Raw genomic sequence first — 57671 nt, forward strand, 5'->3', positions numbered from 1 at the left:
GTTAGCCTAATCAATTAGAGTTCGATAGAACTCTTTACTTAGGAATCCCTCACTTCTAAACGAAGTGAAAGTGGGGGTAGTTCAAAGTTGTATTGTGTATACGGTAATTCATCGTCCTAAGGAGGAATTATTCAAATCACGTAAGTTAATCCTGGGTATTATATAACCATCTAGGCATTCTACATAGTTATTAAATCAAAAGCTATCTAAAAATTAGATAGCTTTTTTATTGTTTCAAAATTGTTATTGGTTTAACTGTTAACCCTGGATAAATAATTGAATATGTCCAGAGATAATAAAGTTATTTAAAAAATGCTGGTCATGTTATTCAACAATTGAGCCATTTAATTGAATAAGACTACACAAAAAGTCGCTTTCCCTTACGTAAGGAAAGTGACTTTTTAGCTTGATTTCCCCCTTATTCTATTTAGTAGAATATTCCCCTATATAGCATCATTATTGGGTGTCCATGCGTTTGAAGTTAAGATATATTGAAAAGATCTTATTGAGATTTATTGTCAATTTCTCATGAGTTTTCAGTTTATTCGGAAATTTAGTGGTTTTAATTTTACAGTTTAGTGAAATAGTGGGTTTGAAGATAATATAAAGTGTCTGCAGGACAATAGTAATGGATATAAGATGAAAATATTGTATGTGCATATCAAAACATAACGGAAAATCAACAACATGAACGGAAAGATAAACAGTACTGTAGAATATGAAATTATTTGATCTGTCTTAGGAGTCGTACAAAGCAAAATTGTAAGTCAGCGATCCTAGAAATAAGTTTGCCTTCGGTAGTAAGCGCTTCACTAGCAATGTTCATCCTCAATATTTTCTTAAAACGTTTGAATGAATTCACTTATAGATCCTCATCTAAACTAAAAAATTTCGCATATAACTTTATTTACGTTTAAAGTCTAAAAGCTCACCATAGATGATTTATAGAGAATGCAATTATAAATGCAAGAAAATCTAATTTAAAATTGAAAATTCGTTCTATTTTGGTTAGATATGGAATAAATGAATTTTATTTCTCAATATTCACTGTATGTCACTTTTTTGTTTTTTTCTATATGATATTGGAAAAAGTATGCTTAATTTTATGACATAAATCCCCTACAAAATTATTACTCTACAAATTAATTTCTTAAAGAAAACTTCTTGTGAATATGTTACTAACTACATAAATTGTAATATTAACAGAATTATTACCAAAGTATTAGGTTTTTAGAATGAAAAATGAGTGCTCAAAATATCATTGAAATCCAGGAATAGAAATTGTAATTAAATTTTTTGTTTTCTGTCAGGTATGTAAATCACTTTAGCTACTTTATGGGTAATTTCATGTGTTTTTTCTTTTGCTTAATTTTATGAAATAGCAGTATTAGCTCTAAGTATTGTAGCTAAGAGTATGTAAAGCATAGAAAATCCGAATTAAACAAAATAGGAGGAAAGTGAAAATGAAGCATCAAGATGATAGTAAAACTGGTTTGGAAATAGCGATTATTGGAATGGCAGGTAAATTTCCAGGTGCAAATGAAATAAACCAATTCTGGGATAACCTAAAAAATGGTGTTGATTCAATTTCTACATTTACTGAAGATGAGTTAATTAAAGAAGGTGTTAATTTAGATGTTTTACAACATCCTAATTTTGTGAAAGCAAAAGGGTATTTGGAGGAAGTAGAATATTTTGATGAATCCTTTTTTGCTTATACACCTAGAGAAGCGAAAATAATGGATCCCCAAATCCGTATGTTACAGGAAACAACATGGGAAGCATTAGAGATGGCAGGTTATAATCCATTTGACTATGAAGGATTAATAGGGTTATACGTAGGAGCATCTACTAATTTTAATTGGATGAAGCACACGCCATTATTAAACAGTGATAGTGTAGTTGAGTTCTCAGAAGCGGGTACTCTTTCCTATAAAGATGCAATTTCAACACTTACCTCCTATAAGCTGGGACTTAAGGGACCGAGTTTTACATTATATACAGCTTGCTCTACATCTCTATTGAGCATTCATCTTGCATGTAGATCATTGTTAACTGGAGAATGCTCTATTGCAGCTGCAGGTGGAGTATCTATAACGTATCCTAAAAAGAATGGTTATAAATATCATGAAGGAATGACAAGTTCACCTGATGGCAAAGTACGTACTTTTGATGCAGAAGCCCAGGGTGCAGTTTTTAGTGATGGTGTAGGTATGGTAATACTGAAGAGATTAGAAGATGCAATTGCTGATGGGGATACAATCTATGGTGTAATTAAGGGATCAGCAGCAAATAATGATGGAGGTCGAAAAGTAGGCTATACTGCTCCGAGTGTTGAGGGACAGGCTGAAGTAATACAAGCAGCACATAGTTTTGCTGAAGTTGATCCTTCTACTATTAGTTATGTAGAAACGCATGGGACAGCAACGCCATTAGGGGATTCTATCGAAGTAGAGGCTCTAAAGAGAGCGTTTCAAGATGTGGACAAGAAATCTTTTTGTGCAATTGGTTCTGTTAAGAGTAATGTAGGTCATTTAGATACAGCTGCAGGGGTGACCGGACTTATAAAGACAGTTTTATCTATGAAACATAAACAACTCCCGCCAACTTTAAATGTGAAGCGCCCTAACTCGAAAATTGATTTTATAGATAGCCCATTTTATATCAATACTGATTTGGTAAATTGGCAAAGTGATGATAATGATCTTCTTCGAGCTGGTGTAAGTGCTTTCGGATATGGTGGAACTAACGTTCATATTGTATTAGAAGAAGCCCCTAAAGTTAAAAGTTCTGCTTCTACTAGAGAGAAAAAACTAATGGTTCTTTCTGCTAGATCAAAAGAAGCTTTAAATAATGCTACAGTAAATATGGTCCAATATCTGGAATCTAATAAAGATGTTGAATTAGCAGATGTAGCATACACATTGCAAACTGGCCGTCGACCATTTCCGTATAGAAGAGCGGTCTTATGTAAGGATATAGATAGCGCTATAGACAATTTAAAAACAGTTAAAGATTTTCACGTAAAAACGCAAGAAAATCCAGATTTGGTATTTGTGTTACCTAGCGAATACTCATCAATTATTGAGAATGTAAAAGAACTATACCAAAAGGAACCATTATTCTTACAAGTATTTGAGCGTAATATGACTGATGCCCAAATGTATACTGGAAAGGCATTGAAAGAAGCATTCTTTAAAGGAACAGATGATAGCTTGGTTGAAGATTTAACCTTTTTCGTCTGCTTGCAATCGATTATTGATGTATTAATTGAATGTGATGTACGTCCTTCTAACATTATTGGTACAGGCTTAGCTGGAATGGTTTCAGATATTTATAATAAATCTCTTAAGCCAGAAGATGTCCTGAATCCATTAGTTGAGAACTATATAGAGTTACAGACAGAATGGACGCATGGAGAAAAAGTAGAACTTCTAACACAAGTTAAGGATGTAGATCCTAATTTTGTGATTGTACATATTGGAGAGTTATTAAATTCTGAAATTAATAATAATCAGATTATTTTACAGAACGACTTGTTAGAGGTATTGGGACAAGCGTGGGAGTTAGGGGTAGAAATTAATTGGAGTAAACTGTATGAAGAGGAATATAGATTACGTATTGCCTTACCAACTTATCCTTTTGAGAAAAAACGATATTGGATAGATCCAGCAGAACAGCAAAATATAACTAATAGTGAAGAAACATCGATAAAGAAACGTTCTAATATAGCTGAGTGGTTCTATACTCCAGGTTGGACGGAAAAAGAAATTGTAGATGTAACTAAAGGATCTACTAAAAGTTGGTTGTTATTTTTAGACAACGAGCATATAGGCTTAGCTCTTAAAGAAAAACTTGAAAGAGATGGACATCGTGTTATAACAGTCGGTGTGGGTCCTTCATATAAAAAGATTAGTTTAAATGAATTTACAATATGCCCTACTGAACAAGAAGATTATTATCAGTTATTTAATGAGCTACAAAAACAAGAGTGTTTACCAGAGGAGATTGTTCATCTATGGAATGTGGATAATAAGGATTTAGGTATCGAGACCTTAGATACTGGATTCTATTCATTAATATCACTTGCAAAGACAATTAGTAAATTTAATTTACTTTATCCTATCAATATAAATGTTATGACGAATAATATGCAAAAGGTAGTAGGAGACGAGTCTATTATTGCAGAAAAATCTACTCTTTTGGCTCCTATAAAAGTATTTCCGCAAGAGTATCCAAATATTAGATGCCGTAGTGTAGATTTTATGTTGTCTGATAATGAAGAAGCATTAATATCAAACTTATATTCTGAGATTCAAACGGACATTATTGACACTGTAATAGCAATTCGAAATAACACTCGTTACATTCGAATCTATGAGCCTATACCTGATGAAAAAGTAAGTGAAATGCTAGTAATAAATGAAAATGAATCAGCTTCAAAAATTCCGAATATTCGATCGGAAGGAGTTTATTTAATTACTGGTGGAATGGGAGGAGTAGGCCTTAAATTAGCAGAATATTTGGCGCGTACAGTAAAGGCTAAACTAATATTAGTTAGTAGAACAGCTCTTCCTGATCGTGAAGAATGGGATCAAATTCTTCAATCACAGATTGAAAATGAACAATTATGTCAACGTATTAACCATATTCAGAAGTTGGAGTCATTGGGAGCAAAAGTAATGACAGCTGTTGCAGATGTAGCTAATGAAGAGCAGATGAGAAACGTGATTCATCAGGCTGAGGCTAATTTTGGTCACATAAATGGGGTAATTCATGCAGCAGGTGTCTTACGTGTTAAATCAGCTCAGTGTCCAATGGAAAAGATAAGTAGGATTGAATGTGAAGAGCAATTTCTTCCTAAAGTACATGGTGTGCTAGTTCTTGATAAGCTATTAAGTAATTATGATCTTGATTTTTGTTATCTTGTTTCATCACTTTCACCTATTTTGGGTGGATTAGGTTTTGTAGCCTATTCAGCAGCAAACCTTTACTTAGATAGTTTTTCAGACAAAGTGAGTAATACATCTAATAATCGATGGACTAGTATTAACTGGGGAGATTGGCAGTACACGGGAACTGAACAGGTTAATAAAATATTCAATGCTCAAAGTATAGAAGCACTTGAAATGACATCTGAGGAAGGACAAAAAACATTCCAATGTGTGCTTGGTTTAAGTGGTTTAAATCAGGTAATTATTTCTTCAGGAGATTTAAATAAACGTTTTGATCAATGGATCAATTTGAATTCTCGCAAACGAATTTCTGAATTGGAAACTCAAACGAAAACGGGAGATAAGTTCAGAAATCAAGATGAAGTAGAGGAAATAATTATAGGGATTTGGAAAGATTTTTACAGTGTTGATACTGTAAATGTAAATGAAAATTTCTTTGATCTTGGTGCAACTTCACTTCATATAATTCAAATTCATGAGAGATTAATTAATAGATTAGAAAAACATATTTCAATTGGAGTTATGTTTGAGTATCCAAGTATTCGTTCTTTAGCGAAATACTTAAGTGGAGATAAACAAAAGAATCAAGTTAAACATACAAAACGATTTAATCGAAAAACGAAAGAAGATAACGATATTGCAATTATAGGAATAGATGGACGTTTTCCTGGAGCACAGAATGTAAATGAATTCTGGAATAATATAAAGTCTGGTACAGAGTCTATTCAATTTTTTACAGATGAAGAGTTAATTGAATCTGGTGTAAATCCTATGGAAGTAAAAAGCCCTAATTATGTTAAAGCGAAAGGGTATTTAGAGGGAACTGATAATTTTGATGCTCCATTCTTTGATTATACACCTCAAGATGCATCGTTAATGGATCCGCAACTACGAGTATTTCATGAATGTGCGTGGTCTGCCCTTGAACATGCTGGATATAATATCGAGACATACCCGGGCCTAATTGGTGTATATAGTGGGGCATCTCCAAACTTATATTGGCAAGTGTTATCTACTCTTTCAGAGGCAAATGAACCAGCTGGGCAATTTTTAATTTCATTACTTAACGACAAAGACTCGCTTAGTACTCAAATTTCTTACAAATTTAACCTTAAAGGACCAAGTATGAATCTCTTTACGGGATGTTCAACATCATTGGTGGCTATTCATAATGCATGCCAAGCATTATTACAGGGGCATTGTGATATTGCTATAGCTGGGGGAATTACATTAACTCAACCTGAAAAAGCAGGTTATACCTACCAAGAAGGAATGCTGTTTTCTTCAGATGGTCATTGTCGTCCTTTTGATGAAAATGCAAATGGAATGCTTTTTGGAGACGGAGTTGGGATTGTTGTCCTGAAGCCTTTACAGGAAGCTATAAATGATGGAGATACTATACATGCAGTAATAAAAGGAACGGCGATTAATAATGATGGGAATCGGAAAATTGGTTACACTGCGCCTAGTGTAGAGGGCCAAGTAGAAGTTATTAAAATGGCGCAACATGAAGCAAATGTAGAACCTGAGTCCATTTCCTATATTGAAACACACGGAACTGCTACTAAACTAGGAGATACCATTGAGATCAAGGCGCTTAGTGAAGTGTTTAACTCTAATGAAAAACAATCTGTACCAATTGGATCTGTTAAAGCAAATGTAGGCCATCTAAATGCAGCATCCGGTGTTGCTGGTCTAATTAAAACGGTCTTTGCGATGAAAGATCAGGTTCTTCCGCCAAGTGTGAATTTTACAAAACCAAACACGCAAATTGGATTTGAAAAGACACCTTTTTATGTAAATCAACAATTAAATGAGTGGAAAAAGGATAATAAACCATTACGTGCAGGTGTTAGTTCATTTGGTATTGGTGGTACAAATGCACATATTATTTTGGAGGAGGCACCAAAGCTTGAAGCAACATCAAATAGTAGACCATACCAGATGTTAATGATTTCGGCAAAATCGAAAGATGCTTTGGATCGTATGACTTTGAATTTAGGGAATCACCTTGAACAGAATCCTCATGTGAATTTGGCAGACGCTAGTTATACATTGCAAATTGGACGTAAGGAATTCAAGCATAGGAGAGCTTTAGTTTGTTCCAGTACTCAAGAAGGAATTGAACTGTTAAACCAGCCAGAAGGAAGAAGAGTACAATATGTAAATGTAAAAGAGGAACATCCTAAAGTTAACTTCCTGTTTTCTGGGAATGGGTCGCAATATGTAAACATGGGGTTAGAATTATACGAACAAGAGGCAATTTTCCGTGAAGCTATGGATGAATGCTTTGCAATCCTTCAATCTGTTACGAATGTAAACATGAAAGAAGTGTTATACCCAACTACTTTGAGTATTGATGAGGCGACGGAAAAATTAAAAAGAATGGAATTTAGTCAACCAATTCTTTTCGCGTTTGAATACTCAGTTGCGAAACTATTAATGGGTTGGGGAATTAAACCTGAAGCAATGATTGGATATTCATTTGGTGAATATGTGGCTGCTTGTTTAGCAGAAGTATTTACTTTGGAAGATGCACTTAAATTGGTTGTAAAAAGAGGTCAGCTAATGAGTAGTCTTCCTGCAGGAGTAATGCTTAGCGTTCCACTTCCAGAAGAGGAATTAATTCATTTGATTAATTCTTTTGAAAAAGAATATCAACATACCATTTCTTTAGCAGTAGTTAATGGTCCAGCTTGTATAGTTTCTGGGACAGAAGAAGCAATTGTAGATTTTGAAAATGAATTAAAGAAAAAGCGTTTAATGTGTATGCGAGTAACAATAGAAGGAGCAGCACATTCACACGAACTGGATTCAATTCTGGACGAGTATGCTTCCTATGTTAGTACATTAACACTCAGAGAACCTAAAATACCTTATTTGTCAAACTTGACTGGTACTTGGATACGACCTGAAGAAGCAACAAACCCAGTTTATTGGGTAAAACACATGCGTGGAACTGTTCGATTCTCTGATGGAATTCAAGAGTTGAATAGGGACAATACAAGTCTATTCATCGAGATTGGTCCTGGAAATGATCTTAGTAGGCTTACTAGTCGCCTTTTAGATTATGAAAATGGTAATGAAAGAATATTTAATACGGTTCGATCCGTTCAACAAGATGTATCAGATATGTATTTCTTATTTAGTCACATCACTCGAATGTGGGTAACAGGTATTTCTATAGATTGGGAACAATTTTATAAAGATGAGAAGAGAAGACGTATCCCATTACCAATGTATTCTTTCAATAAAATATCTTATAAATTACAAGGTAATCCGTATGATTTAGGTCAAAAGCTTAATAGTAAGCAATCTAAAATTAGTAAGAATAACAACATTTCTGAATGGTTCTATACGCCACAATGGAAAAGTTCTACATTGTTTGAACCAAATCATGATGTGAATGAGACATGGATTGTTTTTGTAGATCAAGAAGGATTAGGTAATGAACTAGTTAAGGACTTATTAAATAAAGGGCAGAGAGTAGTTACAGTAGAACCTGGCTTTGGTTTTAATAAGGAGAATAACGATCGCTTCATTATAAATCCTGAAGAACGTACAGACTACGTTAAGTTATTGGATGAAGTACAAGAAATATGTGGTTTACCTACAAGAATAGTTCATATGTGGGGAATTACGGATGAGGAAAGACAAGCCTCAATTGAATATGTAAATTGTAAACAAAACTTAGGATTCTATTCAATTTTTTACTTAACTCAGGCACTAGGAGACAAGAATATCTCTGATTCAATCTCAATTCGAATCATTACAAATGGTGTTCAACAAGTGTTTGGTGATGAAGAATTAATTCCAGAAAAATCAACTGTACTTGGAACGTCATTAGTTGTTCCGCAAGAGTATTCTTATCTTTCTTGTTCAAGTGTTGATGTTGTTTTACCTCTAAACAAAGAATTGAAGAGTAGGCTAATAAATCAATTAGTAGAAGAATGTCTTTCAAATACGAATGATAAAATGATTGCTTATCGAGGAAATAAAAGATTTGTTCAAACTTATGAGCCTATACAACTAGAACAGCCAGCTAAAGAGAAATTGCCTTTACGAAAAAATGGAGTTTACCTTATTACAGGAGGGCTCGGAGGTATTGGTACAATTCTTGCGAAACATTTAGCTCAAACTGTACAAGCCAACTTAGTTCTTCTTACACGTACTGGTTTGCCAAATCGTGATGAGTGGGATATGCATTTGAAGGAAAATACGATGTATTCGGACAGAATTCGTAAAGTTTTAGAGATAGAAGAAACGGGATCTAAAGTTTCTGTACTTGCTGCTGATGTTACAGATCAATCACAACTATACGAAGCAATTCATAAGGCAGAACAAAAATTTGGAAAGATTAATGGTGTAATTCATGGTGCAGGTATTCTTGGTGGAAAGACTTTTAATTTAATTCAGGAACTTGAAAAAGGGGACTGTGAGGAACAATTTTCTGCAAAAGTTTATGGTCTTCTAAATTTAGAAGAATGCTTACGAAATAAAGACTTAGATTTTTGTGTTCTAATGTCTTCTATTTCAGCGGTCTTAGGTGGATTAGGGTATGTTTCATACGCTGCTTCAAATATATACATGGATGTTTTTGCACAATATATAAATCGTTATTCCAATCTGCCTTGGATAAGCGTCAATTGGAGTGATTGGAAATACTGGGAAGATGAAGAAAAAGATATGCAGATAGGTGCAAGTGTACATGAATTATCTATGACACCTGAAGAAGGAGTTCAGGCCTTTAATATAGCACTGTCATGGAAACAAGGGGAAGTACTGATTCATTCTCCAGGAGAACTGCAAGCGCGTATTGATCAATGGGTGTTATTAAATTCTTTCAATGATGAGAAGGAAGAAGAATTAGATTCTACGTTATACCATTCTAGACCACAACTCTTGACTGAATATGTAGCACCTCGCAATGAGGTAGAAGAAAAGCTTTCAAAAATTTGGAGAAATATATTTAAAGTTTCAGAAGTTGGTGTTCATGATGATCTTCTGGAACTAGGTGGAGATTCACTTAAGGCTATTACTATTGTTTCAAAAATTCATAAAGAGTTTAATGTTGAAGTTCCTATTAAAGAACTCTTTACTCTATCAAATATTGAGAAACTAGCAAATTATATTTCAAGGGCAGATAAGAGTGAATTTGATGTTATTGTTCCAGCTGAACCTAAATCTCATTATCAGCTTTCTTCAGCTCAGAAGAGATTTTATGTATTACACCGATTGTATCCAGAAAGTACAGCTTATAATGATACTTCCGTTATTCTTTTGAATGGAAAATTAAACATTGAACGTTTAGAAAAGGCGTTCACTCAATTAATTAAGCGTCATGAGATATTTAGAACTACTATTGAAATGAAAAATGATAAACCGGTACAAATTATTCATGATCATGCTGATTTCCATATTACTCAAATTGAGGGCTTTGAATCTGAAGTGGAACAAATAATTAATGAGTTTATTCGCCCATTTAATTTTAATAATGCTCCATATTTCCGTGTAGGGTTAATTAGATTGGAAGAACAAAAACATATTTTAATTATTGATTTACATCATATAGTAACCGATGGAGTTTCCTATGATATTTTCGTTAGAGATCTATTTGCGCTTTACTCTGGAGAGAAATTACCAAGCTTAAAAATACAGTATAAGGATTACTCAGAATGGCAGCAGAGTGAAAAAGAAAAAGAAATTGCTCTCAAACATGAACAGTATTGGCTAGAGCAGTTTAAAGATGGTGTACCTGTCTTGAATATGCCTACAGATTATACAAGACCTGAAATAATAGATCTGAAAGGTAGTAAAATATCCTTTACTATTGATTCCAATGTTACCAAGAAAATTAAGCGTCTATTAGCAAAAGAAGAAACAACATTATATACGCTAATGCTCTCTGTATATAATATTTTGCTAGGTAAATATACTGGCCAAGAGGATGTTGTAATTGGTTCACCAATTACTGGTCGCCCACATGCGGATTTACAAGATATTATAGGAGTATTTGTAAACATGTTAGGGATAAGGAACTATCCAAGAGCTGAACAAAGGTTTACTCAGTTCCTATTTGAAGTAAAAGAACAAGTCTTACAAGCTTTTGAACATCAAAAATGTCAATATGAGGACCTGGTTAATCAATTAGGACTTCAAGGAACGTATAATAGGAACCCACTTTTCGATGTTTCATTTGTTATGCAAAATATGGATGCAGATCATATGTTTATCGATGGTTTAGAACTAAAGACATATGATCACGACTTTAAGCGCGCGCAAATGGATTTATTGCTAAGAGTGGTTGAATTGGAAGATACAATTGAACTGACTATGGAATATGCAACCTCTTTATATACTAGGGACACGGTTCAAAAGTTATGTGAGCGTTATGTTGAGATTTTTGAACAAATTGTAGATCATCCTGAAATTTTATTAAAAGATATTTCATTTAAACAAGAAATTCAAGAACTGCAACCAGTTAAGGTATCAGTAGATTTTGGGGATTTTAACTTTTAATTGATTATTGTCAGGAGTGAGTAACTATGGTTGAACGAATAGCGAATAAAGATAAAGTAATTGCCGCAAATGAACGAATAAAGGAAAGAGAATTTTGGTTAGAAAACTTATCAGGGGAACTGGCTGACTGCCATTTCCCTTATGATTACCGGACATCAAACAAACAGGTGAATTTATCAAATGTTAGCATAAAACTAAAAGAGGAATTGTCCGAGAAGATTTTAAAGTTAGCAAATGGATCAGATCTTCAATTGCACATGATTCTTACTGCTGGACTTACTTTGCTGTTAAATAAATATACTAGATTGCAAGATATATGCATTGGTACACCTGTTTTAAAACAAGACAGTGATACTAACCTTATTAATACTTTGTTAGTTTTAAGACATGGTCTTGAGGAACATATGACATTTAGACAAATTCTCCAGCAAGTTAGTACAGTAATGGGTAATGCTTTAGAACATCAAAATTTCCCATTGGAAAGTTTACAACCGGTTTTGAGTAACTACCTTCCAGAGGGGCGTAATTATCCATTCCGTACTGCAATTTTGCTAGAGGAAATTCAAGATTTAAATTATTTAAGTGAGAGCAATGCTGAGATTATATTCTCTTTCCGCCAAGTAAATGGGTGTATAGAAGGTGATATGTATTTTAATGAACATCTATACAAAACATCTACTGTTACGCGATTTGGTCATCATTTTATAGACTTGTTAGAGCAAGCTTTACTACAACCGAATACGCCCCATATAGATTTAGATTGGGTTAGTGATAATGATATAAGAGAGTTAATTGCATTTAATCAAACTGAGTTAGATTACCCGCATCATTTAACGGTGATACAGTTATTTGAAGAACAAGTCATGCATAATCCAAATAAACTTGCTGTTTCTGATGACAAAAGAGAAATAACATACGCTCAATTAAAAGAAAAGGTAGATCTGGTTGCCAGTTCTCTACATAAAAAAGAAATTGGAAAAGGACACATTGTTGGTCTTATGATGGATCGATCAATTGATGCAGTCATTGCAATGCTAGGTATTTTAAAAAGTGGGGCTGCTTATTTACCTATTAACATATATTTGCCGTATAAACGGATAGAGGCGATGCTAAAAGAATGTAAATCTCCACTTTGTATAGTAAAACCAGAGGTTATTAGTGAAGATTTTACAAGAGAAATCCAGGATTGTAGTATGGTGAGTTTTAATGAACTACTTGAAACAGAGTTGGTTAGTTTCCCTTCAGTAAGTACACCTTACGATTTGGCATATGTTATTTTTACCTCTGGAACTACAGGTAATCCTAAAGGAATTATGGTTGAAAATCGTAGTGTTGTAAATTTAATATTTGGGTTAAAAAATGAAATATATGATAAATATAGTTCTTCTATGCAAATCGGGTTAGTTTCACCTTTTGAGTTTGACGCTTCAGTACAAAACATGTTTGGTGCGCTTCTATTAGGAAATAGTTTATTTATAGTACCTGAGGAAGCAAGAACTGATGGGCAGAAGCTAATTAATTTTTATCAAGAAAAGCAAATAAATATCGCGGATGGAACGCCGATGCATCTTCGATTATTAACTAATTTTATAGATGAAGAAATAGAATATTCATTTAAACATTTTATTATTGCTGGAGAGGAATTACCACCGAAATTAGCACGGAAATTCCTTGGTTTATTTAATGAAAACTGCCGACCAAATTTAACAAATGCTTATGGACCTACAGAGACAACTGTAGATTCTACATGTTATCATGTTCAGCACGCTGAGTTAGAATTTATGAATCAATTACCAATAGGAAGGCCTCTAGCTAATCAAAAAGTTTATATTATGGGTGATAATCAACAATTACAACCTGTTGGAATTCCTGGGGAATTGTGTATTTCAGGAGAAGGATTAGCAAGAGGTTATTTAAATCAACCTAAGTTAACTATGGAGAAATTTGTTCTTATACAAATCAACAAAGAGGGTTCTTCTATTATAGATGACAAGGTATATCGTACTGGAGATTTGGCTCGCTGGTTACCAGATGGAAATCTTGAATATTTAGGCCGTATGGATGATCAAGTCAAAATTCGTGGATTACGAATTGAATTGGGAGAAATAGAAAAGCAACTATTACGATATCCTGAAATTGGTGAAGCTATTGTAATTACACGTAAAAAAGAGGGAGAAGATGCTCCGGTTTTATGTGCATATGTTGTTATGAATTCTTCAGCTAAAGTAGAAGAGGTACGCCAATTCCTTAGAGAGTATTTACCTTTTTATATGATTCCTGCATACATCATCCCGATTGAGCAGTTTCCAATCTCATCAAACGGTAAAATAGATCGGAAAGCTCTTCCAGATCCAATTTGGGAGCAATCCACAGCTTTATTTATTGAACCACGTAATGAAATTGAACAAATGCTCTCTGAGATATGGAAAGTAGTACTTGGAATAGAGAAAATAGGTGTGAATGATAACTTTTTCGAATTAGGAGGTAATTCATTACAAATCACTTCTGTTGTTTCACACATATATAAACGTTTAGGTGTAGATGTACCTATACGTGAAATGTTTCAAAGGCCTACAATTATGCTATTAGCAGAGTATATAGAGAAATATGAAGGGAAGAAAAATTATTCTCAAATTGAGATTGTACCTGATAGAGAATTTTATCAAGCTTCTTCTTCACAAAAAAGATTATATATATTAAACCGCTTTGCTGGAATAGGAACTGCCTACAATATACCAGGTGCAATGTTAATTGAAGGTGAGTTTGATTTTATAAAGGCAGAACAATGTGTCAAAGAATTAGTGGAACGTCATGAATCATTAAGAACTTCATTCCAATTTATTAAAGGTGAACCAGTTCAATTTATTCATGATAGTCTAGATATTAGAATTGAACATTTATATAAATCTGATAGATCAACAATTGAAGAGTTAATACAGGAATTTGTTCGTCCTTTTCAGCTAGATAGGGCTCCACTTATGCGCGTCGGTTTAATGAAATTAGAATTCAATCAATATCTGCTACTATTTGATCTTCATCACATAATAGCAGATGGAGTATCTTTAGCGAAGTTAGAAAAAGAGTTTATAGATTTATATTCAGGTAAAGTCTTAGAGCCTATTAAAATACAATACAAAGATTATGCCAATTGGCAAACCAATCGTTTACATGAAGAAGGGCTGAAAGAAATTGAAGAGTATTGGGTAGATAAGTTTAAAGGTGAGTTACCAATTCTTATGTTCCCAATCGATAAGCCACGTGGGCTAAATCAAACTTTTGAAGGTGATAGATTAGTATTCCATCTAACACCTGAACTTTCTAATAAATTAAAGTCCTTTGCAGATGAAAGAGAAGCTACTTTATACATGGTACTTCTTTCGTCACTAAATATAGTGTTGCATGTGTATACGCAACAGGAAGATATTATAGTAGGTTCTCCAATTGCGGGAAGAATTCATCATGATCTTGAGCCTATCATAGGTATGTTTGTAAATACACTACCTATGAGAAATCATCCTAAAGCGGAAAAGACGATAATCCAATTCTTAAATGAAGTAAAAGAAAATGCGCTAGAAGCATTTCAATATCAAGAATACCCATTTGATGAGTTAGTAAATAAGTTAGACATGGCTTATCATACTAACCGGAACCCTGTATTTGATGTTATGTTAGTGATGCAGAATATCGGAAGAACATCAGAAAAAATAAAAGATATTACATTTAAATCTTACGAAATTAAGCATCAAGCTTCAAAGGTAGATATGAGTATAGAAGTATTTCCGGAAGAAGAGGGTCTACGATTAGAGTTGGAATACGCGACAGGACTATATTATCCGCAAACTATAGAGCGATTTATGATGCATTTTATAAATACGCTAGAGTGGATGGTAGCTAATCCTGAAGCGAAAATTGAAGATGTTAATGTCTTAAGTAAGAGTGAATCCATGAGGATGTTAAATGAACTTAATAATACAAAATTAGATTTTCCTCAGAATAAATTAGTTCATCAATTTTTTGAGGATCAGGTTGAAAATAAATCAGAAGAAATCGCAGTTATTTCAAATGATATACCGTACAGTTATTCGTATATTAATAATCGAGCAAATCAGCTTGCTCGTATTCTTAGACAAAAAGGTGTAGATCAGGAAACTAAAATTGGTATTGTTGTGGAAAGATCTGTAGAAATGATTATAGCTATATTTGCCGCGCTAAAATCTGGAGCTGCATATGTACCAATTGATCCTGAATATCCAAAGCGTCGAATGGAACATATTTTAGAGGATTGTAATCCTCAATTTGTACTTACAGAATCTAAATACGTAGGTGAAATTCCATTTGTAGGAGAGATTATTGATTTAAAACAAGAAAATTTGTACGTTGGTGATACAAGCAACCTGGAGGTTACTGGAAAACCAAATGATTTAGCGTATATTTTATATACCTCAGGTTCTACAGGTAGACCAAAAGGAGTCATGATTGAACATTGTAGTATTGTGAATTTCTTATTTTCAATGACTCATTTATATCCTATGGATGAATCAGATACGTATTTACTGAAGACGCCTTATATATTTGATGTATCTGTTTTAGAGTTGTTTGGGTGGACCATAGTAGGTAGTAAATTAGTAATAATGGAAAATGGGGAACATCGAAACCCAAGGGCAATTTTAAGAGTTATAGATAAATATGATGTAAAATTATTAAATTTTGTACCGTCTATGTTTAGAGCATTCGTAAATACACTTAATAATGAAAATAGCCAGGTTTTAAATAAAGTAAAGTATATATTACTTGCGGGTGAAGCTTTGACACATGAGGTGGTTAATAAGTTTAAAAAGCATCGACTATCGACTCAAATAGAAAATATGTATGGTCCTACTGAGGCGACAGTTATCGCAAGTACGTTTTCACTTCAAGAAAGTGAAAACTATAATACTATTCCTATTGGAAAGCCTATTCCGAATGTAAGGCTTTATATACTTAATCAAAAACAGAGACTTCAGCCTATTGGTGCGGTAGGAGAGCTGTATATTGCGGGGGAAGGGCTTGCAAGAGGATATGTAAATCAAATGAGATTAACTGAAGAAAAGTTTTTACCAGACCCATTTGTAAACGGGGAGAAAATGTACAGAACAGGAGATCTTTCACGCTGGTTACCTGATGGGAATATAGAATTCCTCGGTAGAAATGATGAACAATTAAAAATTAGAGGATATCGAATTGAGCCAGGTGAAATTTTAGATGCTTTATCTTCACACCATGCAATTAAAGAATCTGTGATAGTAGACATTCAAGATGAAGATGGGCAGAAAAAGCTTGTAGCTTATTTCGTAGCAAAATCACTTGTATCTATTTCTGATTTGAAATTGCATCTTGCGAAATTAGTTCCGAGTTATATGATACCTACTTTCTTTGTTGAAGTTGAAAACATACCATTAACACCAAGTGGAAAGGTTGATCGACATTCCTTACCTTCACCTAGATCTTTAACTAAGAATAAGGAGGAGAGTATGATGTCTCCTAGTAATGAGTTAGAATCTCGTTTGGTTGAAATATGGAAAAGTATACTGAAGATTGAAGCTGTCGGTGTAGAGGATGATTTCTTTGACCTAGGAGGAAATTCTCTACTAGCTATTGAGCTTGATCTTGCTTTAGAAAACGAAAATCTTAATACGGATGACCTAGTTGCATATACAAAGCGAAATATTAAACAACTAGCGGCTTATATAGCAGAAAAGAAAAATAATTAGTATTACTTCATATTGTAAACACGACTTTTAAGAGTTTAAATTTACACTTGCTACACTGTGGGATTAAAGGAGCTTTCCCTCTTAGATTTCTGGAATGATAGTGTATATTCTGGTGATTCTGAGTTAGGGAATTCTCCCCTTATTTAAAAGTGATTAAAATAAAAAAGTGATTCGTGGAATAAGATTCTTCATATTAAAGGGGTTAATAATAATTGATAGTTTTTTAAAGAAGATATACATATCTTTGTCAACTTAGTATAGAAAAATAACCAGATTACCAAATTACACTAGTTTTTCCTATTGTTAAAAATATAGAGGTGAGTAAATGGGAAATTATGCTTCTTCAATCTTATATGATGTAGAGCCCTGTAAAAGCTCTGAACAAAATTGTATTGATGATGTGATTGCTACGTTAGCTAATTGGTTTAAGCGTAAACATTATTTAATGTACGCTAGATTATGGGATTTTGGTTTTTCTCCTGTCGATAAGGGAAATTTAGGGGATGGTTTATATACAGAGTCTGGTTATTTTGTAAGTGATTTAGAAAAATATCATGGTATAAAAAGTACTATATTTGATACAGATTCATCCGATGAAGGATTTGAAATTATATTAGAACAATTATACTCGGGATTTCCTGTGGTGGTAACCATGAATGCGTACTGGCTTCCTTGGGATGAGAATTATCTAAAAAATCATATTGTTCATTCATTTGTTATTGTAGGATATGAGCCCGAAGAAGACTGTTTAATTATTACCGATCCATATTTTATGGTTAAAAATGCACAACTTTCAACAGAACTTTTTCATAAGGGTTATCAAAAAGTAAGTACTTTAAAAGTTACTGAAGATGAGATCACAGACATACAATCGATTACAAACGATTTGTCAAATTGGATAAAACATATAAAAGATGAAAAACATATTTTTTCACAAATGCACCTTTTTGCTACGCAACTAATAAGTAAGTTTGACTTGAATAAAGAGACAGATGGATATTTAGACTTTAATGATGTTCCGTTATTCTCACATTTGGGTCAAGTTGTAGATGGCCGAGTAAAGTTTTCCAAAATGCTTTCGTTTCTTGGTGAGCATTATCACTCGGATTTCCAAACTATCGCTGAATCTATGAAGACAGCAGCTGCCAATTGGGGAGTAATTCGTGGATCATTGATAAAAATGCACTTAACAAAATCAGTAACTAAAGAAGGCATAGTAAATATTTCAGATAAAATTCACCATGCTGCAGAATACGAGCAAAATTTAGCTGAACAAATAATGACATTTCTTATTTCTGTTATAGAAGGTAATACAAAGAATGTAATCATAGATTCTTCTCCATCGATAGAACAGACTACTAATTATGTAAAACCAATCGATGATATGGAGAGAAAGCTAGTTGATATATGGAAAGAAGTTATAGGTAATCCTTGTATAGGTGTGGAAGATAATTTTTTTGCACTTGGTGGTCATTCCCTTCATGCTACTGTAATCAACGCTAAAATATGGAAAGAATTTAATGTGCAATTATCATTAGCAAATCTTTTTGAGTATCCAACAATAAGAACTTTAAGTCATTTTATTAAAAATTCAAAAGAAAATAGGTTGCAAGAGATAGAAATAGTACCGGAATCTGAGGTATACCCGGTTTCATCGACTCAAAAAAGAATGATGTTATTACAAGAGATGGATGGGGTACAGATGACATACAATGTACCAAGTTGTTTTATTCTTAAAGGAACGGTGGACCGGAAAAGGATAGAATTAGTCTTTGAAAAGCTTATTAAACGCCATGAAATACTCAGAACACAGTTTGAGTGGCAGGGGGATCAATTAGTACAGAGAGTATTAGAACAGGTAACATTTGAGCTAGAAATGATAAAGGGAGATTATAAAGAATGGTTACAACCATTTAATCTTTCTAAGGTTCCGTTAATGCGGGCTGGACTAAAGGAGCTAAAAGATAATAGTTATTTACTTGTAATTGACCTTCATCACATCATAACAGATGGCGTGTCTTTAAGTATCTTTATGCATGATTTTAAGGCCCTATATGCTGGGGAAACATTGCCGGAAAATCGTTTGCAATATAAAGATTATGCTGTGTGGGAACAAAAATTATTATCTTCTAAAGAATTTGATATCCATAAGAAATACTGGGAGGAATTATTCTCAGGGAATATACCAGTTCTTGAATTACCATACGATCGAGGTCGACCACCAGTAAAGAGTTTTGAGGGTGAACAATACAATTTCCAAGTAAACAAGGAAATTACTCAAAAAATAAAAAAAATAGCACTAGAAACTGATACGACACCTTTTATGTTACTTATGGCTACTTTCACTATTTTTCTGTACAAGCATGGGGAACAAAAGGATGTCATTATAGGATCACCAGTTGCAGGTAGGCCGCATGCTGATTTGTTACCTCTTATGGGGCTGTTTGTAAATACAATTGCATTACGTTATCAAATAAATCCAAATCAATCTTTTATTAATCACTTGAAAAAAGTGAAAAACGATACGTTAGAAGCTTTCGAACATCAGGTGTATCCATTTGATCAATTAGTGGAAAAATTAGATCTTTCTAGAGACTTAAGCCGAAGTGCTTTATTTGATGTCATGTTTGTATTACAAAATTCGGATGAAAAACATACAGTTGTGGATGGATTAGAAATTAGCACAGAAACAAACACAGATACACTAACAAGTAAGTTTGATTTAACTCTTATTGCTGAAGAAAATAAAGATATATATGAATTCACTTTTGAATATGCTACATCTTTATTTGACAAATCAACAATAGTAGAATTTGGAAGGCGATTTAACCTTCTATTAGAAGAAATAACAACTCATCCTAATGTTAGTCTAAAAGATATTCAAATGTTAACAAGTGAGGAAAAAGAACTTGTTTTATCTGCGACTCAGGAGAAAGAAAAAATAAAAATAGAGACCGATTTTAATTGGGATATTGGTTAATTGAATTCCCAGGTCTCAGAAGGAGTAATTACATGGATAATCATGAAAAAATACGTCAATACATTAAAAAAAATCTTATTATTTTTAATGCAGAGGAAACTATTGTTGCTAATGATGACAACATATTTGAAAAAGGTTATGTGAATTCGCTCTTTGCTATGCAAATGTTAAATTTTATAGAAACAGAGTTTGATATAGTAGTAGATAATGATGAACTTGATATTATTAACTTTTCTACTATTAATAATATGGTTGATCTAATTAACAAAAAGAAGAATGGGAATTTCACAGTATGAGTAATACAGAAGAGATTCTGGGAGTAGTTGATGAGTTTGCGGAAAAGAAGCTTCGGCCTCGAGCAAGTGAGTTTGAAAGTGCTGAAGAGCTTCCCTATGATGTAATACAAGAACTCTCAAGTTATGGTGTATTGGGTGCAACGATACCAACAGAATATGGTGGACTTTCTCTCGATTCTTTAGATTATGGTCGTCTTACTGAAATCATTGGTAAAGCTTGCAATTCGGTTCGTGAATTACTTACAGTTCATGTATCTTTAGTAGGGGAGTCAATTAAAAGGTGGGGGACTGAAGAGCAAAAGAGAAAATGGTTACCTGAGATGGCAACGGGGAACCTATTATTTTCATTTGCCTTAACTGAGCCAGAGGTTGGTTCTGATGCAAAAGCCGTTGGAACTTCCTATAAACAAGTTGATGATCATTTTATTCTTAATGGGCACAAAAAATGGATTTCTTTTGCAGACATTGCAGATTGTTTTTTGGTTTTTGCGTCCAGTGAAGGAAAAGTTAGTGCCTTTATTGTTGAACGGTCAATGACGGGTGTTTCTACAAATAAAATGAGTAAACTGTTAGCAAGTAATTCCTCTCATATAGCTGAGATTCATTTGCAAGATGTAAAGGTACCAGCTGAAAATTTGTTAGGACCAATTGGGGGTGGATGGAGTTATGTAGTTAACACAGCTCTTGATCATGGTAGATATAGTATTGCCTGGGCGGGAGTAGCCATTGCTCAAGAAGCACTAGAAGCAATGGTAGCTTATTCAAGAAGAAGAAAACAAGGAAATAAATATATATGTGAATATGAAGCAATTCAAACAATTTTAGCAGAAGCAAGTGTAAATATAAAAGCAGCTCGTTCGTTATGCCAAGAGGCTGGGAAAAAGCGTCAGGATAGACATACTGATGCTGTAATTGAAACAACCATTGCAAAATATTTTGCCTCAAAGATGGCTATGAAGGTAGCCACAGACGCTGTCCAAGTGTTTGGTGGAAACGGATTTTCAAGAGAATATCCTGTTGAGCGTTTATTTAGGGAAGCAAAGGTTTTAGAAATTATTGAAGGTACCTCGCAGGTACTTCAGCCAATTATTGCGCAGCATGCACTTCACACTTGTTCTCAAAAGGGAGGACTTTTAAGAATATGATTTATGAATTGGTAAAAGAAAAGGATGAATTCAAACAAATAGCTCCACTTCTCGTTGATTATAAGAACCATCCAATACTTAACGGTATAGCTCATGGTTACAATAAGGGACATATTTATGTGGATAATCCTAATAACCCTAGATGTGCACTTGTATGGGCAGAACAAGAAATTTTTTATTTACTAGGTGATCCTACAAATAATTTTGTTTCAAGTCTGCCAACTTTTATTAAAGAAGTAATTGCACCTGAGGCTGAGCAGATAGGGGATGACTTTTTTCAGGTTGAATTATTACCCGAATCAAAATGGAAACAGGTTGTCGAGGAACAATTGCAAATGTTTATTCCTAAACCTTACACTCGAGTAACATTTACTTTTGATCCGGAGTCTTATAATAAGTTATCTAAACCTAATATACCTGAAGAGGTAACGGTGGAACGTATTACAATCGACATGCTATCAGATAAAAAGTTCGCAATGGTACGGGATGATATTGTTGATTTTTGGGAGTCAACTCAGGATTTCATCCAAAATGGATTTGGTTATGTAGTAATGGTACATGAACAAGTTGTAACTAGTTGCTTATCGGTTTTTGCAACAGATACTGATGTGGAAATTGGAATTAATACTTATGATTTATTCCAGCGAGGTAAAGGGTATGCTTGGTTGGCTGCAAGAGCATTTTTGGATGACTGTTTAAAACAAGGAAGAACACCACATTGGAAGACGGAGGATTTTCGTATTCCATCTATTAAACTAGCGGGAAAAGTTGGATTCACAAATCTTCAAACCTATACAGCTTATGTGTTTCCTTATAACGAATTAGATAATTTCATTTTTACCGCGTACCATCAATTAAGATACTATTCAAATTTTAATAAAGCTAGTGAGTTTGTACAAAAAGCTCGTACTATAGGAGATTTAAATGCATGGCATCACTTTTTACTTTCATGTGGTTATTCATTAATTGATAGAATCGATCTTTCGTTAAAGCATATGAATCTTGCACTAGATCTAGGATGGAATGATGTATCAGATATTCGCTATGTAGTTGATTTAGTGAATTTAAGAAAAACTGAAGAGGGACGAGCTTTATTAGATAGAGTTGAAGATAGCTTAAGATGAAAATAAGGGAGATAAAAAGATGAATATTGTATTTATGTTTCCTGGCGTAGGATCCCATTATTCTGGAATGGGTAAGTACCTTTATGAAAACTTCCCTGTAGCACGTGAGATATTTGAAGAAGCAAGTGACACTCTAAAAATAGACATGGCTTCCCTTTGTATGGAGAAGATATACAAAGCTGACCTTGAAAAGTTACAAAATTCACAGACTGCTTTAGTAACAACTAGCATGGCAGCTTTTCGAGTTTTTGAACAAGAAATAGGCAATAAACCAGAGGCAATGATTGGATATTCTTTGGGAGAATATACAGCTCTATGTGCTTCTGGAGCAATTGCATTTTCAGATACCTTAAAATTAGTACAAGAACGTAGTACGATTTTGAGTAGCTATGCATTGACTATAGATGGAACTATGGCATGGGTTAACAATCTTGCTCCAGAAATTGTTGAAGGTATTTGTTCAGAATTGTTAACCAAGGGACAGGAAGTATATATATCGGCTTATGACACTCCAAATAAAACATCAATTTCTGGTACAAACTCTGCGGTTCAGTTAGCTTGTGAAATGGTAGTAGAGCATGGGGGAATTGCAATCCCCCTTAAATTAAGTGGACCATTTCATTCTCCTATGATGCAACCTGCTGCTGAAAAATATAAGAGTGTACTAGAAAATATAGATATGAAACAGCCATTAGTACCTGTCATAGCAAATCATGATAGTTCAATGTATAAAGGTGTAGAAAATATAAGAGAAAACCTTTACTTACAATTAATAAAGCCTGTGAAATGGTTGGATATGATTCACTATCTAATGAATCAAGAGTCTATGAAAGCTATTGAAATGGGACCAAAGGAAGTCTTGAAGTATCTTTTGCAAGCTATTAACCCTGCTATATCGACATGTAATTATGAAAGGGAGAAAGATATCCTAAATACAAAAAATTCCTTTACATTACAAGAATCTGATTATGAAGAAGTAATATCAGGGTGTTTAACTGTAGTTGTAAGTACAAAAAATTATAATACAGATTTAAGTGAGTATCAGAAAAAGGTAGTACGCCCATTTCAAAAGGTCCAAAGTCAATTCGAAGAAAAAATTAATTCGGGGTATTCAGTGGAGAAAAGTGATGTAGAAGAAGCAATCCAAATGATGAAAACAGCACTTACTGAAAAACAGATTAAAGAGAGAGAACAAAAACGTTACCTGCAAAGAGTTCTTCAATGTAAAAGTTTTTAGATATAAATTATAAATATATTAAGGGAGCGATGATGGATAAATGTTCAAGAAAATTGGTATTGTAGGTGCTGGAACAATGGGGATCGGCATGGCAGTAGATTTAGTGCTGCATGGTCTAGAAACGGTATTAATTGATGTTACAGAAGAGCAGTTGAACAAAGCGGAAGAGAAAATATTAGAGACAGTTCGCTTTGCTCCTCTGATTAATAAAGCATTTCCTAGAATGCATAAGGAAGAAGTACTTTCGTTAATAAGTAGCTCTACTAATCTTGATGAAGTGGCCGAATGTGATTATATAGTAGAAAATGTTCCAGAAAACTGGCAAATTAAAGAGCCGATCTATAGAAGATTAGATGAGATATGTAAAAAGGATACAATTTTCGGAGTCAATACGTCTTGTATCTCAATAACAAAAGTAGGAGGAGTAACAAAGCGTCCTGATAAAATAATAGGAATGCATTTTATGAATCCGGTATATATGAAACCATCTATAGAAGTTATTAGAGGGCATTTAACTTCAGATGAAACGGTCGAGAAAGCTCAATCTTTCCTCAAACAATTAGATAAAGATGCAATTGTTGTTAATGATCAGACTGGTTTTGTTTCTAACCGTATCTCCCACTTATTCATGAATGAATCAGCTTGGGTTGTAATGGATGGTGTAGCAACACCTAAACAGGTAGATGATATATTTAAAAAATGCTTTGGACACACAATGGGTCCATTAGAAACAGCAGATTTAATTGGGTTAGATACAGTATTACATTCATTAAATGTACTTTATGAGGAATATCAAGATCCAAAGTTTAGATGTTGTCCATTACTTAAAAAGATGGTAGATGCAGGTGAATGTGGTAGAAAGAGTGGTAAAGGTTTTTACGCTTATTAAAATTAAAAATAGGGGTGTATAAAATGCAAGATAAAAATTTAGAACAAATTATTCATATGTATATTCAAGATCATGTAGGTATTGAATTTAATGATGATACTGAGATTTTTGAAGAAGGATTAGTTAATTCTTTGTTTGCAATCCAATTGATGACTTTTCTTGAAAAAGAATTTGCTATAAAGGTAACTATGGATGACTTAGATATGGATAACTATAAGTCTGTAAATTCTATTGGTAATTTTATAAGAAATAAGCAAATGGTTCGGTAATGGACATGAAACAATACTTAGAGCCATCTCAATATAAAATGTATCAGAATTTTTTGGATTTTGTTTGTGAAAATATAGAACCTCACGCTAATAGGTGGGAGATTGAACAGGGCATTCCATCAGACATAATACAGACTTGTGCTAAAAATGGTTATTTAGGTGGAACACTTCCAGCGGAGTATGGTGGATTAGAATGGGATTATGTAACGTATGGGTTATTTACTGAAGCAATAGCAAGAGGTAGTGTCTCTCTTTCGGGATTATTTAATGTCCATACGATGGTAACAGAAACGATTTTAAAATGGGGAACAGAAAATCAAAAAAATCAGTGGTTACCATTACTTGCATCTGGTAATCAAATAGCTGCATTAGCTCTTACTGAACCTGGAGCAGGATCAGATTTAAATATGATTAAAACGAACTTCGATCAACACGGGGATAAATTAATACTTAATGGAGTGAAGAAGTGGATCACTTTTGGTGCAGCTGCTGATGTGTTTTTGGTATTTGGAAAACTAAATGGTGAACAACCAATTGCCTGTTTAGTACCAAAAGATAGTGTGGGTGTAAATGTTACTCATATAAGAGACATGCTTGGATTTAAAGCTGCATATTTGGCAGAAATTGAATTCAATAATGTAGAAATACCTTTAGAAAATATCATTGGTAGACCAGGATTTGCTTTTACTTACCTTGCACCGTATGCTTTAGAATTTGGACGTATTTCAATTGCCTTTGCTGCTCTTGGTGTATTACGTACTTGTTTAGAAATCTGTGGGAATCATGTATTACATAGAAGCGCATTTGGTAACTCTCTAATTGATCATGGCATGATTTCACATATGGTTACGGATATGGGAGTAGATTTAGAAGCTTCTATACTCCTTAGTTTAGAAGCTTGTAAGGCCAAAAATGAACATCGAGCTGATGCTACTGAAAAGATTATGATTGCAAAATATTTTGCATCGCGCTCAGGTACAAGGCATTCAACGAATGCTGTACAGATTATGGGAGCACTTGGTTGTAATGATAATTATTCAATATCAAGGTGCTTTAGAGATTCTAAAACAATGGAGATCGTTGAGGGGAGTAATCAGATTCATCAGTTATTACTTGGTAAGGGATTTGCTAAAAAAGCGAAACGTGCCATTGAAAAAATACCTGTAACTAAAGGAGTGATACAACCCGGATGAGTACATGTATACAAAAGCTGTTTGAAGAACAAGTAGTCCGTACGCCAGATGAGGTTGCTGTTATCTTTAAAAAAGAAACATTAACCTATAAGGAATTAAATGAAAAAAGTAACCAATTAGCTCGTCTTTTACGTGAAGGTGGAGTTGGTCCAGATACAGTTGTAGGTATTATGGTAGAGCGATCTATCGAAATGGTTGTCGGAATTTTCGGGATATTGAAAGCGGGCGGAGCATATCTTCCGCTTTCCCCGAATCATCCATCATCACGATTACAATTCATTATAGAAGATAGCGGTGCTAAATTAATACTTACGCAAAAGCAAATTCTACATCGTTTTCAAGATAGTTTGAAAGCTGATATGTTGGCTTTAGATTCGATTTCCTATGAAGGAAAGGGTGAAAATCTAGAGTGTATTAACAAACCCTCTGATCTTGTGTACGTAATATACACTTCCGGTTCAACCGGGAAACCTAAGGGTGTTATGATTGAGCATTCGGCCTTAATAAATCGAATTGAGTGGATGCAAGAGGCTTATCCAATTAGTTCAAAGGATACTATATTACAAAAGACCCCTTATACATTTGATGTATCCGTATGGGAGATGTTCTGGTGGGCCATAGTTGGAGCCAAAGTATGTATTCTTGCGCCGGGGATGGAGAAGTTTCCACAGGCTATTATTGAGACAACTGAAAGTAATGACGTGACAATTATGCATTTTGTACCATCTATGTTAAGTGCATTTTTACACTATCTTGATGTGACAGGTGAAACTAACCGAATAAAATCGTTGAAACAAGTATTTGTTAGTGGTGAGGCACTACTGTCTCAACATGTAAACCGTTTTAACAAGCTGCTAAATTTCTCTAATGGTACACTTCTTACTAATCTGTACGGGCCTACTGAAGCAACCATTGATGTGACTGCTTATGATTGTCCGACACATGAGATTAAAGAAGGGAGCGTTCCAATAGGGCGACCAATTAAGAATATTGAGATGTTTGTTGTTGATAAATATGGTAATAAACTTCCGGAAGGCCATATAGGAGAATTATGTATCTCAGGTATAGGATTAGCACGTGGATATGTAAATAGGCCGCAATTAACGGCAGAAAAGTTTGTACAATATTCCCTTGATACCCGTATATATAAAACCGGTGACTTAGCTTTAATAAGATCGGATGGGAATATTGAGTTTCATGGAAGAATTGATTTTCAAGTTAAAGTTAATGGGCTTCGTATTGAGTTAGGGGAAATAGAATCGTGTTTAATGTCTTGTGAAGGAGTTTTACAATGTGCGGTAATTGTAAGACAAGAATCTGAGATGGTAGTTAAGTTAATAGCTTTCTATGAGTCAGAAAATGATATTGAGTTAGAGAGGTTAAAAAAATATCTACGCTTATTTTTACCAGATTATATGATACCTAACAGTTTTGTACGTGTAAATGAAATGCCATTAACGGATAGCGGAAAGATAGATAGAAAAGCACTTGCCTTATTAGGTTCCGATAAATATTCACACCATACCACACTTGTAGGAGGTTCTGTTAATGAGGAAAGCAGTAAAGATTCATAAAGAAGATATTGAAGATGTAATCGCCCTTACACCAGTGCAGGAAGGTATTCTTTATCATTATTTGAAAGAACCCGAAGGAAAGCTATATCATGAAGAACTTCGACTTTGTTTAACTGGAAAAATTAATATTCCAAAGTTTGAAGAGGCGTGGAATTATGTAACGCGGGAAAATGAAATGCTGCGTACAATTTTTCGATGGGAAAAAGTTAAACAACCTGTACAACTTATACTAAAAGAGCATACTCCGAACATTATATATAGTGATGGTAAAGTCTCTAATGATACAGAAAGCTTTGATTTACAAACAGTTCCCTTTTCTATCGAACTGTGCCACTTGAACGAAGGCGAATATGAAATGGTTTTACGTCATCATCATATTTTGTTTGATGGTTGGAGTAATAGTATTATTTTACAAGAGTTTATTAAGGTATATCGAGAGTTAATAAAGGGAGATGTACCATCATCTAAAAATAAAAAGAAATTTAAAGAATATATACTATGGCAACAAAAACAAGATAAATCAAAACAAAAGCTTTTTTGGGAACAATATTTAAATGAATTAACTGAACAAATAAATTTATCCAATAAAAATTCTAATCAACTAAAAAAAGCAAAAACATATGTAAAAGAGATAGATAAAGAGCGAAGTGATAGATTTCGAAGTTTTGCAAGTAATCAAGGTGTAACATTGGCTACATTATTCTATACAGCCTGGGGTCTATTACTACAAAGGTACAAAAATTCAGAGGACGTAATATTCGGTACAACAGTATCCGGGCGTTCAATTCCAATGCACGGTCTGAGTGACATGGTAGGTTTATTTATAAATACACCACCACTTCGTGTAAGTGCTGATGGGAGAATGACTGTTTCAGATCTTTTACAAAGAATTCAAAGTGATGTCCAAAGAAGAACTGAATATGAAACGACTCCAATTGTTGATTTAAACGTGTCATTTGACACTATTATGGTAGTTGAGAATTATCCTCTTGATATAGAAAAGCTGAAAGAAATTGATGAAAGTGTAAGAATTTCAGGTTATGAAGTAAATGAAATGACCAACTATGATTTAACCGTCTCAATAGAGTGTTTCGATTCTATTAAACTTGCAATGATGTGGCCTGAAGATCTATTTGATGAATCCATTATTACCAGTATAACTAACCATTTTATACAACTATTAGATTCAATGCTTTTAGATGAAGGACAACCAATACAAACTCTTAAGATGTTAGATGAGGCAGAAGAAAAGTTTTTGCTTCAAGGTGGTCAAAATCAAAGTGCTACATTCCCACACACAACACTTCATCAATTAATTGAGATGCAAGCTGAAAAGCATCCTGAGAGAGTGGCACTTACATTTGAGAATAGTGAGATGACTTATGGAGAGTTGAATGAGCGTGCGGATAAAGTGGCATTTGCTCTTCTAAAAGAAGGTGTAACTTTAGATTCTCCAGTAGCTGTAATGTTGGATTACTCATTTAATATGATTATCTCTTTACTTGGTATTTTAAAAGCAGGTGGGGCTTATGTTCCAATTGATCCTGATTATCCGCAGGAACGAATTGATTTTATTCTTCAAGATAGTGGGTCAAATGTAATAATAACCTCAAATTTATTTGAAGATATAGTTAAATTTGATAGCACAATACTTTTTATTGAAGAACTTAATAAGACATCGATGCAAGATTTCGAGAGAGTAGATGTTGCCCCAAATAATTTAGCATATGTCATTTATACTTCTGGAACAACAGGACGTCCTAAAGGGGTTATGATTGAACATCGTAATGTAATACAACTTGTCATGCATCAACCAAATAAATTTAAATTCTCTAGTAATGATGTGTGGTTACTATTTCATTCTTTCTGTTTTGATATGTCAGTTTGGGAGATATTTGGATCACTTACTTATGGTGGACGTCTTGTCCTGGCAACAAAAGAAACAATCCGTGATACGTATAAACTTGCTCAGTTGATTGCAGATGAGGGAGTAACGGTATTGAATCAAACTCCATCTGCATTCTATGTTTTTCAACAAGTAGTTGAAGAGATGCCTAAACTTGCTTTTAAAATTAGGTTAATTACATTTGGAGGGGAAATGTTGAAGCCAGGTTTACTGCAAAGTTGGTTTAAGCGTTCACCTAATACGGTCATAGTAAATATGTATGGAATAACTGAGACGACAGTACATGTTACTTATAAGGAAATTGGAGAAAAAGAAATGCACAGTAATCTTAGTGCTATAGGCGTGCCTCTTCCTACGTATTCGTGCTATGTATTTGACAAAGATATGAATCCTACACCTAAGGGAATGCAAGGGGAACTTTATGTTGGAGGACATGGAGTTGCGCGGGGATATCTAAATCGTCCTGAACTAAACAGTGAACGTTTTATACAGAATCCATATAATCCAAGTGAAAGATTATATAGATCAGGAGATTTAGTTCGTATTCTTGAAAATGGTGAGATGGAGTATATAGGTCGTAGTGATCATCAAGTGAAGATACGTGGTTATCGAATCGAAACAGGAGAAATAGAACATCATTTACAACAGCATGCGGATGTGAAGGAAGCGGTAGTTTTATCTATTGCTTTTGGAGAGGAGCAAGAACTGTGTGCTTATATACTAACTGATCAAGATATATCTCAAAATGAATTACGTTATTATCTTACTGACAAAATACCTTCGTATATGATACCTATGTATTTTGTGCTTTTAAGTGAAATGCCATTAACTACGAATGGAAAAGTTAATCGTCGTGCTTTACCTAAGCCTACTAAGTTAGTACAACCAAATGATTTACTAGATGAGCTTGAAACAACGGTAGCTGATGTTTGGAAGGAAGTTTTGGGGGTAGAAAAAGTAGGGTTGTATGATAATTTCTTTGATGTTGGAGGGAACTCCTTAAAAATGGTTCGATTGTTCTCTCGTTTACGAAGCAAGTTTGAAAAAGAACTTACAATGCCTATGTTATTCCGATACCCAACGGTTCAAGATCAAGCTTCCTACTTTAGAAGTGATAATGCTATGGAACACCAACCTGAAGAAGTTAAGAAAGAAAATCTTTTATCTATGAATAAAAATGATGTAGCAGTGGTTGGTATGGCGGTTCGTATGCCAGGCGCTTCTAATCTTAAGCAATTCTGGTCAAATTTAGAACAAGGGATAGAATCCATTCGTACATTTACAGATGAAGAACTTAGTGAGATGGGCATACCAAAAGAAGTGATTCAAAAACCTAATTATATAAAATCTAAAGGGTATTTAGAAGATGTAGATGCATTTGACAATGAATTTTTTGATTACAGTCTAAAAGAAGCTGAAATGATGGATCCACAACTGCGTATACTTCATGAATGCGCATGGGAAGCACTAGAACAAGCAGGTGAGGTTAATTCTTCTCATATGAATACAGGAGTTTATGTTGGAGGATCACCAAATTTCCACTGGCTTCGTTCTATTGCTAGTGAATCTTCTAATACATTAGAAGATTTCCAAGCAATGTTGTTAAACGAAAAAGATTTCTTTGCTACTCGATTGGCTTATAAATTAAATCTAAAAGGACCAGCGATTACAGTACAAACTGCTTGTTCTACCTCCTTAGTTGCTATTCAAAACGCATGGGCAGATCTTATCGATGGACGATGCGATATAGCCTTGGCCGGGGGAGTAAGTATAACTTATCCAACAAAAACAGGATATTTATATGAAGATGGTATGATTTTCTCACCAGATGGACATTGTCGAGCTTTTGATAAGGATGCGCAAGGAACAGTAGGTGGAAATGGTGCTGGTATTGTAGTACTGAAAAGGTTAGAGGACGCTCTTCGAGATGGGAATTTAATACATGGAGTTATTAAAGGAGCTGCAGTAAACAATGATGGGTCCAATAAGGCTGGATTTACAGCGCCAGGGGTGGATGGACAAGCTGCTGTTATAAAATCAGCTCATGAAATAGCTGGTGTTAAGCCTGAAGAAATCTCATATATAGAAACTCATGGTACTGGTACGCAACTAGGTGATCCTATAGAAGTAGAAGCATTGAAGTTAGCTTTTGGTAAGCAAGAACCAGGTAGAGTTTTAATTGGATCAGTGAAGACGAACATTGGACATTTAGATGCTGCAGCAGGAGTTGGAGGATTTATAAAGACGGTCTTAGCTTTGAAAAACAAGAAAATTCCGCCGAGCCTTCATTATAATAACCCAAACCCTAGCATTGATTTTGGGAAAAATCCGTTTCGTGTAAATACGGAACTTATCCCATGGAAAGAAGAGGTAAGAAGAGCGGGTGTTAGTTCGTTTGGGATGGGTGGAACTAATGCACATATAGTGTTAGAGTCTGTTCCTGACAATGCTAAGAATTTTGAAAAACAATCTTGGAACTTATTAACTGTTTCAGCAAAAACAGAGGAATCTTTAGATAAAGCTACTAACGATCTATTATTGCATTTGAAGGAGAATCCAGAGATATCACTATCTGATACAGCTTATACATTACAAAAAGGTCGTCGTGAATTTCCATATAGAACTGCAGTAGTTGCTAATGGAATAGAGGGTGCCATAGAAAAACTTGGTGATACGGGACTAGAGAAAACAAACGCAATGGAGAGTAGACCTTTAGCCTTTCTTTTTTCAGGGCAAGGATCACAGTATATCAATATGGGTAGAGATTTATATGAAAATGAACCTGTATTTCGTGAACACGTTGATCAAGGTTTAGCCTTACTCTCAAATTGGCTAGATATAGAAATGAAAAATATTTTGTATCCTACAAAGGAGACAGAGGATAAAGCAACTGAACAGTTAAATAGAACTTCAATGACGCAACCTCTACTATTCATTATTGAATATGCATTAGCAAAGCTTCTAATGAATTGGGGAGTTTATCCAAGGGTCATGTTTGGCCATAGTATTGGTGAGTTTGTAGCAGCTTGTTTAGCAGAAGTAATGTCTTATGAAGATGCATTACATTTAGTAATGATTAGAGGGAAGTTAATGAATAGCGTACCAGAAGGCGCTATGCTAAGTGTAAATTTATCTGTTGAAGAATTACAAACCTATATAACAGATGATGTAGATATAGCAGCTGTAAATTCCTCTCAACATTCAGTAATTTCTGGTACTGTACTTTCAATCAATAAAATTGAGGAATTACTTTTAAATCATGGAGTAAAGACAACGCGTCTATTTACTTCGCATGCTTTCCATTCTCGAATGATGGATGAAGTTCTAGATTCATTTGAGCAAGCTGTAGGAAATATAAAATTATCAAGTCCTAAAATACCTTATATATCTAATGTTACAGGTGAAATGATTACAGCAAATCAAGCCACATCACCTTCTTATTGGGCACAGCATCTACGAAGTACTGTTCAATTTTCAAAGGGATTATCTGAAATTTTTCATTTAAAAAATGTAATTTGCCTTGAGATTGGCCCAGGTAATGCATTATCAACTTTTGTATTAAAACATTTAAATAGGAGTAAAGATCAATTGGCTTTAAACATGTTACGTCATCCTCTGGATAAATCAAATGACTTCGAGCATTTATGCAAGCAAATGGGACGGTTATGGATGCAAGGTGGAACTATAAATTGGAATACTTTTAATAACAGTGAGAATAAAAGTTTATTAGATTTACCAACGTATCCTTTCATGAAAAAACGATTTAAAGCTGATCCATTTTTTAATATTCAATCTCAGAGTTTAACTCAGGAAACAAGAGGCCATAATAAACAGGCTAATATTAAAGACTGGTTTTATTTGCCTTCTTGGGAACGCAAAACATTAAAATCTATACAAATAAAGAAAGAACAAAAATATAAGTGGCTTATTTTCAATGATCATCTAAATCGATTCAATCGACTGATAGAAAAATTAAAAAGAGAAGGTCATGATGTAATTGAAGTTAAAACAGGTGGTATTTTCTCTGAAAAATCCGACAGTTTATATGCGATATGTCCATCTCAAAAAATGCATTATGAAATGCTATTTTCAGAATTAGAACAAAAAGATTTATTACCAAATAAGATTATACATGCTTGGAGCTTTAATCCAGTTAATGAGGTTATTCTCAATCAAGAGAGAATTGAACGGTCAATGGATGAAGGATATTATTCGTTACTTTATATTGCACAAGCAATTGGGAAAATTAATTATGAGGGAGCATTACAGTTAAATATCTTTACTGACCGTATGTTTGAAGTTACAGGTACAGAGCTGAATTTAAAACCAGAGCAAGCTACAATTCTAGGCTTTTCAAAAATATGCAATCTTGAGTTTCAAAATATAAAATGTCGTACCATTGATATGGATACAGATTCTCAGCAAATGTTTGAGGAAGCGGGTTTAATGGAGAGTTTTGTGGATTCTACTGATATAGTTGTAGCTTATCGAGGACGTCATCGATGGGCGCAAACGATTATTCAAAGTCCTTTTGAGGAAGAAGATGTAGAAATTGATAGATTACGAGAGAGTGGCGTCTATCTAATTACTGGTGGACTTGGTGGAATTGGATTTGAAATTGCAAAAGATTTAGCTAATAGAGTACCAAATGTCAAACTTATATTGATTGGCCGCTCAGAGTTCCCACCTCGTAATCAATGGGAACAGTACCTAGAAAATAAAGACGAGCGTGTAAGCCGAGTTATTTCTGATTTGTTAACAATGGAGTCTCAAGGTGCAGAATACATGATCCTAAGTGCAGATGTTTCCAATCAAGATGATATGAAACAGGCAATTGAAAAGGCTAAATCTCGCTTTGGTTCTATTAATGGCGTAATTCATGCAGCAGGTGTCGCTGATTATCTAGGTATTATGATGAATCGTGAAAAAGAATCTAATAATAAAATTTTAGCTCCGAAAATTAAAGGTACACTAGTGCTCGATGCTTTATTAAAAGATGAACCAATTGATTTCTTCGTACTATGTTCATCAATTGGTAATGTGGCGTATCATATGAAATTTGGTCAGAGTGGTTATAATGCAGCGAATGAATTTTTAGATGCATTTGCATTTTATAAGCGGGCTCATGATGGAGTGTTCACTGTAGCTATTAACTGGCCAGATTGGCAAGAGGTGGGTATGTCACTTAAGTCTGCTGAAATATGGGCAAAGCAATTTAATATGGATATGGAAAGTGTATTACATGATGGTGTAACTGTAGAAGAGGGCTTAAAAGTATTCCGTAGTATTATCAATAGAAATCAACAACAAGTTGTGGTTTCTCCAATAGATTTACATTGGAAACTTTTAAATGGTGCCAACTATTATAATGAACTATTGGAAAAAGGAAGTAAGAATAGATTAAAGCAGAATCGTTCAGATGTTTCCACAACGTATAGACCACCAACTAATGAAATTGAACAACAATTATACGAATTATTAAAAGATATGTTTGGAATCGAAGAAATAGGAATTTACGATAATTTCTTCGATCTAGGAATGAGTTCTTTAGATCTTGTTCGTATTAATGTGAAATTAAAAGAGGCCTTTAAACGAGACTTACCTATAGTTGTTCTTTATGAGCATACGTCAATTAAATCTCTTGCTAAATATTTAAGTAATCAAGAAGTAAATAACAATTTAACAAATAAAAAAGAGTTATTGAAAGCGAAATCGGTTATGAAAAATACATTATCTGCTTTAAAAAGTAGAAAGTAGTAAAGGGAGGGGAACAACATGATTAATAAAGAAGTAGTTCCGTCAAAAGTTGAGTTTTGCTGGGGATTACCTGTTATTCCAACGCCACAAACAAAAGAACTTCTAGAGGAATATGTTAATCAAGCTAAAAGAGCTGAGAAGAATAACTTTGACTCGGTATTGGTTTCGATTGCACCAACTTCTGTTGATCCAATGATAGCAGCGTCTATGATTGGAATGAATACGGAGTTTGTAAAGATTTTGGTTGCGCAAAATACAAACCAGATGCTTCCTACCGTAACAGCAAAAGCATTGAATACTTTAAATAGTTTAATTGGTAATCGTGCAGATATTAACATTGTAACTGGTAGTGCCTCGCTTGTCCTTGCACGTGATGGATTACCAGAACCGCATCATGTTCGATATGCTAGGACAAAAGAATATATTGAGCTGTTACAACAATTAAGACGAGGAGTAACTAGCTATAAAGGTGAGTTTTATCAAGTAGAAAATAGTGATATTTATCCAAAGGAAGATCTCTCTCGAAGTGCCCGCTACTTTGTAGCGGGGTCCTCCGAGGAGGCAATGAGAATAGCTGCAGAGTATGGTGATGCTTATATACTTTATGCAACAGACCGCAAAAGTCTTAGAGAACACTATCAAACAGTTAATAATTACGCTAAGCAATATGGGCGCGAGAAAATTCCAGGTGCTATTTTAGTAGACATCATTGCTCGTGAGACTTCGGAAGAAGCATATGAAGAAGCATATGAATTACTTGAGAGAACACCAGCAGCCTTAAAGAGGATGACTAAGCTATTTTTAGATAATGCAGATTCTGTTGGACTTCGCCGATACAAAGATTTAATTACAAAAGATAGTATGTGGATAGATGATCATCTTTGGGGAGGTCTAAGTTTAGTTAACCCATCTAATTCAATTTCTATAGTTGGTAGCTATGAGGAAGTCATCTCGACGTTAACTGATTTTTGGGAAATAGGGGTAAATTATTTTCTTATTACTTCTCAGATTAGTGAGCATGAAATTGAACGTATTGGTCAAAATGTTGTGCAACCATTTAAAAAGAAAATTGAAAAGTTAATCCAAGTTAACTAAAAGAGGGCTAAAAATATGAAGTTAAACATATGGTTGAAGTTTATCATTTTAATGACTTTAATAGTACTCCCTTATCGACAGGTGGAAGCACAGGAAACGGTACAGTTTAATGAGAAGAAAATACAGAAGCATATAGAAGAACAAATATCTCAAGCGGGTATTCCTGGACTTTCAGTCGTAATTGTAAAAGGAAACGAAACGATTTATAAGAAGAATTATGGCTATGCCGATACAGACAAAAAACGTCAAGTTACGAATGAGACGCTTTTCGAGCTAGGTTCTACTTCAAAAGCTTTTACGGCATTAGCTGTATTGCAGCTAGAAAAAGAAGGGAAAATCAAACTTAGTGATTCTTTAACTAAATATGTTTCATGGTTTGAAATGGAGTATAAAGGCAAACCTTATGAAATTACACTTTATGACTTATTACACCATACTAGTGGAATACCGGAAAAGGCCATTGGATATATTCCTATAACCAATGGCAAAGATTCTATTGAGAAAACGATTAGAAATGTTATGCCAATAGGACTAAACCGAGAGCCGGGTAGCAGTTTTGAATATTCTACGGTTAACTACGATCTATTAGGCTTAGTAATCGAGAAGGCAACTAATCAATCATTTGAAAAATATGTTCAAGACCATGTGCTATCAAAGTTGGATTTATTGAGTACATACGCTGGACGTGAGATGGTCCCATTAGATAACATGGCTCAAGGTTACAAGCGTAATTTCTTACAATCATTACCCTATGACGCTCCTAATTATAGGGGGAATACACCGGCTGGATATTTTATTTCAAATATAAATGATATGGAAAAATGGTTAAAATTACAGCTTGGGGTTGAAAAGCCTAGGACGTTTCCGGAGGAATTGATTAACGATTCTCATAAAGCGAATAGAAAGGTTGCCCCAGATAGCAATGGAGCTTCATATGCAGCTGGATGGGAGGTCTATCAAAGTGGTGGAGGGGAAATTTCACATGGTGGAAGTAACCCAAATTATTCATCGTATATTGGTTTCCGTGATGAGGAACAGATAGGGGTCGTAGTATTAGCAAATCTGAATAGTAATTACACTTACTATATCGGTAGCAGTCTTTTAAATATGATGATAGATAAAGAAGTTAAACCGTTACTCTATGATGAATATAAGAAAACAGATCAAATAGGAACAGCCTTATTTGTGATCTCATCTTTGTGTTTACTAACGTTATTGGTCATGTTATTTCATTTAATCAGAGAGATTATTTTTAGAAAAAGAAAATTTATATTACCAACGGGAAAAACATGGTTACATATGGTATTAGTTGTTGCGATATATGGGCTAATGATTTATGCACTTTATCAACTACCAAATCTCTTGTTTGGAGGGCTTCCGTGGGCATTTATAAAAGTTTGGGCTCCTTCAACTGTTGTACTTGCAATATATGCAATTGCTGGGGTGGGTTTGGCCTATGTTATCCATACATTCTTAAATCTTTGTTTTCCAAGACAAAAGGGAAAGTCGCTTTTGACTTTAATTGTTTTGGGATTAATATCAGGATTTGGTAATGCCTTTCTCATTTTTGTGATTAATGAAACGTTTGTTAGATCAAATAATTTGGAAAATGGCTTGTTGTTTTACTTTGTACTTGGAATCGTTATGTATGTCTTTTCACAACGTATTATTAGAACTAGCATTGTATCGTATACAAACGAGCTAGTTTATGAAAAAAGGATGGAATTAACAGATAAGTTGTTACAGACTCCTTATTATAAATTGGAGTTGATTGAGAAGGGCCGAATAGAGGCGACATTAAATAACGATACGGAAGTTATCTCTCGTTCTCTCAATCTATTAGTTACTGCTGGAACAAGTTTATTAACGTTACTGTTTTGTTTTCTCTATCTTGGTGTAATGAATATGTATGCCTTTTTACTATCCTTGTGTATCATCTTTATTACTGCAGGGGTATATTCTCTGATCGGACGACAAGCAGATAAAGTTTGGAATGAAACAAGAGATATTCAGAATGTATATTTTCGTTTGATTGGTGATCTAAGGCATGGTTTCAAAGAGCTTAGGCTTCATACTGGAAAACGAAACGATTTTCGAGAAGTTATGAATGAAAGCTGTAATAACTATCGTGTTAAACGAACGATAGGAGATATTAAATTTGCAAATGTGTTTGTTCTGGGAGAACTATTATTCATTTTTGTTATTGGTATTGTAGTTTTCGTATTTCCAGAAATTTTTGTTAATATGCCAAAAGAGACGATAAGTAACTATGTAATTGTTTTTCTGTATATGACAGGTCCAGTTAATGAAATACTGGGCGGTATCCCTCAGCTCGTAAATGTACGTATTTCTTGGCAACGTATTCAACAAATGGTGAAGAGTGTAGATCATATAAAGGCAAATGAGCAAATCGCGACAACAAAAGAGTACTTAGATGTGCCAATTTGTTTGCAGCTACAAAATGTAAGTTATAAGTATAAGAATAAAGATGGAGATTTTACTGGTTTTGGTATTGGTCCAATAGACATGGAGTTTAATTCTGGAGAAATAGTCTTTATTGCTGGTGGTAATGGGAGTGGAAAATCTACTTTATCAAAACTGATTACTGGGTTATATGAACCTAATGAAGGTAACGTTTTATTAAATGGAAAAGAAATAGCTCCAGAGGAATTGAATCAATACTATTCAGCTATCCTTAGTGATTTTCATGTTTTTGATAGGCTATATGGAATTAATACAGAAGGAATGAAAGCAGAAATCGATCATTATTTAGAACTTCTCCAACTGAGTGACAAGGTTGGCATTGAGAATGGGCGTTTTACTACTACGCAACTATCAACTGGACAAAAGAAAAGGTTGGCATTGCTGGTTACGTATTTGGAAGATCGACCTATACTTTTATTTGATGAATGGGCAGCGGATCAAGATCCTGGTTATAGACGCTTCTTTTATGAAGAATTGTTACCTCAAATGCGAGCGAAGGGTAAATGTATTATTGCTATTACTCACGACGATCAATATTTTCATTTAGCAGATAAGCTTATAGTGATGGAGATGGGAACTGTGAAAATGAATAAAACAAAGGAGGCATTATCATGAGTAAGGAAATTAAATGTGTTGTTTGGGACTTAGATTGTACAATTTGGGATGGTGTTTTATTAGAGAGTGGCACAGTTACTTTAAAACCTGGAATTTATGAAATTATATGTGAATTAGATCGACGTGGAATACTGCAATCAGTTGCTAGTAAAAATAATTACGAAGATGCAATAGCTAAATTACGGGAATTTGGAATAGAAGAGTACTTTTTATATCCGGAGATTCATTGGAACTCTAAATCTAGTTCCATTGAGAAAATTAGTAAAAATTTAAACATAGGTATTGATACTTTTGCGTTCATTGATGACCAACCTTTTGAATTAGAGGAAGTACAGAGTGTTCACAATGATATCCTGTGTATACATGTAAATGAATATAAGTCGTTATTAGACTTGCCACGACTACAACCAAAAAGAATTACAGAAGACTCACGTCGTCGAAGACTGATGTATTTAGAAAATCTTAAGAGAACGAAGGATGAAGAAGAATATGAAGGCCCAAAAGAAGAGTTTTTAGCTTCACTTGGGATGAATTTTGTGATTAGTGAGGCTCGTGAGGAAGATTTGCAGCGTGCAGAGGAGTTAACAGTACGTACGAATCAATTAAATTCGACTGGTATTACCTATGATTATGATGAATTAAACTATTATCGTAATCATCCAGATTATTTATTATTAGTATGTGAGTTATCAGATAAATATGGCTCCTATGGGAAGATTGGTTTAACACTTGTAAAAAGGACGGAGGAAGCCGACTGCCTAAAACTTCTTCTCATGTCTTGTCGTGTAATGTCACGTGGCGTTGGTACTATACTCCTCACATATCTAATGGAAAGAACAAAACAGGCAGGTAAACGCTTTTTGGCTGAGTTTCGACAGACTGACCGTAACCGTATGATGTTTGTTACGTACCGATTAGCTGGATTTAAGGAAACTAGCAACGAAAATGGAATATTAATTTTAGAACATAATCTTGAGAATATAAATCCTTATCCTCACTATATTAATATACAATTTCCGGAAACACCAACGGATGTGGATAGAGGGGAAGTGGAAATATGCAACAAACAATTGTAAAGCATTCTCTTACGCATCCACAAAAAAGAGTTTGGTATAATGAACAAATTTATCCAAACACATCTATGTATAACATCGGAGGGATGGTTCTTATTAATGGGGAAATTAATTTTACAATTTTAGAAAAAGCAATTCAATTATTCATTAAGAAAAATGATGGTTTACGTCTACGGATTTTTCAACAACATAGAGAACCCCACCAATATATATCACCATTTGAACCTACACCAATACGTTTAATTGATTTTTCTAATCATCATAATCCAAGTTTAGAAGCTAGAAAATGGGCCCAGGATGAATTTCAAAAACAAATTCCACTTGAAGGAGGCCCTCTGTTTGAATTTGTGCTCTTGAAAATAAGTGATGTAGAAAGCTCCTATTTTGTTAAGTTTCATCATATTATAGCTGATGGTTGGACAATCCAACTTATGACGAGTCAAATTATCGATTTTTACTCTAAGTTAAAGAATGATGACCATATAAATGATACGGTTGAATCTACTTATTTATCTTATTTACAAGCAGAGGAGAAATATCTGGAATCCCCTCGATACGTAAAAAATAAGAATTATTGGAATGAGAAATTTATGAATCTGCCAGATTTCTTTTTATCAAAAACATCTCATTCTCTAGAAGGGAAACGAAAGATATTTTTAATTGAAAAAGAAAAATCGGTTGCACTACAGTCTTTTATACAAAAACATAGAATATCTATGAATACATTATTTTCAACCTTTATGCTTATTTATATTCATAAAATGTATGATCAATCAGACATAATTATTGGATCTCCTGTACTAAATCGTTCCGGCGTACTAGAAAAGAAAATAGTGGGTATGTTTACTAGCACAATGCCGTTACGGTTAAATGTGGATGAAGATGAGAGTGTTCTATCTTTCATTAAAAGAGTAAATCATGAAATAAAACAATGTCTATTTCACCAGCGTTATCCTTATAACTTATTGGTAAAAGACTTGCAATTGACTAGTAAAGGATACGATGGTTTATTTCAATATAGTGTGAATTACTATAATACAAAACTTAAAAATACTATTGATGGATTTTCTTTAGAAAACGTGGAGTTTTACAGTGGTTACCAAGCCTATTCATTGCAGTTAGTTATTAAGGAATGGGCAGATGAAGGTTTAGAAATTCAATATGATTATAAAGTCGCGGATTTTGAAGAAGATCAAATCAATTGTATGCATGAGAGGTTTTTAGCTTTAATAGAACAAGTTTTACGTAATGAAGATCAATCGGTAAAAGAATTATCTTTGTTATCGGATGATGAGCAAAAGTTTATGTTAGAGAAATTTAACAATACAGCTGTTGTGTATCCGAAAGAAAAAACTATTCAAGAATTATTTGAAGAACAAGTAAAACAGACACCAGAAAAAATAGCAATTCAACATGCTGATAGATCAATGACTTATCTTGAATTAAATAAGAAATCTAATCAGTTAGCAAGAAAGTTACGAGAAAAAGGAGTCAAAAATGGTCAAGTCGTGGGTATACTAGCTAAACATTCACTTGAGATAGTAATTGCAATTTGGGGAGTTATTAAGGCTGGAGGTACATATTTGCCTATAGATCCTTCCTACCCAGAGGACCGAATTCGTTATATTTTGAATGATAGCGGCACAACATTACTTTTAACTGACTATACAAATGAGGGTAATTTAGAATATTTAGGTAAGAAAATTAATATATGTGATCAGAAACTTTATGAAGGAGATAATGCCAATCTAAACCTAGTAAATGCACCAAATGATCCAATATATATAATTTATACCTCTGGAACCACGGGGAATCCTAAAGGAACTGTAATCACTCAATGTGGATTGGTTAACTATATTTCCTGGGCTAAAAAGAACTATATTAGTAGTGAAAATGATGTTTTTGCATTATATTCATCCGTTTCTTTTGATTTAACAGTAACTTCAATATTCACTCCTTTAATAAGTGGTTTATTGTTAGTAATATATCATGATAATGAAGATGAGTTTATTTTGTCAAAAATACTCAAGGAAAATGTAGTAACAGTGTTGAAAGTTACGCCTTCACATTTAGCATTGTTAAATAACTATTCACCCCCAAGAGTTTCATCTCTTCGCAGATTGATTGTGGGTGGAGAGGATTTGAAAACCTCAGTAGCCGAAAAGATATATGATCTTTTTAGCGGTAAAGTTGAAATAATTAATGAATATGGACCAACTGAAACTGTGGTTGGATGTATGATTCATCGTTATGATCCAGATCTAGATCGAAGAGCATCCGTACCAATTGGTACACCAGCTGATAATGTTCAAATATATTTATTGGATAAGAATCTTCAGCCGGTTCCTATTGGTGTAAAAGGAGAAATTTATATATCGGGTGATGGGGTAGCTAAAGGTTATTTAAATCGTCCGGATTTAACAGCGCAACGTTTTTTATCCAATCCATTTATTTCGAGTGAGAAGATGTATCGAAGTGGTGACTTAGCTGTCATGTTGCCAAATGGATTAATTGAGTATCAAGGACGGATGGATTCTCAAGTGAAAGTTAAAGGATATCGTATTGAAATAGGGGAAGTTGAGAATGCACTGTTACAACACAAGTCTGTTAAAGATGTAGTAGTGGTGAATTGGCAAGGTGAGGATAATTCAAATCATCTAGTTGCTTACATTGTTTTGAAAGACAGTGTTCAAAATATAGAAATACGCAGTTTTATTTCGCATATGCTACCAAGTTATATGATTCCTTCATTTTTTATCTATATGGATCAGCTACCGCTTACTATCAATGGAAAGGTAGATCGTCAAGCGTTGCCAGATCCGATGTTAAATAACGGTTCTAATCATACTCATTTAGAAGAAGTAGATGAAGATGTTACTGGAATGGTTAGTGAAGTTCTCAAGGAAATATTACAGACTGATAGAATCGAATTGCATAGTAATTTTTATCATTTAGGTGGAGATTCTATTAAAGCGATCCAAGTGAGCGCTAGATTACAAGAACTGGGATGGAAAGTTAGAGTTAAAGATGTACTAAATTATCCAGTTGTAAGTGAATTGGCAGCAATGTTAGTTAAACAAAAAGATGTTACAGTCTCACAAACATTGGTAACAGGAAAGGTAGAGCCTACTCCTATTATGCGTTGGTTCCTTGATCAACAGTTTAAGAACCCGCATCATTGGAATCAATCGGTATTACTGTCTTTGAAGAAGCCGGTTAAAGAAGAATATGTTAATAAGATGTTAAATACGATCATGCATCATCATGATTTGTTACGGTTAAGGTATGAGGATAAGCAGGATTACTTCTATTATGACGAAGATATGTCCATTGTTGATTCTAAGGTTACCATGTTTGATTTGTCTGAAATTCCAATTGAAATGGCTTTGAATCAGGTTCATATAAAAGGTCAAGAGTTAAAAGGAAGTTTAAATTTGAATGTAGGACCATTATTTAAAGGGGCCTTATTCCAGCTTTCAAATGATCAACAGTTGTTATTATTAACTGCACACCACCTTATTGTTGATGCTGTGTCCTGGCGTATTTTAATTGAAGATGCAAACCGATGTTTGAATAGCTTGTATTTAGGAGAAGTTCCATCGCTACCATTAAAAACTAACTCTTTCCAAGATTGGTCTGAAGCTTTAAATAGTCGAGGAGTTAATTTAGTACATGCTGAATTAGATTATTGGGAATCCATAGATAACACGCTAGATAATAATTTTCAAATTAATAAAGAAAAAGAAAATAGTACTGTTGAAAGTTGTACGACTCTTACCTTTACATTGAATGCAGATGATACAAGAAAACTATTAACTACTGCAAATGTGCCTTACAATACACAACCAATGGAGTTGTTACTTGCTGTATTGACAGAAAATTTAGGTAAATATACAAACCAAGATCAAATTAAATTTGAGTTAGAAGGTCATGGTCGAGAGGAATTATTTGAGCATCTTGATATTTCACGTACAGTAGGGTGGTTTACAACGATGTATCCTATTGTATTAAAAGTTTCGCATAATATTGCTAATCAAATAAAGAGTGTTAAAGAAGAGGTTCGTAAAAGACCTAATAAGGGAATTGGATATGGAATTCTTAAAGAGAAGTTTCCTTCTTGCAAAGATTTAACTCAAAATATAATTCGTTTTAACTATTTAGGAGAGATAGATAATTCTCTCGGGGATGGATGGTTTACTATTGTTGATTATCAAAGTGGCAGTGAACAATCAAAAGATAATCATATTACTGCATTATTGGATATTGTGGCCATGGTTAAGAATAAAAGCTTAGAAATTCATGTGACATTTAGTACAAGTCATTTTCAAAAGAATTTTGTAGAAAATTTATTTTCAGATTATCTAGAACGACTACAGACATATATCCAATCCTGTTGTCAAATGCAAACAAAAGAATTTACTTCATCAGATTTTGAAACCTTAAACCTTAGTGATGAAGAAATTGATAATTTGTTTGATTAAACAACTATTTGATGAAAATTTTATTTAATAAAGGAGAAGTCACTTGAGAAAATTAATGAAAGATTTATCGCCAGGATTGAATAGTAACAAATATTTGGTTTGTGTTCCTTATGCTGGGGGCTATTCGAATTCTTTTTTACCTTTAAAGAATTATTTACCGAAAGATATAAAACTTATTTCATTTGATCCTCCAGGCCATGGTCCTAATCTTTCTCCACTAGTTGATAACATAGATGATCTTGTTAATTTATATTTAATGGAGATGCAACCAATTTTAGAGGGAGAGGTTACATTATTTGGCCATAGCATGGGAGGAATTATAGTTCACCGTATGGCTCAAATTTTAGAAAGTAAGGGCATAAATCCTAAAAATGTTATTATCTCTGCTATGAATCCACCGGAAATAAGAAGAAAAACAAATCATTTAGATGATAAAGACTTTATAGATTATATAAAGTCTTTGGGAGGATTACCGGATGAAGTATTACAACATCAGGAGCTTTTAAACTATATCCTTCCAGTTATTCGATCAGACTTTCGTGCCATTGAGAATTATATAAATGATGACACAACATTGTTGAAAGCGCCTCTATATATTATTAGTGGAACAACAGACTCTAATTATACAGTAAAAGGGGCTAAGAAGTGGGTAGAATGGGGCAATGAGGTTCATTTTCTAACAGTTAATGGTGGTCATATGTTTTTACTACATCAAGCTGACATCGTGGGCGAGTTAATTATGAAAATACTAGATATGGTAAAATCTGTGAAGTGAAAAAATTAAGAGATGTATCTGAGTAAGAGAAAAGTGCATTTCTATGCTTTATGTGAAACTTCTATCGTTAAAGTAGCAATCTAATTGGTCGTCATTGGGAGTTTTATTACTGAGGAAGAAAAATCCCAATGACGAGTATGATTGTGCCCCCTCATGATAAAACGGATAGGTCTATGGGGAACATAACCACTAAATATGTAGTATTTAGTATCAATATCATAGAGAATGGTGGGAAGAAAAAATGCTTGATAAATTTACCCAGCAGGTTTTATTATCTAGTGAAAAATTTAAAAAAGAAAAAGAATATTGGTTAGACAAGTTATCAGGTGATGTTGAGTTAAGTAGATTTCCTTGTGATTGTCTGTCTTTAAATAATATTCAGGCTTCTAAAGAAAGTTATTATTGTCAATTCCCATCGGATATTGCGAAGAGAGCTGTAGCAATTAGCAATAATTCTGATATGTTACTGTACACTATTTTATTATCAGGCGTGAAATATCTCTTAAGTAGATATACCGATAAGGATGATGTAGTAATTGGAATGCCAATTTTTAAACAAGGTCAAGAAGAGACGGTTTTTCAAAACAACTTTTTATTATTACGTACTCAAATAAATCAAGAAGATAATTTTAAAGAAATAATATATAAAATTAAAGAAACAATTTTAGAGTCAAATGAACATTGTCATTTTCCTTTTAATAAACTTACTCAATTATTAAGTCTAGATGGAGAGAGTAATAATCTTCCCTTATTAAATACAATAGTAATGTTAGATGATATTCATTGTTATGAGAGTACAGATAAAATAAACTCTGATATGGTTATTAGGTTTATGAAAAATGAAGAACAGTTAAAGGTTCAAGTGGATTACAATTCTACTTTATATAGTGAAGGGTTAGTTAGTAGAATAGTTAATCATTTATATAATATTTTAGATATATTAATGAAAGATCCAAATAAATCTGCAATGGATCTAGATGTAATGCCTAAAACAGAAAAGAATCAAATATTATTTGATTTCAATCATACGACTAGAGTTCATAAAACATTACTTTGTGAGACTGTAACAGCTCCTCAATTATTTGAAGAGCAGGTAAAACAGAATCCTAATCAAATAGCGATTGTATGTAATGGAAAAGAAATTACATATAAACAATTAAATATAAAAGCTAATCAGTTGGCGAGAAGGTTATTAGACCAGGGAGTTAAAAGAGAATCCATTGTTGGTGTGATGATGGAACGCTCTATTGAGATGATTGTAGGCATATTAGGTATCTTAAAAGCGGGTGGGGCGTATTTACCGATTGATACCGAGTTACCAAAACAAAGAGTGGAATATATGCTGACAGACAGCGGGTGTTCACATGTACTAACATATCAAAACTCTATTATAAAGGGAGTAGCATTTCAAGGTAGTGTAATAAATCTAATGGATATTCCTTTTGAAGAAGAACAATTAGAAGATTTGCAGATAACGATGGAACCTCAAAATTTGGCATATGTTATTTATACATCAGGTTCTACAGGCCAGCCCAAAGGGGTAATGATTGAACATCGTTCCTTAACTAATTTTTTGTGTGCAATGTATGAGGACTTCTCTCAAGATATAGGGATAACTGATAATGTACTATTCTCAAGTAGTATTTCTTTCGATGTTACTATATTTGAAATATTTGTCCCATTGGTATATGGAGCAAGAATGACTATTTATCAAGGTGAGAAGTTTGATGTACCAAAACTTGTACAAGTCATTCTTGAGGAACAGGTCACGTTAGCATATATTCCACCTACCTTATTAAATGAAATATATGATTATTTTGTAAGGGCGAATCAGAAGATATCGATAAATAAACTTTTCGTGGGAGTAGAACCAATTAAAATAGAATTACTCGCAAAATACAATCATCTATTTAGGGGGAACCTCCAAATATTAAATTTATACGGACCTACAGAGGCTACAGTCTGTTGTACATCTTATCAATATGAGAGGGATAAAGAAATTACAACACAAAACGTACCAATAGGTTCGCCATTGTTAAATACTAAAATTTATATATTGGATTCATTTCACAGGCTACAACCTATAGGTGTTCCAGGAGAAATATGTATTTCTGGCATAGGGTTAGCTAGGGGATACATCAATCGAAAAGAATTAACAGCAGATAAATTTATTGATCATCCGTTTGAACCTGGTGAGAAATTATATAAAACAGGAGATATAGCGAGATGGCTACCTGATGGTAACATAGAATACTTGGGACGAGTGGATCATCAAGTGAAAATAAGGGGATATCGAATAGAACTAGGTGAGATAGAAGCAAGTTTGTTAAAATATGAGACAATCAAAACCGCCGTAGTAATACAGCGAGAAGATGAAAGTGGAGAAAAGTATTTATGCGCGTATGTAGTTACCGAAAAAGATATTCCTATTCCAGAGGTAAGAGCATATTTAGCAACAAAGTTACCATATTATATGATACCTCAACAGATCATACCCATTCAAAACATACCGTTAACACAAAACGGAAAAATAGATAGAAAAAAATTACCTCAACCTATTTATAATTTAAAATCTAGTCATATAGAGCCGACAAATTCTACAGAAAGAAAATTAGTTGAGATTTGGAAAGATGTTTTAAGAATTCAAAGGGTAGGAATACAGGATAACTTTTTTGAGATAGGTGGTCATTCATTAAAGGCTGCTAAGTTAATTTCTATTGTTAATAAAGAATTTGATGTGCAATTATCTATTAAAACCCTATTTAAATTTCCTGTTTTGATTGATTTTTCAAAATGTATATTAGAAATGGAAAAAAGTAATTATATTTCCATAGAACCTATAAAACAACAAGAGTATTATTTAGCTTCTACGTCACAAAAGAGAATGTTTATAGTAGATCAATTCGAAGATGGTACAAATACAACTTATAACATGCCCACAATACTTAAAGTAGAAGGGGATATTTGTAAAGATAAGTTTGAAAATATATTTCAATCTTTAATGCAAAGACATGAAATATTAAGAACTTCTTTTCAAATTTTAGATGGAGAATTAGTGCAGAAAATTGAGCCTAATGTAGAATTCAATATTAAATACGTTCATGTAAATGAAAAAGATGCGGATTATTTAATACATGAGTTTATAAGTCCATTTGATTTATCAAAAGCGCCATTATTAAGAGTGTTGCTTTTAAGGATAGCAGAAGAAAGACATATCCTTGTAGTAGATATGCATCATATAATCTCTGATGGTTTATCAATGGGGATATTAATAAAAGAGTTTGTAGAATTGTATAAAGGAAATGAACTTCCAAAATTGAGAGTTCAGTACAAAGACTATGTGATGTGGCAAAATGGAACTTACTATAAGAATCTAATTAGTGAACAAAAGAATTATTGGTTAACAACTTTAAAAGGAGAACTCCCGGTTTTAAATTTCCCAACCGATTTTCAAAGACCGACTATACAAAGCTTTAAAGGTAAGGTTTGTTCCTTTAATTTGGGAACAGATTTAACTTTTAAAGTAAATAAGCTAGCAACTGAAACTGGTACCACGCCATATATGATTTTATTGGCCATTTATAACATACTTTTATCTAGATACACAGGTCAAGAAGACATTATTGTAGGTTCACCAATTGCTGGAAGGTCTCATTCTGATACTAATCATATGATTGGTATGTTTATTAATACTTTGGTAATGAGAAATTATCTAGAAAATGACGATGAGTTTATTGAGTTTTTGAGTAGATTAAAACTCAATACATTAGAAGCTTATGAAAATCAAGACTATCCTTTTGAAGAACTATTAGAAGATTTAGACTTGCATAGGGATACAAGTAGAAATCCATTATTTGATACCATGTTTGTTTTTCAAAATATGGATATGAATCCAATATCTATTGGTGAATTAGAATTTACACCGTATCAATTTAAACAGTCAGTTTCAAAATTTGATTTGTCATTAGTAGCAACGGAAATAGATAATAACATTCATTTAAAAGTAGAATATAGTACTAAGTTATTTAAAGCGGAGACAATAGAAAGGTTAATGGTACATTTTACAAATATAGTTCAGGAAGTAACTAATAACCCTAAAATACGATTGCGTAATATTAATATGTTATCTGTAGAAGAAGAACATTGTATAATGAATGAATTTAACAAAAAAGAGAATTCAAATTCTAATCATTTTTTAGTGCATAAAATGTTTGAAGAACAAGTGAAACGGAACCCTAATCAAATAGCCGTTGTATGTAATGAAAAAGGAATTACATATAATGAGTTAAATATAAAAGCTAATCGGTTGGCGAGAAGGTTATTAGACCAAGGGGTTAAAAGAGAATCCATTGTTGGCGTGATGATGGAACGCTCTATCGAGATGGTTATAGGTATATTAGGTGTCTTAAAAGCAGGTGGGGCGTATTTACCGATTGATACTGACTTACCAAAACAAAGAGTGGAGTATATGCTTATAGACAGTGGATGTTCACATGTATTAGTACATCAAAACTCTATTATAAAGGAGATAGAATTCCAAGGTAGTGTAATAGATCTAATGGATATGTCTTTTGAAGAAGAGCAAGGAGAAGACATGCATATGATGATAGAACCTCACAACTTAGCGTATGTTATTTATACATCAGGTTCTACAGGACAACCTAAAGGCGTAATGATTGAACATCGATCCTTAACGAATTTTGTGTGTGCAATGTATGAAGATTTCTCTCAAGATATAGGGATATCTGATAACGTTCTATTCTCTAGTAGCATCTCTTTTGATGTTACCATATTTGAAATATTTGTCCCATTGGTATATGGCGCAAGAATGACTATTTATCAAGGTGAGAAGTTTGATGTACCAAAACTTGTACAAGTCATTCTTGAGGAACAGGTCACGTTATCATATATTCCACCTACTTTATTAAATGAAATATATGATTATTTTGTTAGAGATAACCAGAAGATAGTGTTAAATAAGCTACTTGTAGGAGTAGAACCAATTAAAACAGAATTACTCGCAAAATACGATCATCTATTTAGAGGGAACCTCCAAATATTAAATGGATACGGACCTACAGAGGCTACAGTCTGTTGTACATCTTATCAATATGAGACGGATAAAGAAATTACAACACAAAACGTACCGATAGGTTCGCCATTGTTAAATACTAAAATTTATATATTGGATTCATTTTACAGGCTACAACCTATAGGTGTTCCAGGAGAAATATGTATTTCTGGCATAGGGTTAGCTAGAGGATACATCAATCGAAAAGAATTAACAGCAGATAAATTTATTGATCATCCATTTGAACCTGGTGAGAAACTATATAAAACAGGAGATATAGCAAGGTGGCTCCCTGATGGTAACATTGAATACTTGGGCCGAGTTGATCATCAAGTGAAAGTAAGGGGATATCGAATAGAACTAGGTGAGATAGAAGCGAGTTTGTTAAAATATGAGACAATCAAAACGACCGTAGTAATAGATCAAGAAGATGAAGCTGGAGAAAAGTATTTATGTGCATACGTAGTTACTGAAAAAGATATTAGTATTCCAGAGGTAAGAGCATATTTAGCAACAAAGTTACCACATTATATGATACCTCAACAACTCATACCAATTCACAATATACCATTAACACAAAATGGGAAAATAGATAGAAGCAAGTTACCGAAGCTAAATACAATGAGCAATAGTAATTATGTACCACCAAGAAATGAAATAGATAGTAGTTTAATTGATATTTGGAGTAGTATATTAGGCGTAAATAATATTGGTATAAATGATAATTTCTTTGAATTAGGTGGTCATTCTCTTAAGGGATTAAAGTTATTCGAAAATATCAAGATAATGTTTAATGTGCAACTGCCATTAAGTTTATTATTTCAAAAGGCTACTATTGAACAATTAAGTAATGTAATAAGTAGGAATAAAGGAATAGACAGTGAGTGTTTAATTCCAATTCAAAATGGAACAAACAAGGATAGTCAATGGTTCATTGTTCATGGGCAAGGCGGGGGTATATTAAACTATTATGATTTGGCTAGAGAATTAGGAGAGGATAAGACTGTATATGGGTTACAATCTATAGGATATGATGATAGTAGATTTCCAAACTTATCTGTAGAGGAAATGGCGGTAAGATATATAGAAGAGATTAAACAAGTAAAAAAGGAAGGGCCATATACCTTATTAGGATGGTCTTTTGGTGGAATAGTTGCATTTGAAATGGCTAGAAAATTAGAAGAACTAGGTGATAAAGTTAGTTTTCTAGGTTTACTTGATGTTCATCCTATTGAACAAGGTAAGGAGATTCTTAGTTTAAATATTAGGAATGCATTTGAAGAATTGGAAAAATTCAATGATCAGTTAGGGATTGAGAAAAATAGTTTTGAGCAAATGAGTGAAGAACAATTAATAGAATCTTTACTGAAAAAATTTACATTGAATGAAAATAGTTGTCAGCAAAATTTTGAAGATCCAATGATGAATAAGTTAAAAGTAATGATAGCTAATAGATATGCATACCTAAAATATAATTGTAAACAAAAAATAAAAGCAGATATCTTTCTATTTAATGCATCTATTAATGACATTCACCCACTAGTAGATTATAACAGATGGAATGAATATACATCAGGGGAAGTATACGCTTTGCAAGTGCCAGGTTCCCATCTGAGTATGTTAGAGAAACCGCATATTCATGAATTGGTAAAGAGTATAAAAATGAATTTTAAACAAATGCTCTTATTAGCACATGTAAATAAGTGAAATATTATTTAAAATTGTACACTATTAGTTTTCTAAAAGTCTCATAAATTCGTGTATAACATATTATGAGACTTTTTTCTTTGAGCCCATTCAATAATAAACATAAGAGGTTGGAAAATATGAATGTGAAATAGAATATTATCCTCTGAAAATGTTTGTTACTATCAAAAATAAATAAGAATTGTTCATTGAGAGTTTTTAAATTTATATAAGATGTTAGGTGGGAAGGAAATAATGAATATATATAAGGTACGTGTGCCAGGAAATATAGAACATAATATTATGCAGAAACTTATGCGTTTGGTCTCAAAAGAAAAGCAGATGAAAATACAGAAATATAAAAGAAAGCCCGACCAATATAGCGCCTTAATTGGAGATATTATAATAAGATATTTAATTACTACAAATTTCTCAAAAGAAAATAAAGATATTAAATATAAATACAATGAATACGGAAAGCCTTATGTTGATGAGTTAAATAATTTTCATTTTAATATATCACATTCCGAAAGTTGGGTTGTTGGAGCTATTCATGAGGAAGAAGTAGGAATAGATGTAGAAAAAGTCCGGTCCATAGATACTATAATGATTAAAAATATTTTTACTGAGGAAGAATTTAATTATTTAAATTCATTAAATGTAGAACAACAATTAGATGTTTTTTATGAATTATGGACTATAAAAGAAAGTTTTGTTAAATGGATAGGGAAAGGACTAACTATACCTTTAAACTCTTTTGTTATTAATAAAAATACAATATTTTATGGTGACATGCTATCTAATGAGGTTTATTATAAAAAGTTTACTATTGGTAAAGATTATAAGCTTTCTTGTTGTGCTTCTTTAGATAGTTTTCCAGAATCAATAATTGAAATTGATTTTGTTGATTTGTGTAATTACTTTATAGAAGATAAGCATTCTTACATAGTTTAAAATGATCGATATTTCCCTAAGGAAAGAAAATTTTCGGGAATTTAATTTTGAAAATTCTAAAAGTAAACATCTGAATAAGTAATTAAACTTGCTGGATATGCAATCATTTTACGCTTAATAGATTACTTTGTGTATATATTAGTATGTCATTCATTGTTTGTTTACTTAGATCAATGGTTGCAATAACAATTGTTAACGTTGTAGCTGTAACAATTAAGAGATTATCATAACTACTAATAGCGAGCCAGTAGAAGGAGTATATCTCTTTTAAAGAGGGCTCTTTAATAACTGCAGCAGTAATTTGCATCTTAACTGACAATCTGGAAAACGATACTTTTGAATGGGTGGGTTTTTTAGAGATGGGGCTATAAAAGAAACGGCCAACATTGTATGTATATTATTAGTAAAAAAGAGAATACAAGTATGAATTGACAGAAAATTGATAAAAGAATTGAGAAAGCTGAAAATTCAGTATTTTGAGTATATTTTTAGCGTTGTAGTGTGTAATATATTCAGCAGAGCTATATCATAAAAAATAAGAATATAGACTAACAATAGAATTATATTTAAGTATGTATGAGTAAAAATAGCATTCGAGTTCATATAGGCTATATGTCAACTGCTATACATTAGTTTAAAAACAAATATAGAAAAGTGTGGTAATGGATCCACATGAATTATATTTGCAATCTATTATTTTTTACCTTAGCTGTTTTAATAGTTTTTATTTACATATATATGTAAATACATTTTTGTTACATGCACTTATTCAAAAGGGAGGTAATATGATAATGGCTATTCGAAAACATTTAATTACTCTTGAGGATCTTACTGATAGTGATATTAATCAAATTGTAACTCGTGGGGTAGAGTTTGCCACAGGTAAATCGCAACCTAATCAAATATTAGCTGGAAATATAATTGGGATTTACTTCCGTAAAACATCGACTAGAACTCGATCGGCATTTTCTGTTGCAGCATTAAAGATGGGTGCACAAATTGTATCGTATGGTCCAAATGATTTGCAAGAAAATACAGGGGAGTCTATAGAAGACACTACTCAAGTACTTTCGCGAATGCTGGATGGACTAGTAGCAAGAACTGCAGATAGTCAAAAGGAAATGGAAAAACTGGCATCTCAAAGTCGTATGGCAGTCATTAATGCGATGAGTGCGGAAGAACATCCAACACAAGCACTAACAGACTTAACAACAATGAAACAAAAATTTGGTGAGATAGCTGGATTACGGGTTTTATATATGGGAGAAGGTAATAACAGTGCAGCAGCTCTAGCTCTTTCTTTATCTCGTTTTCCAGGTACAGAGTTATATCTTTTTACACCTGCTGGTTATGGAGTGTCCCCAAGTGTACTTGAAAAATCAAAAGAATATGCACGATTTTCTGGTGCTAAAGTTATTGAATGTCATGATATAAAAATGTTACCTAGTGAAGTGGATGTTGTATATACAACAAGGTGGCAAACAACAGGGACAAGCAAAATAGATCCTTTATGGAAAGATGCATTTAATCCATTTGCAGTGACAGAGGAAATTTTGACTTTATATCAGGAAGCTACTTTTATGCATGACCTCCCAGCACACCGGGGTGAAGAAGTAGCAGCAACAGTTATTGATGGACCGAAAAGTATTGTATTTACCCAAGCCGAAAACAAGCTAAATAGTGCTATGGCAGTACTTGAATGGTGCTTAGCTTACCGCTACTAAAGAATCTAGCGTTTATTGTCTTTCAGCTATAAGTTCTATTTGAGCTACATTCGAAAGGGCATTTAAAGTAAACCTGAATATAAGTTATTTAAAAGTGATTTATATTTGAATTTGTAAATGTTTAATTAATTTTTTTAGATTTTAATCAAGAAAGGAAGCAAATTATGCTCAAGAAATTAGAGAGTTTAGAAAGGGTAATCGGCAACACACCTATGATTAAATTAGAGCATGAAAAGATTAATCTGTATGCAAAACTAGAATATTACAATCTAATGAATAGTGTTAAAGTACGTGCTGCTTACCATATTTTAAAATCAGCAATAAGTCGCGGTGAAGTGACTGAAAATTCTACGATTATCGAATCTTCATCTGGTAACTTTGCGGTTGCTCTTGCTACTCTTTGTAGGTATATTGGTCTGAAATTCATACCAGTTATTGATCCAAATATTAATGATAGTTATGAGAATTTTTTGAGAGCAACTTCCTATCAAGTAGCTAAAGTGGATGAACGAGATGAAACAGGTGGCTATTTATTAACGCGTTTAAATAAGGTGAAAGAACTTTTAAATACTATTCCTAATGCATACTGGACAAATCAATATAATAATGCTGATAACTTTGAAGCTCATTATCAAGGAATTGGTGGAGAAATATCTAATGATTTTAAGCAGCTAGATTATGCCTTCATTGGAGTGAGTACTGGAGGGACGATCGCTGGGGTATCTACACGATTAAAAGAAAAATTCCCTAATATTAAAATTATTGCGGTAGATAGTCAAGGATCCATTATCTTTGGTGATAAGCCTCGTAAACGATATATACCAGGAATTGGTGCCAGTATGATACCTGGTATGGTTAAAAAAGCTTTGATTGATGATGTAATTATTGTACCGGAGGTTCATACTGTTGCAGGTTGCTATGAGCTATTTAATAGACATGCAATATTTGCCGGTGGATCATCAGGGACTTCTTATTATGCAATCCAAAAATATTTTGAAAATAGGGATGTTCAAAATACTCCTAATGTTGTTTTCTTATGTCCTGATAATGGTCAAGCTTACACATCTACTATTTACAACGTAGAATGGGTAGAATGGCTTAATACACAAAAATCAGTAGAAGACCAGTTAGTTTCTTTATAAAAATGATATAGAAATGAGGAAGCAATTATGATGTATTTAAATACTAAACATATCAATGAAATGGGTGTTAATTGGGAAGAAACAATAAATGTCATTTCAAAGGCAGTACAAAGTCTTGATTCAGAAGATTTTTCTCAGCCAATTAAGCCATACTTACGTTTCGATGATCCGGCTAATAGAATTATTGCTATGCCAGCTTATATTGGAGGGGAATTTAAGGTTTCAGGAATCAAATGGATAGCTAGTTTTCCAAAGAATATTGAGAAAGGTATTCAACGTGCACATTCAGTTACTATATTAAATGATGCTATGACTGGGAAACCATTTGCGACACTTAATACAGCAATGGTTAGTGTAATACGAACAGCTTCTGTTACAGGGTTAATGATTCGAGAGTTTGCCAAGTTAAGAGATTTAAATAATATTAAGGTTGGAATTATTGGATTTGGACCTATTGGTCAGATGCATTTAAAGATGGTAACTGCCCTATTAGGCGATAAAATCGAAAGTGTTTACTTATATGATATCAATGGAATTAAAGACGAATTAATTCCTGAGGAAATTTATTCTAAAACTCAAAAGGTTAATGCATATGAAGAAGCCTATAATGATGCTGATATTTTTATTACTTGTACTGTTTCTGCAGAAGGTTATATCGATAAGAAACCAAAAGATGGAGCACTACTACTCAATGTTTCTCTTCGTGATTTTAAGCCTGATATCTTAGAATATACAAAATCCCTAGTTGTTGATAATTGGGAAGAAGTCTGTCGTGAAAAAACTGATGTTGAAAGGATGCACCTTGAAAGAGGTTTACAAAAAGAAGATACAATATCAATTGCTGACGTTGTAATCCGAGGAGCACTGCAAAATTTCCCTTATGACAAAGCAATATTATTTAATCCAATGGGTATGGCCATATTTGATGTAGCCATTGCTGCTTATTACTATCAAAGGGCTAGGGAAAATGAAATTGG

At 33.4% G+C, this 57671-nt stretch carries 23 protein-coding genes (1 of these 23 running past the window's edge); 22 read left to right on the plus strand and 1 reads right to left on the minus strand.

Annotation, left to right across the window (positions count from 1 at the left end):
• The first annotated feature begins 1463 nt into the window (after window positions 1–1463).
• From MRP26_RS20065 to MRP26_RS20155, 19 genes are all read left to right on the plus strand, one after another.
• On the plus strand, window positions 1464–11474 hold the full coding sequence (locus MRP26_RS20065) for a type I polyketide synthase (protein ID WP_242806706.1): 10011 nt from the start codon (window positions 1464–1466) through the stop codon (window positions 11472–11474).
• Window positions 11475–11500: 26 nt separating this feature from the next.
• Window positions 11501–17224 carry a non-ribosomal peptide synthetase gene (locus MRP26_RS20070; RefSeq protein WP_242806707.1) on the plus strand — a complete coding sequence of 1908 codons (5724 nt, stop codon included), beginning with the start codon at window positions 11501–11503 and terminating at the stop codon, window positions 17222–17224.
• 325 nt (window positions 17225–17549) lie between these two features.
• Window positions 17550–20204 (plus strand): condensation domain-containing protein, encoded by a 2655-nt coding sequence (locus MRP26_RS20075; protein WP_242806708.1) that lies wholly within the window; start codon window positions 17550–17552, stop codon window positions 20202–20204.
• Between the two features lie 32 nt (window positions 20205–20236).
• Window positions 20237–20500, plus strand: a complete 264-nt coding sequence (locus MRP26_RS20080) for an acyl carrier protein (protein WP_000368639.1) — start codon at window positions 20237–20239, stop codon at window positions 20498–20500.
• A complete protein-coding gene (locus MRP26_RS20085; protein ID WP_197241167.1) occupies window positions 20497–21645 on the plus strand; it encodes an acyl-CoA dehydrogenase family protein in 1149 nt (382 codons plus the stop codon). Before MRP26_RS20080 ends, MRP26_RS20085 begins: the two co-directional genes overlap by 4 nt.
• Complete coding sequence (locus MRP26_RS20090) at window positions 21642–22769, plus strand: GNAT family N-acetyltransferase (RefSeq protein ID WP_064532338.1); 1128 nt, start codon at window positions 21642–21644, stop codon at window positions 22767–22769. Before MRP26_RS20085 ends, MRP26_RS20090 begins: the two co-directional genes overlap by 4 nt.
• Before the next feature lie 19 nt (window positions 22770–22788).
• Window positions 22789–24006 (plus strand): ACP S-malonyltransferase, encoded by a 1218-nt coding sequence (locus MRP26_RS20095; RefSeq protein WP_197241168.1) that lies wholly within the window; start codon window positions 22789–22791, stop codon window positions 24004–24006.
• 40 nt (window positions 24007–24046) lie between these two features.
• Window positions 24047–24895, plus strand: coding sequence for a 3-hydroxyacyl-CoA dehydrogenase family protein (locus MRP26_RS20100; RefSeq protein ID WP_197241170.1), 849 nt, complete (start codon window positions 24047–24049; stop codon window positions 24893–24895).
• Window positions 24896–24918: 23 nt separating this feature from the next.
• A complete protein-coding gene (locus tag MRP26_RS20105; protein ID WP_001152970.1) occupies window positions 24919–25164 on the plus strand; it encodes an acyl carrier protein in 246 nt (81 codons plus the stop codon).
• Window positions 25164–26357, plus strand: coding sequence for an acyl-CoA dehydrogenase family protein (locus tag MRP26_RS20110; RefSeq protein WP_197241171.1), 1194 nt, complete (start codon window positions 25164–25166; stop codon window positions 26355–26357). The genes MRP26_RS20105 and MRP26_RS20110 overlap by 1 nt, the downstream gene beginning before the upstream one ends.
• Window positions 26354–27931, plus strand: a complete 1578-nt coding sequence (gene zmaJ / locus MRP26_RS20115) for a zwittermicin A synthase ZmaJ (protein WP_242806710.1) — start codon at window positions 26354–26356, stop codon at window positions 27929–27931. Before MRP26_RS20110 ends, zmaJ begins: the two co-directional genes overlap by 4 nt.
• A complete protein-coding gene (locus tag MRP26_RS20120; protein ID WP_242806714.1) occupies window positions 27906–35594 on the plus strand; it encodes a non-ribosomal peptide synthetase/type I polyketide synthase in 7689 nt (2562 codons plus the stop codon). The genes zmaJ and MRP26_RS20120 overlap by 26 nt, the downstream gene beginning before the upstream one ends.
• An 18-nt stretch (window positions 35595–35612) precedes the next feature.
• Window positions 35613–36689 (plus strand): LLM class flavin-dependent oxidoreductase, encoded by a 1077-nt coding sequence (locus MRP26_RS20125; RefSeq protein WP_242806715.1) that lies wholly within the window; start codon window positions 35613–35615, stop codon window positions 36687–36689.
• A gap of 15 nt (window positions 36690–36704) precedes the next feature.
• The gene (locus MRP26_RS20130; protein WP_197241175.1) at window positions 36705–39788 is read left to right on the plus strand and encodes a cyclic peptide export ABC transporter; all 3084 of its coding nucleotides are present in this window, start codon (window positions 36705–36707) and stop codon (window positions 39786–39788) included.
• Complete coding sequence (locus MRP26_RS20135; RefSeq protein WP_000031546.1) at window positions 39785–40864, plus strand: HAD-IIIC family phosphatase; 1080 nt, start codon at window positions 39785–39787, stop codon at window positions 40862–40864. The genes MRP26_RS20130 and MRP26_RS20135 overlap by 4 nt, the downstream gene beginning before the upstream one ends.
• Window positions 40846–45342: an amino acid adenylation domain-containing protein gene (locus MRP26_RS20140; RefSeq protein ID WP_242806717.1), complete on the plus strand. Its 4497-nt coding sequence runs from the start codon at window positions 40846–40848 to the stop codon at window positions 45340–45342. Before MRP26_RS20135 ends, MRP26_RS20140 begins: the two co-directional genes overlap by 19 nt.
• Window positions 45343–45385: 43 nt before the next feature.
• Complete coding sequence (locus tag MRP26_RS20145; RefSeq protein WP_242806719.1) at window positions 45386–46117, plus strand: thioesterase II family protein; 732 nt, start codon at window positions 45386–45388, stop codon at window positions 46115–46117.
• Between the two features lie 241 nt (window positions 46118–46358).
• Window positions 46359–52895 (plus strand): amino acid adenylation domain-containing protein, encoded by a 6537-nt coding sequence (locus MRP26_RS20150; RefSeq protein WP_242806721.1) that lies wholly within the window; start codon window positions 46359–46361, stop codon window positions 52893–52895.
• Between the two features lie 234 nt (window positions 52896–53129).
• Entirely contained in the window at window positions 53130–53828 is a 699-nt protein-coding gene (locus MRP26_RS20155) for a 4'-phosphopantetheinyl transferase family protein (protein ID WP_242806731.1), read from the plus strand.
• Window positions 53829–53931: 103 nt separating this feature from the next.
• Here MRP26_RS20155 and MRP26_RS20160 read toward each other — a convergent pair whose 3' ends face one another.
• Window positions 53932–54135, minus strand: a complete 204-nt coding sequence (locus tag MRP26_RS20160) for a hypothetical protein (protein ID WP_137049971.1) — start codon at window positions 54133–54135, stop codon at window positions 53932–53934.
• A 484-nt stretch (window positions 54136–54619) separates the two neighbouring features.
• On the opposite strand from MRP26_RS20160, the gene MRP26_RS20165 reads away from it, so the two are divergent.
• From MRP26_RS20165 to sbnB, 3 genes are all read left to right on the plus strand, one after another.
• Entirely contained in the window at window positions 54620–55552 is a 933-nt protein-coding gene (locus MRP26_RS20165; RefSeq protein WP_242806733.1) for an ornithine carbamoyltransferase, read from the plus strand.
• A 164-nt stretch (window positions 55553–55716) separates the two neighbouring features.
• The gene (gene sbnA, locus MRP26_RS20170; protein WP_000914216.1) at window positions 55717–56694 is read left to right on the plus strand and encodes a 2,3-diaminopropionate biosynthesis protein SbnA; all 978 of its coding nucleotides are present in this window, start codon (window positions 55717–55719) and stop codon (window positions 56692–56694) included.
• A gap of 27 nt (window positions 56695–56721) precedes the next feature.
• Window positions 56722–57671, plus strand: the 5' portion of a protein-coding gene (sbnB, locus tag MRP26_RS20175) for a 2,3-diaminopropionate biosynthesis protein SbnB (protein WP_002164693.1). Its footprint extends 19 nt past the window's final position; 950 of the gene's 969 nt are visible here — the first part of the coding sequence; it begins with the start codon at window positions 56722–56724; the stop codon falls past the right edge of the window.

The sequence above is a fragment of the Bacillus sp. CCB-MMP212 genome (assembly GCF_022748145.1).
Classification (GTDB): Bacteria; Bacillota; Bacilli; order Bacillales; family Bacillaceae_G; genus Bacillus_A; species Bacillus_A cereus.

What these genes read in the sequence shown, in the direction of transcription:
- MRP26_RS20065 (WP_242806706.1), top strand. Translation starts at nt 1,464, where the DNA reads ATGAAGCATCAAGATGATAGTAAAACTGGTTTGGAAATAGCGATTATT.
- MRP26_RS20070 (WP_242806707.1), top strand. Translation starts at nt 11,501, where the DNA reads ATGGTTGAACGAATAGCGAATAAAGATAAAGTAATTGCCGCAAATGAA.
- MRP26_RS20075 (WP_242806708.1), top strand. Translation starts at nt 17,550, where the DNA reads ATGGGAAATTATGCTTCTTCAATCTTATATGATGTAGAGCCCTGTAAA.
- MRP26_RS20080 (WP_000368639.1), top strand. Translation starts at nt 20,237, where the DNA reads ATGGATAATCATGAAAAAATACGTCAATACATTAAAAAAAATCTTATT.
- MRP26_RS20085 (WP_197241167.1), top strand. Translation starts at nt 20,497, where the DNA reads ATGAGTAATACAGAAGAGATTCTGGGAGTAGTTGATGAGTTTGCGGAA.
- MRP26_RS20090 (WP_064532338.1), top strand. Translation starts at nt 21,642, where the DNA reads ATGATTTATGAATTGGTAAAAGAAAAGGATGAATTCAAACAAATAGCT.
- MRP26_RS20095 (WP_197241168.1), top strand. Translation starts at nt 22,789, where the DNA reads ATGAATATTGTATTTATGTTTCCTGGCGTAGGATCCCATTATTCTGGA.
- MRP26_RS20100 (WP_197241170.1), top strand. Translation starts at nt 24,047, where the DNA reads ATGTTCAAGAAAATTGGTATTGTAGGTGCTGGAACAATGGGGATCGGC.
- MRP26_RS20105 (WP_001152970.1), top strand. Translation starts at nt 24,919, where the DNA reads ATGCAAGATAAAAATTTAGAACAAATTATTCATATGTATATTCAAGAT.
- MRP26_RS20110 (WP_197241171.1), top strand. Translation starts at nt 25,164, where the DNA reads ATGGACATGAAACAATACTTAGAGCCATCTCAATATAAAATGTATCAG.
- zmaJ (WP_242806710.1), top strand. Translation starts at nt 26,354, where the DNA reads ATGAGTACATGTATACAAAAGCTGTTTGAAGAACAAGTAGTCCGTACG.
- MRP26_RS20120 (WP_242806714.1), top strand. Translation starts at nt 27,906, where the DNA reads ATGAGGAAAGCAGTAAAGATTCATAAAGAAGATATTGAAGATGTAATC.
- MRP26_RS20125 (WP_242806715.1), top strand. Translation starts at nt 35,613, where the DNA reads ATGATTAATAAAGAAGTAGTTCCGTCAAAAGTTGAGTTTTGCTGGGGA.
- MRP26_RS20130 (WP_197241175.1), top strand. Translation starts at nt 36,705, where the DNA reads ATGAAGTTAAACATATGGTTGAAGTTTATCATTTTAATGACTTTAATA.
- MRP26_RS20135 (WP_000031546.1), top strand. Translation starts at nt 39,785, where the DNA reads ATGAGTAAGGAAATTAAATGTGTTGTTTGGGACTTAGATTGTACAATT.
- MRP26_RS20140 (WP_242806717.1), top strand. Translation starts at nt 40,846, where the DNA reads ATGCAACAAACAATTGTAAAGCATTCTCTTACGCATCCACAAAAAAGA.
- MRP26_RS20150 (WP_242806721.1), top strand. Translation starts at nt 46,359, where the DNA reads ATGCTTGATAAATTTACCCAGCAGGTTTTATTATCTAGTGAAAAATTT.
- MRP26_RS20155 (WP_242806731.1), top strand. Translation starts at nt 53,130, where the DNA reads ATGAATATATATAAGGTACGTGTGCCAGGAAATATAGAACATAATATT.
- MRP26_RS20160 (WP_137049971.1), bottom strand. Translation starts at nt 54,135, where the DNA reads ATGCAAATTACTGCTGCAGTTATTAAAGAGCCCTCTTTAAAAGAGATA.
- MRP26_RS20165 (WP_242806733.1), top strand. Translation starts at nt 54,620, where the DNA reads ATGGCTATTCGAAAACATTTAATTACTCTTGAGGATCTTACTGATAGT.
- sbnA (WP_000914216.1), top strand. Translation starts at nt 55,717, where the DNA reads ATGCTCAAGAAATTAGAGAGTTTAGAAAGGGTAATCGGCAACACACCT.